The sequence below is a fragment of the Corallococcus sp. BB11-1 genome, from assembly GCF_026626625.1.
GTDB lineage: Bacteria > Myxococcota > Myxococcia > Myxococcales > Myxococcaceae > Corallococcus > Corallococcus soli.
Genome location: NZ_JAPNJY010000031.1, coordinates 228,132 through 285,334 on the forward strand (window position 1 = coordinate 228,132; position 57,203 = coordinate 285,334).

Below are 57,203 nucleotides of genomic sequence, written 5' to 3' on the forward strand. Positions count from 1 at the left end.
CACGCAGGAAGGAGACGTTGAGCGGGGCGGTCGACTTCACGGGAGCACTCCCAGGACGACGCGTTCAGACGGCCGACCGTCGGCCATCCGCCGACGGGGACAACGCACGGCCGCACGGATTCTTGGCGGAGGACCCGGACGGCGCGGAGGGCTCATCGTGAGCCACCCTCCGGCGGGCGGGAAGGGCGGAACGTGGGGCGCTGACAACTTTGTAGGATGAGGTCCGCCACCGCGGACAGGGGCACCCCCCCGTCGGTGGCCTTCAGCTCCAGCGCGGCGCGCGGCATGCCGTAGACGACGCTCGACGCCTCGTCCTGCGCGAAGGTGACGCCCCCCGCGGTGCGGATGGCCAGCAGGCCGCGCGCGCCGTCCTCGCCCATGCCGGTGAGGACGCCGCCGCCACAGCGCCGGCCGTACGCCGCCGCCAGCGAATTCAGGAGCACGTCCCCGTTGGGGCACGGCCCGCCCTGGGTGCGCTGCAGGCGGGCCAGCCCCGCGCTGTCCACCAGCAGGTCGTGCCCGTCCAGGGGGAAGTACACCCGGCCCGGCTCCAGCCGCTCGCCGTCGCGCGCCATGGTGACGTGGAGCGGGCACACCTGCGACAGCCAGCGCACCATGCCCTGCGTGAAGCCCACGGTGATGTGCTGGGCGATGAGCACCGGCACCGGCAGGTCCTTGGGCAGCTTGGAGAGCACCTCCGCCAGCGCCGGGGGCCCGCCGGTGGAGGCCACCAGGCCGAAGACGTCCACCCGCGCCCCGGTGGGCATGGGCAGGGGCGGCGCGGCGCGCGGGCGGCGGGAGATGACGGGCACCTCCGCCATCAGGCACACCGAGTGGGCCAGCTCCCGGCCCCACTTGCGCAGCTCGTCCGCGTTGGTGACGTTGGGCTTGCCGATGAGCTCCAGCGCCCCGGCGCTCATGGCCTGGAAGCCCAGGTCCACGCCCCGCTGCTCCGCCACGGCGCTCACGACCAGGATGCGCGCGGGCGCCTGGGACATGATGTGGCCGATGGCCGCCGGGCCGTCCAGGCCGGGCAGCAGCAGGTCCATGGTGATGACGTCCGGACGCAGCAGGCGCGCGAGCTGCACGGCGCGGTTGCCGTCCGCCGCCCGGCCCACGACCTCGATGCGAGGCTCCTCCGTGAGGAGGGCGGTGAGCGTGCTGGCCATGGTGGGCGAGTCGTCCACCACGAGCACGCGGATCTTCTTCATGCTCAAGCGCGGCTCCCGCGGCGGCTCATCACGTCCAGCACTTCGGCGAGCAGGCGGCCCGCGGCGCATTCGCGCTTGCTCAAGAAGCCGTCCGCGCCGGACTCCAGCCCCCGCTCGCGCGCGGACGGGCTGTCGTGCGCGGAGACCAGGATGACCGGCAGCGTGCGCGTCTCCTTCTTCTCACGCAGCCGCGCGATGAGCTCGGTGCCGTCCATCTCTTCCATGTCCAGGTCGCAGATGACGACGTCGTAGGTGTCCGCGGCCAGCCGCTCCAGGGCCCGGGGGCCGCTGGCCGCCAGGTGCACCTGGAAGCCGCCGGCCTCCAGGCTGGCCCGGTGCAGCGCCCGCGCGGTGAGCGAGTCGTCCACCACCAGCGCCCGCCGGCTGCCCGCCGACACCGTCACCTTCTCCGAATCCGACACCACCCAGTCCGGACGGAGGATGAGCAGCAGCTCGCCTCGGCTGAGCGTCGCCGCGCCCTGCCAGGCCGGCACGTCGCGCACCTCCGAGGGCAGCGGGCGGATGACCAGGTCCCGGTCCCCCACCACCGCGTCCACCACCAGCGCCACGCGCTTGCCGCCGCTCTGGACGATGAGCATGGGCTGGCCCTCCGCCGGGGGCGCCGACGCGCGCAGGCCCAGCCGCGCGCCCAGGTCCACCACCGGCAGGAGCTGCCCCAGGTGCTCCAGGTGCGCCCGGCGCTTGCCCAGCCGCAGCGAGTCCGCGCGCGCCAGCTGCGTGGACTCCACCGCGAGCATGGGCAGGCCCACGAACTGCTCCAGCGCGCGCACCATCAGCACCGGGGAGCTGCCCAGGTCCACCGGCAGCGTGAGCACGAAGCGCGTGCCCTGCCCGCGCGTGCTGGCCACCTCGATGCGGCCCTGGAGTGCCTCCACCGTGGCGCGCACCGCGTCCAGGCCCACGCCGCGCCCGGAGGTGTCCGTCACGTCCGAGCGGGTGCTGAAGCCCTCGCTGAAGATGAGGTCGCGCACCTGGTTGTCGTTGAAGCGCGCCACCTCCTCCGCCGTCACCAGCCCGCGCTTCTCCGCCACCCGCCGCACCGCCTGCAGGTCGATGCCGCGCCCGTCGTCGGAGGCCTCCAGGTACAGCAGGTTGCCCTGCTGCTCCACGCGCAGCGTGAGCGCGCCCTCGTGGTGCTTGCCGGCCTTCTCGCGCTCGGCGGGCATCTCCAGCCCGTGGTCCACGGCGTTGCGCAGGAGGTGCACGAGCGCGCCCTGGAGCTTCTCCAGCAGGCGCCTGTCCAACGACACCTCCGCGCCCACCACCGACAGCCGCGCCTCCTTGCCCAGTTGGCGCGACAGGTCCCGCACCATGCGCTGCAGGGGCTCCAGGATGGTGCGCGTGGGCCGCGTGGTGATGGCCTTGAGGCCCTCCTCCAGCGCGTCCACGATGTCGCTCGTCTCCTCGCCGTCGGTGCGCAGCGAGCGGCCCGTGCCGGACAGGAGCGTGCGCGCCTCCGCCGTCTCCGCCAGCAGGCCCTGCTTGGCCAGCAGCGTGGACACCCGCTCCAGCTCCCGGCTGCGCTCCTCCACCCGCAGGCGCACCTCGCGCAGGCGCTCCACCTCGCGCATCAGCGACGTCACCTGCCGCGCGCTCACGCGCCACCCGGCGTCCGCCGACTCGCCCTGCGGCTCCGGCGACGGCGGCACGCCCGGGGCGCCCTGAGACAGGCCCTGCACGCCAGCGTCCGTCGGCGGCGGCGGGGGCACCGCCTGCGCGAAGGCCCCCCCGGGCAGCGCGGCGGCGGCCTCCGGCGGCGGCGCGGCCGCGACCAGCTGGGCCAGCGCGGCGGCGGGGTCCGGCAGCAGCTCTCCCCGGCCATCCGCGTGCGCCTGCGCGCGCAGCATGAACAGGTCCAGCCCGTGCAGCAGGATGTCCACCACCGGGCGCGGCATCTTCTGCGTGGTCGCCTTGAGCGGCGCCAGCGCGTCCTCCAGCCGGTGGGCGATGTCGCCCAGGTCCTGGAGGCCCAGCGAGGAGGCGCTGCCCTTCAGCGTGTGCAGGTGGCGGCCCAGCCGGGTGTAGATCTTCGCGAGCGCGTCGTTCTCCAGGCCCTCGCGCTCCAGCTCCAGCAGGTCCATGGTGACCTTCTGGATGACCTCCTGCGCCTCGATGGCGAAGCCCGCCACCAGCGGCTGCAGCATCGGGTCAACGGCCATGGCGCACCCCCGTGTCCGGCACGGAGAACAGGCGCTTCGGGTCGATGAGGTGGATGAGCTGCCGGTCCTGGGTGAAGACCTCCATCACCGGCCCCTCCGCCCGCACCCGCGCGGCCTCCACCGCCGCGAGCGGCAGCGTGGTGGGGCGCGGGATGGCTTCGCAGTCCAGCGCGCACAGCTCCCCATCGCCCCGGTCCACCACCAGCAGCACGGCGGGGTCCTGCCGCCACCCGTGGCCGCCCAGCAGCGACGCCAGGCTCAGCGCGGACAGCACCTGGCCCTGGAAGCGCAGCACGCCGATGACGGCGGGCTCCGACAGCGGCACGGGCGTCACCATGCGCAGGGGCAGCGCGGCCCGCAGCAACTCCAGGGGCAGCGCGTAGCGCTCCTCGCCCAGGGGGAACTCGGCGATCCAGTGGACCGCCTCCTCGACGGACGACTCGCCCTGCTCACGCAGGCGCGCGGCCCGGCGCGCGAGCAGGTCGCGCGTCTCCTCCTCCAGGGCCTCGTCCATCAACCGCGGCGTCCCCTTCATTCCAGCGCCCCCAGATTCAGGTAGGCGTCAGCGGACGCCAGGTAGAAGCGCGCAGGCAGCGCCTCCGGTCCATCCACCAGCTCGTCCGGGGGCAGCTGGCCCGCCCGCGAGCGCAGGGCGCGCATCAGCGGGAAGGCCGCGTCCCGGGCCCCCGCGCGCTCGCGCAGGAGCGCCAGCTCCAGCAGGCCCGGCAGGTAGTCCGGGGCCTGCTTCACGAGCAGCTCCAGCACGGCGGTCGCTCCGGACACGTTGCCTTCTTCAATGCGCTCCAGGGCCTGCAGGTGCAGCCGCGCGGGGGGCGGCGGGGGGGACGGCGGCTGCGCGGGCGGGGGCGGCAGCGGCGCGGACAGCCGGCGCGGCGGCGGGGTGACCCGCGAGGTGACGAGCGGCTGCGGCGGGGGCAGCGGCGCGAAGGAGCGCTCTTCCGGGCGCGGCTTGCGGAAGGCCTGCAGCTCCGGCGGCCCCTCGCGCGTCAGCCCCGGCGGCACGCGGTCCACCTCCACCGTGCCCAGGAACAGCAGGCCCCCCGGCGTCAGGCTGCGCGTCAGGTGCCCGATGGCCGCGTCGCGCGCGGACGGCGAGAAGTACGTGAGCACGTTGCGGCAGAGGATGAAGTCGAACAGGCCGAAGCGCTCCGGCAGCGGCGCCAGCAGGTTGGCCGGCGCGAAGCGGGTGACCTTGCGCACCTCCGGGATGATGGACACCTGGCGCTCGCCGTGGGGCTCGTAGACGGTGTGCAGCGCGGGCGCGGACTCGCGGCGGGACCACGCGCCGTAGGTGCCGCGCCGGGCGGCCTCCAGGCTGGCCTCATGCAGGTCCGTGCCCACCACCTCCACCGGCATCCCGGGGGGCGCGCACGCCAGCAGGCACGCGGCCAGCGAATAGGCCTCCTCGCCGGTGGCGCACCCCGCGCTCCAGCCGCGCAGGTGCAGCGCGCCGTGGCGCAGCGCGGACGGCACCCCTTCCGAAGCGATGAAGCGGAAGTGCTCCGGCTGGCGGAAGAAGTACGTCTCCCCCACCAGCACCGCGCGCACCAGCGTGTAGGCCAGGGGCGAGCCCAGTTGCTGCAGCTCGCTCAGGACCTCCGTGGGCACCCGGCCCCGGGCCAGCTCCGCGCGCAGCACGCGTTCCACCGCATCCTGGGCGATGGCGTCATCACGAAAGCCGGTGGTGTCCGCCACCACTTCCCGGGCTCGGGCCAGCAGCCGGGGGTCGAGCCCTGCACTCATGCGCTCCGATCTTCCTCCACCGGCGCGAGCAGCGCGGGCAGGTCGCGCAGGAGTCCCCGCGCGATGAACACCTTCGGATCCAGGATGGGCAGCGCGCGACCACCGGTGCGCAGCATGCCCAGAAGCCCCTCTTGCAGCAGGCCGTGCTCGGCGCCGCCCACCTTCTCGCGCCGGTCGATGTCGGTCGCCTGGAACTCCTCCGGATCCTTCACCGTGTCCACGGTGAGGGCCAGCGACACCCCTTCGGCCTCGATGACCACCAGCATCCGCTCCGCGATGGCCACCTGGTGCTTCACGCCCAGCCGCAGCGCCACGTCCAGCACGCACACCGCATGGCCGCGCAGCTCCACGTACTCGCGCAGGTAGGATGGGCCCGTGGGCAGCGGCCGCGTCGCCGGCTGCAGGAGGACCTCCTTCACGGAGTCCAGCGGCACGGCGAACTCGCGCTCGCCCACCGACAGCCGCAGCACCAGCATCGCGCCGGAGCGCGAGCGGCGCCGCGCGGCCTCCAGCGCCTCGCCCACGCGGTTGAGCAGCTCGTCCGCGCGGAAGGGCTTGGGCAGGAACGCCTCCGCGCCCAGTCCCAGGCACGCCTCCGCGCGCTGCTTCTCCGACGAGATGATGATGACCGGGATGTCCGTCGTCGCGACATCCGCCTTCATCCGCTGGAGCACCTCGTCGCCGTCCATCTCCGGCATGGACAGGTCCAGCAGCACCGCCGCCGGCCGCAGCCGGCCCACCTTCTCCAGCGCCTCACGCCCGTTGCTGGCCGTGTGGATGGTGTAGTGCCCGGAGAGGATGGCCCGCTCCAGCGCCAGGATGGCGTCGCTGTCGTCGACCAGCAGCAGGGACGGCAGGCTCACGGCGTCACACCCTGTTCAGGAACTGACGCACCGTCTTGGTCAGCTCGTCGTGCGAAACGGGTTTCTGGATGAACGCGTTGGCGCCCGCCTCCGTGCCGCGCTGGCGCAGGTCCTCGCCCTTCTCCGCCGTCAGCAGGATGACCGGCACGCTCTTCACCTGGGCCTGGGCGCTGGCGCGCACCTCCTTCACGAAGGTGATGCCGTCCATGTTCGGCATGTTGATGTCGGCGATCACCACGCTCACCGGCACCAGCCGCAGCAGCTGGAGCGCGCGCGCCGCGTCCTCCGCCTCCACGATGCTGACCTTGAGGTTCATCAGGTAGATCTTGAGGATGTTGCGGACGGTCGGGCTGTCGTCCACCAGCAAGACGTTGGTACTCACTGTGCCACGGCTCCTCGCACAGGCTCCGCGAAGTGCGGAGAGGTCTGCGCTGCATGGGTGATCCTACCGTGAGCGCTCCGATGTTCGGAAGCGGGGGGCCCCCGACCGCCGGGAAGCAGGGCAGGCAAATGTCTGCTCTTTCCGGAAAGGTTGGGAGGCTTCATCCCTCCTTGGGCGTGGGGGTCGCCAGGACCCCTTCCGCTCCTTCCACCGTGTCCACCGGGGGCGCGCCCACGGAGTGATAACCGCCGTCGACGTGGACCATTTCGCCCGTGGTGGAGGGCATCCAGTCGGACAGCATGGCGCACGCCGTCCTGGCGACGTGGTCGTGGCTGTCCTTGTCGCTCCAGCCCAGCGGCGCCTGCTTGCCCCAGTACTGCGCCAGGGACTTGAAGCCCGGGATGCCCTTGGCCGCGATGGTGGCCAGGGGACCCGCCGCCAGCGCGTTGACGCGGATGCCCTTGGGGCCCAGGTCGCGCGCCAGGTAGCGCACCGTGGCCTCCATGGCCGCCTTGCACACCCCCATCCAGTCGTAGATGGGCCACGCCTGCCGGTTGTCGAAGTCCAGCGCGACGATGGCGCTGCCCGGCGGCATCAGCGGCGCGCACGCCATGGCCAGCTCCTTCACGGAGAAGGCGGAGATGCGGAACGCGGTCTGCACGCTCTCCCAGGGGGTGTTGAGGAAGTTGCCGCCCAGCGCGTCCTCGGGCGCGTACGCGATGGCGTGCAGCACGCCGTCCACGCGGCCCCACTTCTGGCGCAGCGTCTCCGTCAGGGCCGGGAAGTGCTCCGGGTTGGTGACGTCCAGCTCCAGCACCTCCGTGCCGGGCTTGAGCCGCTTCGCGCTGCGCTCCGTCAGCGACTTCGCCCGGCCAAAGCCGGTGAGGATGATCTCCGCACCCTGCGCCAGCGCGTGTTCGGCGATGCCGAAGGCCAGCGACTGCGGGGTGAGCACGCCGGTGATGAGCAGCTTCTTGCCCTGGAGGAGCATGTCGGTACGTTCTCGCAAGAGAAGAGGAAGGGGGGCGCGTGCTTAGCACTCCTTCGCCCCCTTCTGGGGCACCGGCCCCCGATTCCCTTCCCGACGCCGGAGGGGGCCCCCAACCGGGTGGGCCGGATGTACGTCCGTTCAGCATGCCGGACGCCCCCAGCCTTCTTTTGAGCCCCACGCAGCGGCGGGAATCCGGCCCTCGGTGAAGCTGCGCTCACGCAGGGCATGACTCCATCTGCTCCCCATGGTGGAGGAGGGGCAGCCGGACGCGGCGGGGTTCAACAAAGCTGAGGCGAAAACCCCCCAACGCGGCGCCCTTCCAGTAAAAGACCCCCGCCATGGCGAATTTCCAGGACAGCTTCCTCTCTGGTGCCAACATCGACTTCATCGAGGGGCTCTACGCGCGCTTCCTTGATGACCCGGGCAGCGTGGACCCGAGTTGGCGCGAAGTCTTCGAGCGCAACAACGGCGCGGGCCGCCCCATCTTCAACGCGAAGCAGCTGGAGGCCCCCGCGCCCGTCGTCCCCGAGGGCAAGGGCAAGGGCAACGGCAAGGCGAACGGAGCCGCGCAGGCCCCCGTCGCCGCCGCGCCCGCGGCCCCCGTCGCGCCCGCGCAGGACATCGGGTTGCAGTCGAAGGTGGACCAGGCCATCACCGCCTTCCGGCTTCGCGGTCACCTGCGCGCGACGCTGGACCCGCTCGAGCGCCCGCGCCCGCCCCTGGGGCACGTCGCGGACGTGGCGCTGATGGACGAGAACCACTTCACCGCGAAGGAGCTGGAGCAGGCGGTGGAGTGCAACAACGTCTTCCCGCAGCAGCGCGTGCGCCTGTCGGACCTGGTGACGCGGCTGCGCCGCACGTACTCCGGCCACATCGGCGTGGAGTTCATGCAGATGCTCGACAGCGAGCGTCGCCGCTGGCTCATGCAGCGCATGGAGCACAGCGACAACCGCACGCCGTTCTCCGTGGAGGACCAGCGGCACATCCTCACCAAGCTGTCGTACGCGGAGGGCTTCGAGCACTTCCTGCACACCAAGTACGTGGGCGCCAAGCGCTTCAGCCTGGACGGCGGCGAGGCCCTCATCCCCATGCTGGACGCCCTGCTGGAAGTCGGCGCCGCCATGGGGCTCAAGGAGCTGGTCATCGGCATGGCCCACCGCGGCCGCCTCAACGTGCTGACGAACATCCTGGGCAAGAAGCCGGATCAGATCTTCAGCGAGTTCGACGGCCCCAAGGACCCCAAGGCGTACCTGGGCCGGGGTGACGTGAAGTACCACATGGGCTTCTCGTCGGACCACGCCACGCGCTCGGGCCGGAACGTGCACCTGTCGCTGGCCTTCAACCCCAGCCACCTGGAGTGCGTGGGCCCCGTGGTGGAGGGCCGCGTGCGCGCCAAGCAGGACCGGGGCGGCGACGCGGACCGCACGGGCGTGGTGCCCCTGCTCATCCACGGCGACGCGGCCTTCATCGGGCAGGGCGTCGTCGCGGAGACGCTCAACTTCGCGGGCCTCAAGGGCTACACGACGGGCGGCACGGTCCACGTCGTCATCAACAACCAGGTCGGCTTCACCACCGACCCGTCGGACTCGCGCTCCAGCATCTACGCCACCGCCATCGCGCAGATGTTGGACATCCCGGTGTTCCACGTGAACGGGGATGACCCGGAGGCGTGCGTCCACGTGGCGAGGCTCGCGGCGGAGTACCGCCAGACCTTCAAGAGCGACGTGGTCATCGACCTCATCTGCTACCGCCGCTACGGCCACAACGAGGGCGACGACCCGTCCTTCACCCAGCCGTCGATGTACGACATCATCCGCAAGCACCCGCCGGTGCGCGCGCTGTACGCGAAGGCGCTGGCGGAGCAGAACCGCATCTCCGCGGAGGAGTCCGACGCGCTCAAGCAGCGCTGCTACCAGGACTTCGACGCGGCGCTCACCCGCGCCCGTCAGGAGAGCCAGTTCAAGGAGCCCAACGCGCTGGAGGGCCTGTGGAAGCCCTACAAGGGCGGCCTGATGAAGAACGCGCCCCAGGTCCCCACCGCGGTGGAGAAGGCGACGCTGCGCGACGCGCTCCAGAAGCTGGCCACCGCGCCGGAGGGCTTCCAGGTGCACCGCGACGTGGAGCGCACCGTCCTCAAGAAGCGCCAGGGCATGCTGGAGACGGAGGAGTTGCAGTGGAGCGAGGGCGAGGCGCTGGCCTACGCCACGCTGCTGTCGGAGGGCTACATCATCCGCCTGTCCGGCCAGGACAGCGAGCGCGGCACCTTCAGCCACCGCCACGCGGTGCTGCACGACGTGCAGACGGGCGCGGAGTTCACCCCCCTGCGGCAGTTCGCCACCGGCAAGGCGGCGTTCAACGTCTACAACAGCCCCCTGTCGGAGATGGGCGTGCTGGGCTTCGACTACGGCTACAGCCTGGACGTGCCGGACGGCCTCACCATCTGGGAGGGCCAGTTCGGTGACTTCGCCAACGGCGCGCAGATCATCATCGACCAGTTCATCGCGGCGGCGGAGAGCAAGTGGCGCCGGCTGAGCGGCATCACGCTGCTCCTGCCGCACGGCTACGAAGGCCAGGGCCCGGAGCACTCCAGCGCGCGCCTGGAGCGCTTCCTGGACCTGTGCGCGGAGGACAACCTCCAGGTCTGCTACCCCACCACGCCCGCGCAGATCTTCCACCTGCTGCGCCGCCAGGTGCTGCGCCCGGTGCGCAAGCCGCTGGTCATCATGTCGCCCAAGAGCCTGCTGCGCCGCCCGGAGGCCATGAGCCGCATGGACGACCTGGCGACGGGCACGTTCCAGGAGGTCATCCTGGATGCGAAGGCGGACCCGGCGAAGGTGAAGCGGCTGCTGCTGTGCAGCGGCAAGGTCTACTACGATCTGGCCAAGGCCCGGGACGAGCGCAAGGACGACACCATCGCCATCGTGCGGCTGGAGCAGCTCTACCCGTTCCCGCACGACGAGCTGTCGAACCTGGTGGCGAAGCTGCCCCAGTTGCAGGAGCTGTACTGGGTGCAGGAGGAGCCTCGCAACGCGGGTGGCTGGCACTTCATGTTCCCGCGCCTGCACGACCTGGTCTCCGGCCGTGCGCAGCAGCACCCGTTGAAGTTGGGTTACATCGGCCGTGCCGAGGCCGCGAGCCCCGCCACCGGCTTCCCCAAGACGCACGACTACGAGCAGCAGCTCATCATCGAAGAAGCCATCCTCCGAGGAACCCAGAATGGCCGTTGAACTGAAAGTCCCGCCCCTCGGTGAGTCCATCACCGAGGCCGTCGTCGGCAAGTGGAACAAGAAGCAGGGCGACACGGTCGCCGCGGACGAGCCGCTCGTCGTGCTGGAGACCGACAAGGTCACCATCGACGTGCCGTCTCCCGCCGCCGGCAGCATCGCGTCCATTGCCTTCAAGGAGGGCGACAAGGTCCGCGTGGGCGAGGTGCTGGGCACCATCGAGGCTGGCGGTGCCGGTGCCGCCGCCGCGTCTCCCGCCCAGGCCGCCGCCACGCCCGCGCCCGCCCAGGCCGCCGCGCCGGTGCAGGCCGCCGCCGCTGGTGACGCGCGCATCACCCCCACCGCCAGGAAGATGGCGGAGGAGAATCAGGTGGACGTGGGCCAGCTCAAGGGCTCCGGCACCGGTGGGCGCATCGTGAAGGAGGACGTGCTGGGGCAGCTCAACCGCCCGGCCGCCCCCACCCAGGCGCCCTCCGCCCCGCCGCCTCCGGCCGCGCCGTCCGGGCCGCGTCCCAACGCCGCGCGCGAGGAGCGCGTGCGCATGACGCCGCTGCGCAAGCGCGTCGCGGAGCGCCTGCTCCAGGCCCAGTCCAACGCCGCCCTGCTCACCACCTTCAACGAGGTGGACATGGGCGAGGTGATGGCGCTTCGCAAGAAGTACAACGAGAAGTTCCAGGCGAAGCACGGCGTGAAGCTCGGGTTCATGAGCTTCTTCATCCGCGCGTCGGTGGAGGCCCTCAAGGCGTTCCCGCAGATCAACGCGGAGATCGACGGCGAGGACGTCATCTTCAAGCACTACTACGACATCGGCGTGGCCGTCAGCGGCAGCCGCGGTCTGGTGGTGCCGGTGGTGCGCGACGCGAACAAGCTGTCGCTCGCGGAGCTGGAGAAGACCGTCGGCGACTACGGCGGCCGCGCTCGCAACGACAAGCTGACCCTGACGGACCTCCAGGGCGGCACGTTCACCATCACCAACGGCGGCATCTTCGGCTCCATGCTGTCCACGCCCATCCTGAACCCGCCGCAGACGGGCATCCTGGGCATGCACAACATCGTGGACCGCCCGGTGGCGCGCGACGGCCAGGTGGTCATCCGGCCCATCATGTACATCGCCCTCACGTACGACCACCGCCTGGTGGACGGCCGCGAAGCGGTGCAGTTCCTGGTGCGCGTGAAGGAGTGCATCGAGGACCCGGAGCGCCTGCTGCTCGACATCTGACCCACTCCTCCGCACATGGTTGTGCGGGGTGGGAAGACAGGCATTCCCCGTGGGCCGGCTGGACTTCCAGTCGGCCCTTTCACTACAAATAGGTCCGTCTCCCCGGTCGTCGGGCAGAACGGGCGGCCTTCCCCACGGCTGCTCTGCAAACGCAAGGAAGCGCAATGGCAACTGGCACCGTGAAGTGGTTCAACGACGCGAAGGGCTTCGGCTTCATCACCCAGGACGGCGGCGGCGAGGACGTGTTCTGCCACCACACCGCCATCAACATGGATGGGTTCCGCACGCTGGCCGAAGGCCAGAAGGTGGAGTTCGAAGTCACCAAGGGCCCCAAGGGCCTGCAGGCGCAGAACGTCCGCGCGGCGTGAAGTGACGCGTCGTCCTCAGCCATTCCTCACGGACTGGTTGAACTGAAGAGGCCCGGAACCCCACGGCAGGGGATCCGGGCCTCTCCCTTTTCGGAGGCTGTGTCTGGCCTTGGCTACTTCAGGTTCTGCTGGAAGTGCGCCATCACGCGCTCGTACTGGCGCTCCGTGACGAGCGGATCCGGCACCATGTGCGTCAGGCCGCTCAGGGGCAGCAGCTGGTGCGGCTTGCCCGCGCGGAAGAGCGCGTCCGACAGCTTCAGCGTGTGGAAGAAGTAGACGTTGTCGTCGGCGGTGCCGTGCAGGAGCAGCAGCGCGCTGATGGGGGCGTCCTTCTTCGCGTACGTCAGCAGGCTGCTGACCTCGTAGGCCTGGGGCGTCTCCTCCGGCAGGCCCAGGTAGCGCTCGGTGTAGTGCGTGTCGTAGTCACGCCAGTCCACCACCGGGGCGCCGGACACGGCGGCCTTGAAGAAGTCCGGGCGCTTCAGCGCGGCCAGCGCGGCCATGTACCCGCCGAAGCTCCAGCCGGTGATGCCCACGCGCTGAAGGTCCATCTCCGGCACCTGCTTCGCCAGCGCCTGCACCGCTTCAATCTGATCATCCAGGGTGACGGTCGCGAAGTCGTGCTTCACCACGCGGTTCCACTCGGCGGTGCGCAGCGGCGTGCCGCGCCCGTCCACCTTCACGACGAGGAAGCCCTTGTCGGCCATCCACTGGCTGAGCAGGTGCGCGGCCATGGACTGGTGCACCACGGTGGTGGTGGGGCCCGCGTAGACCTCCACGATGACGGGCAGCTTCGTGCCGGGCTTGAAGTCGCGCGGCTTCACCAGCGAGGTCCAGAACTTCTTCGCGCCCACCTGGCGCACCTCGAAGTTCGGCGTGAAGGGCGGCTCCTCCGCCACCTCCGGCAGCTCGCCCAGCTTCTTGCCGTCACCCTTCATCACCAGCGTGCGCGGCATGGCCTTGGGGCCCTGGGTGCTGAGGACGAACAGGCCGCCGTTCTTGGAGACCATGCCCATCTCCAGGCCCGGTCCGGTGTTTCCGGTGGCCACCTTCACCGGGGCGCCGCCGTCCTTCACGCGCCACAGGTGGCTCTCCGTGGGGTTCGGGTCGCCGGAGAAGTAGAGCGTCTTGTCCGACTGCACGAAGCGCGAGAGGCCCCGGAAGCCCGCGTCCGGCTTCACCACGGAGCGCTCCAGCTCGCCGTTCGCCTTGCGCAGCTCCACTTCCGGGCCGCCGTTGCGCTCGGTGTACCAGAGGAAGCCGGAGCCATCCTCCAGCCACAGCGGGAAGTCCTGGTTCAGCTCCACCCACGCGGCGTCCTTCTCCGTGAGCAGCACACGCGTCTTGCCGGTGGCGGGGTCCACCGTCAGCACCTGCTCCTCCGTCTGGAGCCGGTTCTGCACCAGCAGCGTCAGCGGCCCGCCCTTCTCCCACTTCACCGTCGCCAGGTACGGGTACTTCTGCGCGTCCCACTGCGCCCACACCGTCTTGCCGCCCGTCACGGGCGTGATGCCCAGACGCACCTTCGCGTTCGGCTTGCCGGGACGCGGGTACGGGAACACCTCCCCGCCCTTCTCCGGGTGCATCACGTCCACGATGGTGAGCTTCTCCACCTCCGACGTGTCCGACTCCGTGTACGCGATGGACTTCGCGTCCGGGCTCCACCAGTACCCGGAGAAGCGGCTCATCTCCTCCTGCGCGACGAACTCCGCCAGGCCGTGCGTCTTCTCCGCCGTGCCGCCCTTCGTGACGCGCTTCTCCTGGTTGGTGCCCAGGTCCACCCGGTACACGTCGTGCCCGCGCACGTACGCCACCTGCTTGCCGTCCGGCGACAGGCGCGGATCGATGACGCCAGGGCCCGTCTTCACCTCCGTCGACTTGCCCGTGGCCCGGTCCACCACGTAGAGCCGGCCGGACAGCGGCACGAGCAGGCGCGTGCCGTCCTCCGACAGGTTGTAGGAGGTGAAGCCCCGGGCGCTCACGCGCATGCGCTCGCGGCGGGCCTTCTCCTCGGGCGTCAGCGTCTCCTCGGCGCCCTTGAGCAGGGCCTCCGGCGTGAGCAGCTCGCGCGCCTGCCCGGTGGCCACGTCGAACGCGTAGAGCACCTGCACGTTGGACGTAGGCGAGGTGCGCAGGAAGAGGACGGACTGCTCATCCGGGGTGATGCGCACGCCGGTGGGACGGCCGCTCTGGAAGCGACGCGTCTCCGCGTACTGGCGCAGGAAGAGGTCCGGCTGCTTTTGTGAAGGGGCCATGGCGAGGGGCTTCAGCTCCTGTGCGAGGGCGGGGGCGCTCATGAGGAGGAGCGCAGCGGTGAGGGCTTGACGCATGCGTAGTTGAATCCCCGCTCGGGGCGGGGCTCCTTTCGCGGGAAGATGCGCGCAAGCCTACACTCCGGCCGCCGCGCGGCCCTCCCAACGTCCGGCCCCCGAGCGGATTCCCGTCCCATGCAGCCGGAAGAGGACAACGCTGCGCGGCACACCCACGCCGCGCGGGCGAGGCGGCCGGTTCGACCAGAGGCCCCTCCCGTCCTTCGTCCCTTGACCTGGGCGGGTGGGAGGGACCCGCCCGGGGTCCCTCCCGGGCCACGGCCTCGTCACCGGGTGCCCTGCCCTGGCTTCAGCCCGGATTCAGGGTGACTTCAGGTTCTGCTGGAAGTGCGCCATCACGCGCTCGTACTGGCGTTGGGTGACGAGCGGATCCGCCACCATGTGCGTCAGGCCGCTCAAGGGCAGCAACTGGTGCGGCTTGCCCGCGCGGAAGAGCGCGTCCGACAGCTTCAGCGCGTGGAAGAAGTAGACGTTGTCGTCGGCGGTGCCATGCAGCATCAGGAGCGCGCCGATGGGGCCTTCCTTCTTCGCGTACGTCAGCAGGCTGCTGACCTCGTAGGCCTGGGGCGTCTCCTCCGGCAGGCCCAGGTAGCGCTCGGTCGCGTGCGTGTCGTAGTCGCGCCAGTCGGTGACGAGCGCCCCCGCGACCGAGGCCTTGAAGAAGTCCGGGCGCTTCATCGCGGCGAGCGCGGCCATGTATCCGCCGAAGCTCCAGCCAGTGATGCCCACGCGCTGAAGGTCCATCTCCGGCACCTCCTTCGCCAACGCCTGCACCGCCTCAATCTGATCATCCAGGGTGACGGTGGCGAAGTCATGCTTCACCACGCGGTTCCACTCGGCGGTGCGCAGCGGCGTACCGCGACCGTCCACCTTGACGACGAGGAAGCCCTGGTCGGCCATCCACTGGTTGAGCAGGTGCGCGGCCATGGACTGGTGCACCACGGTCGTGATGGCACCTGCGTAGACGTCCACGATGACGGGCAGCTTCGTGCCGGGCTTGAAGTCGCGCGGCTTCACCAGCGAGGTCCAGAACTTCTTCGCGCCCACCTGGCGCACCTCGAAGTTCGGCGTGAAGGGCGGCTCCTGCGCCACCTCCGGCAGCTCTCCCAGCTTCGTGCCGTCGCCCTTCATCACCAGCGTGCGCGGCATGCTCTTCGGGCCCTGGCTGTTCAGGACCAGGATGCCCCCATTCTTGGAGACCATGCCCCAATCCACGGCCGGGCCGGTGATGCCGGTGGCGACCTTCTCCGGAGTGCCGCCGTCCTTCACCCGCCACACGTAGCTCTCCGGAGGCGTGGGCCCTCCGGAGAAGTAGAGCGTCCTGTCCGACTGCACGAAGCGCGTCAGGCTGCGGAAGCCCGCGCCCGGCTTCACCACGGAGCGCTCCAGCTCACCGTTCGCACGACGCAGCTCCACTTCGCTGGCGCCGTTGCGCTCGGTGTACCAGAGGAAGCCGGAGCCATCCTCCAGCCACAGCGGGAAGTCCTGGTGGAGGTTGATCCATGCCGCGTCCCTCTCCGTGAGGAGCACGCGCGTCTTGCCGGTGGCGGGGTCCACCGCCAGCACCTGCTCCTCCGTCTGGAGCCGGTTCTGCACCAGCAGCGTCAGCGGCCCGCCCTTCTCCCACTTCACCGTCGCCAGGTACGGGTACTTCTGCGCGTCCCACTGCGCCCACACCGTCTTGCCGCCCGTCACGGGCGTGATGCCCAGACGCACCTTCGCGTTCGGCTTGCCGGGACGCGGGTACGGGAACACCTCCCCGCCCTTCTCCGGGTGCATCACGTCCACGATGGTGAGCTTCTCCACCTCCGACGTGTCCGACTCCGTGTACGCGATGGACTTCGCGTCCGGGCTCCACCAGTACCCGGAGAAGCGGCTCATCTCCTCCTGCGCGACGAACTCCGCCAGGCCGTGCGTCTTCTCCGCCGTGCCGCCCTTCGTGACGCGCTTCTCCTGGTTGGTGCCCAGGTCCACCCGGTACACGTCGTGCCCGCGCACGTACGCCACCTGCTTGCCGTCCGGCGACAGGCGAGGGTCGATGACGCCGGGGCCCGTCTTCACCTCCGTCGACTTGCCCGTGGCCCGGTCCACCACGTAGAGCCGGCCGGACAGCGGCACGAGCAGGCGCGTGCCGTCCTCCGACAGGTTGTAGGAGGTGAAGCCCCGGGCGCTCACGCGCATGCGCTCACGGCGGGCCTTCTCCTCGGGCGTCAGCGTCTCCTCGGCGCCCTTGAGCAGGGCCTCCGGCGTGAGCAGCTCGCGCGCCTGCCCGGTGGCCACGTCGAACGCGTAGAGCACCTGCACGTTGGACGTAGGCGAGGTGCGCAGGAAGAGGACGGACTGCTCATCCGGGGTGATGCGCGCACCCGCCGGGCGGCCGTTCATGAAGCGGCGCGTCTCCGCGTACTGGTGCAAGAAGGTGTCCGCGGGCTTCCGTGAAGCTCCTGTCGCGGGCGCCTTGCCCTCCTGGGCGAGGGCAGGGGCGCCCAGGAAGAGCGCGGTGATGAGGACCTGACGCAGGTGGAGTTGAATCCCCATGGGGCAAGGCTCCTTTCGCGGGAAGATGCCGGCATGCCTACCTTCCCGCGTCCCCCTCCTACGGAACAGCGTCGAGAGGATTTCCATCCCACGCGGCCGGAAGAGGACGACGCCCTGCGACATCTGCGCCTCGCGGGGGTGGTGCGCCTGGGCCTGGGAGGAGGCCGAGGCCCCACAGACGCCTACGTGTTCGATCCGCACCGGCTCGCGCTGCCCGCGTGGGCGTGTGCCCTGGGCGATGAGGGTCCCCCTGCCCTGCTGGTGACGCTGGACCGGCACCTGGACGTGGTGGTGCCCGCGAAGCCGGCGGAGATGCCGGACCGCTCCGCGGGGCTGCGCGCGCTGGACGAACATGCGCGCTGGCACCTCAACGTGCGCAACTACGACCACATCCTCGCGGCGATGGAGGCGAACCTCGTGGGGGACGCGTTGATCATCGCGCGCACGCGGCCCCGGGGTGCCTACGCCGGGGACACCTATGTGGACACGCGGGGACGCACCCACCGGTTGGTGACGGTGACGACGGTGGACCGCGCGGCGGAGGCCTACCGGAACCCCGGCCCCACGGACCTGGTGCGCGACGTGCTGGAGGCCGCGTCGAGCGTGCTGCTGGACGTGGACCTGGACTGCTTCACCAGCCTGAGCGACGCGGACCCCACCACGGTGCTGCCGTGGCCGAAGGCCATCATCCGCGAGTTCCTGCTGCCCTCCGACTCGGAGCCCTTCTGGGATGCGGTGCTGGGCAAGGCCATCGCGTTGACGCTGGCGCGCGAGCCCCACCACTGCGGCGGGCTGCTCGCGTCCGGTGAGCTGTTCCGCGACGCGGCGGAGGTGCTGTTTCGCGAGCTGCTCCGCGTGGAGCCCCCGTGAGCCCCCACCGGCGTCACGGCCTCATGGCGAGTCGAGGAAGCCAGGCCGGTATTCAGTCACCTGTCCGCTGCTGAGCGACAGGCGGCTGCCCACGGGCGGACGGTCCCCGTTGAGCACGTAGCCGAAGTCGATGCGGAACGGGAACACGTTGAACTGCGGGAACAGGATGCGCAGGCCCACGCCCACGGTGGTCACCATCATGGGCCGGCGGTTGAACGCGCTGCCGGAGTCGAGGAAGAACACCCCGCCCAGGTGCACCGTGCGCACGACGAGCGGCGCGGTGCGGTACTCCAGGTTCACGAGCAGCAGCCGCTTGCCGGAGTACGCATCCACCGCCGCGCCGCGCAGGCCGTTGCTGCCGCCCAGCAGGCTCACGCGTTCGAACAAATCATCGATGTTCACGTCCAGCAGGCCGCGCGCCACGAAGCGTCCCCCCAGCACGCGCGGCGACACCTGCACCAGCTCCGCGGCCCAGCGCCGGTTGGTCCATCCCTCCTGGACGGTGTCCTCCTGGCCGCTGAACTGGCGGCGGATGGACGCGGCGGCGGACGCCGTGGTGAGCGCGTCCCCCCAGTGCACGCGGTAGCGCAGGGACAGGCCGCCCTCGGCGAAGTGGGCGGCGGACGGGAACACGGGCGGCGCATAGCGCAGCTTGGCCACCACCGAGTGCCCCAGCTGGAAGTCCTCCGACAGCGTGTACGAGTCCACGTTGCGGAGCACGTCGTAGCGGGCCTCGAAGGCATTGAGGGAGATGTTCGCGTACCCCGCGTCCTCCTGGCGCGGCAGGTAGTTGCGCCGGAACCAGTCCGTCTGCGCGTCGCTGAGGTTGGACGCCACCGGCGGGGCGTAGGCGTAGTGGTAGGCGCCCGCGCCCAGGCCCACGTTCCACTTGTAGCGCTGGCCGTAGGAGCGCGTGTACGTGGAGCCCACGGCCACCTCGCGCGTGTTGTAGACGTACGGCACCGGGTCGCCGTCCGGGAACGGCAACTGCCAGATGTCCGCGCCCCGGAACTGGCGCGCGGTCTCCACGTTCCACGCCACGGACGTGCTCAGGCTCCACGGCGTCGAAAGCGAATACAGCGGACGGCTGACGGAGAGGCTTCCGCGCGAGCCCTCCGCGCGGCCCGTTTCGCGGTTGATCAACACGGCGGCGGACTCGGTGAGCGACCAGCGGCTGCCGAGCACGCGCTGGTCGGTGTAGCTCTGCCCCAGGCTGAAGGTGTCCAGGCGGAGGATGAAGTCCACCGCCACCTTCTTGCCGCGCCCCAGGAAGTTCTGCTCCGTGCCCTGCAAGCGCAGGTAGAGCAGCAGCGAGCCCACGGCGGAGAACTCGTTGTTGAGCCGCAGCGACCACAGGTCCTTGGTGACGAGCAGCAGCGCGACCTTGTCCGGAGCGCTCCCCTTCACCGGCACCGCGCGCACCACGGAGAAGAGGCCCAGCTTGCGCAGGTTGCGCACCGACTCCGCGACGAGCGCCGCCGAGTACGGCTGCCCCGGCGTCAGCAGCACCTCCTGCCGGACGACCTGGTCGCGGGTGCGGACGTGGAAGATGTTGAGCAGCGATGGGTACGGATCCATCGGCGCGACGACCTCCTCCGCGGCGACAACGACCTCCTCCAGCACCTTGCCCTCGGGGGCGGGCTCCACCTGGCGCTCGCGCTGCTCCAGGCCCCAGGCGATGAGCGCGTCCTCGTAGTTCTTGTTCGCGTCCACCGCGGGAGGCGCGGGCGGCTGCGTTGGCGACGCGGACGCTCCACCCGTCGCGGCGAGCACGGTCAACACCAGGACGGGCAGCAAGGGCGGCACGCGCGCATCCTGTCATGCGCCGCGCCCTCCGCCAGCCTCCCCTCACTCCAGCGCGGTGCGGAGGTCTCCCGGCCGCGCCATGGGCAGCTTCTCCCCGCGCGCGATGGCCCCCACGATGCGCGCCAGCTGATCCACCCCGTCCGTCAGCGCCGCCGGCCCCGGCTGGAGGATGTACGAGCTGCGCACCTCATAAAGCTGGTCATCCACCACCGCCTGGACCCGGTCCCAGCCGGGCCGCGAGGCGATCTTGTCGCGCTTCGCCTTGCGCCCGCACCAGCTGGCGATGACGCCCTCCGGGTTCCTCCGCGCCACCTCCTCCGGCTCGAAGATGCGGCCCTTGGCCCCCTGCGACGCGCGCGACTCCTGGCACACGTCCTCCCCGCCCACCACCTCCACCAGCTCCGAACACCAGCGGATGCCGGAGATGAGCGGCTCGTGCCACTCTTCAAAGAAGATGCGCGGGCGCCGGGGCAGCGACTGCGCCGCGTCCGCGTGCCGCTCCAGGTTCTTCTCCAGCTCCACCGCCAGCGCCTCCGCCGCCTCCGCGCGCCCCACCAGCGCCCCGGTGAGCCGCACCGTCTGCAATATCTCCGCGAGCGAGCGCTGGTTGAACAGGTACACGGGCACCCCGCGCTTGCACAGCTCCCGCCCGATGTCCGCCTGCAGGTCGCTGAAGCCCAGCACCAGGTCCGGCTTCAACTCCAGGATGCGCTCGAAGTTCGCGTCCAGGAACGAGCTGACGCGCGGCTTCTTGCGCGCCTCCGGAGGCCGCACCGTGAAGCCCGACACCCCGACGACCAGCTCCCCCGCCCCGATGCGGTAGAGCACCTCCGTCGTCTCCTCCGTCATGCACACCACCCGCCGCGGGTAGCGCGGCGCGGACGACAACAGCGAGGCCAGTCGGGCGTTCATGCCGGGCACCCTAACGCGCCCGCAGCCACTCCACCCGGGATGACGCATCGCACCAGCCACGACGCTCTGTACGGCAGCGGACGCTGATTTTCCTGATTTCCAAACCGCTCCGGGACGGCGGCAACACGGCAGGTGCGGGAGTGCAGGCATGCGGCCCGGGCCGGAAACTCGGCTTCCCCTGGCGTCCCGAACGGCGCGGGACGTCTCTTGGGCGGTTTTCCAAGGCGGTGCTAGCATCCTGCGGGTCCGAACCGACGTGCGCGGTCCCACTCGTTGCCTGGGGGAACACATGATCGAAAGCGACGCCCCCCGAAAGGGCGCGCCCACCGACGTGGCGGATCCTCTCCTTGGGAGGGTCCTCAACGAACGTTTCCGCATCCTGGAGACGCTCGGGGCCGGTGGCATGGGCCGCGTCTACAAGGCCATGCAGGCGCCGTTGGATCGGCTGGTCGCGCTCAAGGTGCTCAACCCGCAGTACAGCGGCGAGGGCAAGGACCCGGGCTTCCAGAAGCGCTTCTTCCTGGAGGCCAGCGTCACCGCGAAGCTGCGCCACCCGAACACCGTCACCGTCATCGACTACGGGAAGACGGAAGACGGCATCTACTACATCGCCATGGAGTACCTGGAGGGGCTGACGCTGTCGCAGCTGCTCATCCAGGAGGGCCCGCTGCCGTGGGACCGCGCGCTGAGCATCGCGCAGCAGGTGGCCCGCTCGCTGCGCGAGGCCCACAAGGTCGGCCTCATCCACCGCGACCTGAAGCCCGCCAACGTGATGGTCCTCAACCAGGAGACCGACCACGACGTGGTGAAGGTGCTGGACTTCGGCCTGGTGAAGTCCTTCCTCGGCGACGCCAACATGAAGGAGGACACCACGCTCACGCAGGCGGGCGTCATCCTGGGCTCGCCGCAGTACATGGCGCCGGAGCAGGCGCGCAACATCGCGGATCCGCGCAGCGACGTGTACAGCCTGGGCGTGGTGCTCTATCAAATCCTGATGGGCCGCCCGCCCTTCCAGGCGGCGCAGAGCATCGACGTCATCGTCAAGCACATCAACGACCCGCCGCCCTCCTTCCACACCATCTGGCCCGACCACGGCGTCCCGCCGGAGGTGGAGACGCTGGTGATGAAGTGCCTGGCCAAGCGCCCGGTGGACCGCTACGCGTCCATGGACGCGGTGCTCCAGGGCATGCGCGCCGCGGCCTCCGCGTCCGGCGTCAGCGGCGTCTTCTCCAGCCCCCGCACCGGCCTCACCGCGGTGGGCTCCGGCCCCCACAGCGGTCCGCACACGGGCGCGCATGCGCTGGGCTCCGGCCCCAACACCGTGGCGCTGGACATCTCCGTGGACGAGCAGGGCTCCGCGCGGGAGAAGAAGTCCGGCAAGGGGCTCGGCATCGCCCTGTTCGGCGCCTCCGTGCTCGTGGGCATCAGCGCGGCGGCGGTGTTCGTGCTGCGCGCCTCGCAGGCCCCGGCGCCCATGCCCGCGCCCGTGCGGCAGCCCGTCCTCGAGGCCCGCGTGCCCGTCGCCGCGGAGCCCGCGCCCACCGCCTCACCCGAGCCGCCTCCGGCCGCGCCCAGGCCCGTGCGCTTCCAGGTGGTCAGTGATCCGCCGGGCGCGGAGGTGACCGTCAACGGGACGGTGCGCGGCACCACGCCCATGTCCTTCGAACAGCCGCCGGACGGCTCGGGCATGGCCTCCGTGGTGCTGGCGCTCGCGCTGGACGGCTATCAGCCCGTGAGCAAGAACTACGCGGACAACGCGGGGAAGACGGTCTCCGTCTCCCTGAAGTTGACGCGCATCAAGAAGCAGGGACCGAAGCCGAAGGCTCCCGGTTCCACGTACAAGGACGATCCGTACCAGTGACCATCCCGACAGTCTTTCGACGTGGGGCGCTCCTCGCGCTGTGTCTGTGCGCGACCGAGGCCCTGGCGGACGCACGCCTGGAAGCGCGCCGCCACTTCCGCAACGGCATGAACCTCATCGAGCAGAAGCAGTTCGATGAAGGCATCGCCGAGCTGGAAGAGGCCTACAAGATCAAGCCGCACCCCAGCGTGCTCTACAACATCGCCCGGGCGTACCAGGACGCGGGGCGGCTGGGCGAGGCGCTGGACGCCTTCAAGCGCTACCTCGCCTCCAACCCGCCGGACGCCGCCAGCGTGCAGGCCCAGGTGACGCGGCTGGAGTCCACGCAGAAGGCGGCCCAGGCCGAAGCCCCCGCGCCCGGCAGCACCCCGGCGGCGCAGGACTCCACCCTGCCCATGCCGCCGCCGCCCCCCACGAGCATCCAGGCCCAGCAGCAGCTGGCCACGCTCATGGAGCGGCTGGAGAAGGCCGTCAACCGCGCGGAGTCGCTCGCGTCCGGACAGCCCCAGCAGCCCCGGGCCACCGTCAGCTCGCCCGGCCCCGACGCCCCCAGCGGCAGCGCCGAGTCCGGCGACACCTCCGGGGACCAGGGCCTGGTGCCGTACGAGGAGCGCGTGGTGACGGCGAGCCGCCGCGCCCAGTCCTCGCTGGAGGCGCCCAACGCCACCACCGTCATCACCGCGGAGGACATCCGCCTGTCGGGCGCCACCACGCTCCCGGAGCTCCTGCGCCGCGTGCCCGGCGCGGACGTGATGGCCATGGGCGTGGGCAGCTCCAACGTCAGCCTGCGCGGCTTCAACCAGCGGCTGGCCAACAAGGTGCTGGTGCTGGTGGACGGCCGCACGGAGTACCAGGACTTCCTCGGCCTCACCCTGTGGGCGGGCCTGCCCGTGGGCCTGGAGGAGATCGACCGCATCGAGGTCATCCGCGGGCCGGGCAGCGCGCTGTACGGCGCCAACGCGATGCTGGGCGTCATCAACATCATCACCCAGGCCCCCGGCACCGGCAGGCGGGCGCGCTTCAGCGCCCTGGCGGGCGGCGGCAACACCGTGCAGGGCTCCTTCGTCAGCCACGGGCAGAACGGCGCCCTGCGCTACCGCGCGTCCGCCGCCTACCGTCAGGAGGACAAGTGGACGCTCGACTACGCCAGCGGCCGTCCGGACTTCGCCCTGAAGGGGCCCGACCCTGAAGTCGGCCTCCGGGGCGCGCGCGGCAACCTGTCCACGGTCTATTCGTTCTCCGAGGGGCGCGCGGTCGGCCTGTCCGGCGGCGTGCACCGCTACACCACGGAGGCCTATCCGCTGGGCCTCCTGCGCAACTACTACATCGACGCCCTGGGCGCGTACGCCAAGGCGGATGTGGAGCTGGGCTCGGTGAAGCTCAAGGCCTTCTGGAACCACCTGTCCGGTGACGCGGGGCCGCAGTACGAAGCGATTGGCCAGCGCTCGCTGGCGACCACGGTCGCCTCCAACGTCTTCAACGGCGAGGCGCTGTACGCCCGGGGCTTCCAGCTCGCGGGCGAGCACCAGGTGAACATCGGCGTGGAGGGCCGCCTCAAGCGCGTGGCCTTCGGCTACCTGGACGGGCTGCGCGAGGAGTTCCACGCGGCCGCCTTCATCCAGGACGAGTGGCGCATCGTGCAGCCCCTGCGCCTCGTCGTCAGCTACCGCGTGGACCGCCACCCGCTGCTCGACAAGGGCAGCCCGGGCCTCGCGCAGTCGCCGCGCCTGTCCGCCGTCTTCCAGCCCATTGAAGGCCACGCCTTCCGCGCGTCGGTGGCCACCGCCTTCCGCGAGCCCACGTTCCTGGAGAGCTACACGCGGCTGCCCGTGCCCGTGCCGGGCGTCAACGGCGTCAGCGTGCTGACCACCGGCAACCGGCAGCTGCGGCCGGAGCGCCTCAACGCCCTGGAGCTGGGCTGGCGCGGTGAGTCCCCCCGGCTGGGCCTGGACTGGGACGTGGCCCTCTACCAGAACACGGTGAAGGACCTCATCGGCCTGTCCGCCGTGCAGCGGCTGCCCGCGGGCGAGTCCTACGACAGCGGCAGCGGCAGCTACCTGGTGGGCCGCTCGCTGTTCACCAACGAGAACGCCATCTACACCGCGCGCGGCGCGGAGGCGGGCCTGAGCCTCTCCCCCATCGACGGTCTGGGCATCAAGGCGAGCGCCGCGCTCCAGAGCGTCTCCTCCGACCTGCCGGAGGAGGGCCAGTGCGGCCCGTGCAGCCAGGCGCCGGGCTTCAAGGTCTTCGGCGGCGTCACGTACCGCACGCGCACGGACCTGGAGTTCGGCATCGACGCGGCCTTCACCTCCTCCTCCACCTGGGTGGAGCGCGAGCCCGCCGCGTCCGACCCGACGCGCGTGGAGCTCCTGTCCAACAACCTGCCCGCGTACGCCGTCATCAACGCCCGCGTGGGCTACGAGGTGGTGAAGGACTTCGCCTCCGTGTCGCTCATGGGCAGCCAGCTCGGCGGCACCCACGCGCAGCACCCCTTCGGCAACCGCATCGAGCGGCGCGTGTTCGCCAACCTCACGGTGACCCCATGAAGCGCGCCCCCTGCTCCCCCGCCTCGCGCGGACTCCTCACCGTCGCGCTCACGTCGCTCTTCGCCCTGGGGTGCGAAGCCCCGGAGGTGAAGCCCACCGCGGACGGCCGGCAGAACACGCGCGCCGCGCGCATCGAGGGCAGCCTCGTCGTCCAGTCGCGCGCCCGGGGCAACGCGGTGGTGTTCATCTACACGGCGGACAACCCGCCCCCGCCGCAGGGCTCCGGCCGGCCGCTGGCCTTCACCGTCATCCCCGCCGCGGAGCTGTTCGGCACGGCCCTGGGGGACACCTCCCCGGGCCCGTTCACCGCGCCGTTCGCGCTGAGCCTCGTGCAGCCGGGCCGGTACGTGCTGCGGGGCTTCATCGACGCGGACACCTGCCGCTTCGTGCCGCAGCCCTGCCACGTCTCCGACTTCAATCCCTGGTACGGCGTCACCTCCGAACCCAACGCGGGCGACGTGGGCGGCGGCAGCGTGGACCCCACCACCGGCGCCACGCGCATCCTGGAGGTGACGACGGACGCGGACGGCTGGCCCCAGCCGCTCACCGGCGTCAGCGTGTCCTTCGCGGACACGGCCACGGTGCCCTTCGACCGGCCCGCCTTCCAGGTCGCCGAAGGGCGCGAGTTCGACACCGCGACGACGTCGCTGAAGGTGCTGACGCTCACGCCGCAGCCCCTCACCGGCGCGGTGGATCAACGGCCGCCCGGCTTCTGGGTGCAGTTCGTGGACGCCAACCGCGACGGCGTCCCCGACGACGCCAACAACGACACCGTGCCGGACTTCTGGCCGCGCGTGGTGGTGCGCAAGCTGGCGGACGTGCCCGGCGTCGTGGACGAGAACGACCTGGACCGCGACGGCGTGGTGGACGACGAGGGCGAGGACTACGCGCGCGTCTCCGGTGGCAAGGACGGCAGGCCGGACGTGGTGGTGCTGGCGGCCGGCCTGGTGCCCGACCCCCTCCTCGCCGCCCTGAAGGACGAGCAGGGCAACCCCCGCACGCAGCCCGTGTTCGTCCCCCAGCTCCGCGTGGCCCTCCAGAACCGGGCGCTGGACGCGCGCGACCCCTCGGCGCCCGCTCCCCTGGCCGCCGTTCCTCCCGGGCGCTACAGCGTCACCCTGGTGCAGTCCACCGGGCAGACATGGCGTGTGCCCAACGAGCTGGACCCGGCGCTCGCGGACGCCGCGGGCCTGCCTGCCGTGCCGTCGCAGTCGTTCGTCCTCGAGGTTCGTTGAGGGCTCCACACGCTCGTGAAATCTCGGTCCGGGGCCATGCGTTGCTTTGACTTCGCAGGGCCCATCCGCGACCATGGGGACGTGCTGTCGGAGGCGTCCCCCCTCCCGAGGTTTTGATTCCGATGAAGGCCGGTCCCCTCTCCGCCCCCGAACCCGTGCCCTCCCGCCCCACGGGAAGTACGCCCACGGTCCGTCCGGCTTCGGGAACAGGACCGCAGCGCGTCCTGCTGGTGGATGACAGCCGCTCCATCCGGACGCTGCTGAAGATCTACCTGATGGCCCGCAGCTTCGAGTTCCTGGAGGCCGAGTCCGCGGAGGAGGGCCTCAAGGTCGCCGAAGCGGAGCCGGTGGACCTCATCCTCACCGACTTCCACATGGACGGGATGAACGGCGCGGACTTCGCCGGGCAGATCCGCGCCAGCGCCAACCCCAAGCTGTCCAAGGTCCCCATCCTGATGATGACCGGCGACCCGAACGTGGCGGAAGTGCGCGCCCTGGGTCAGAAGGCCGGCATCAGCGCCTTCGTGCGCAAGCCCGTGAGCTGCGCGCAACTGATGACGCTGGTGGACACCATCCTGCCGCTGCCCCGCGCCGCCAGGTAGCAGCGCGCCGCTTCACGCCGTGCGCTGCGCGGCGAGCGCCCGCCTCTTGCGCACGGCCTCTCCCACCCGCACCGCCAGCAGCAGGGCCAGCACGGCGCCGTAGAGCACCGGCTCCGTGACGTCCTTCTTCACCCGCCACACGAAGTGCACCACGCCCAGCATGGCGGCCACGTAGGCCAGCCGGTGCAGGCGCTGCCACTTCGGAAAGCCCAGCCGGCGCACCTGCTGGTTCGTGGACGTGAGGGCCAGCGGCACCAGCAGCACGAACGCGGTGAAGCCCACGGTGATGAAGGGCCGCGTCAGCACGTCCTCCGCCATGGCGCGCACGTCCAGGCCCTGATCCAACACGGCGTACGTGAGGAAGTGCGCGCAGGCGTACGCGAAGGCCAGCAGGCCCAGCGTGCGGCGGATGCGCGCGGGCCACGTCCAGCCGGTGACGAGCCGCAGCGGCGTGCACGCCAGCGACGCCAACAGCACCGCCAGCGCGAAGAGGCCCGTCTGGTTGAGGGCGAACTCGATGCCGTTGGCCCCGAGTTGCCCCTGGGCGCCCTGCACCGCGAGCAGGGCCAGGGGCGCCAGTCCCCCGAGGGCGACGGCGGGGTTGAGCCAGGGTTGCTTGGAGGCCATGCGCTAGAAGTCCCGCTTCAGGTCCATGCCACGGTAGAGGTCGGCCACCTGCTCCGCGTAGCCGTTGAAGGGCAGCGTGGGCCTGCGGCCGGTGTCGCCGATGCGCCGCTCGCTGGCCTGGCTCCAGCGCGGGTGGTCCACCGCCGGGTTCACGTTGGCGTAGAAGCCGTACTCGCGCCCGTTGGCCAGGTTCCACGTCGTGCGCGGCTGCTCGCGCGTGAGCGAGACGCGGACGATGGACTTGATGCCCTTGAAGCCGTACTTCCACGGCACCACCAGCCGCAGCGGCGCGCCGTTCTGCGCGGGCAATTGCTTGCCGTACAGGCCCGTGGCCAGCAGCGTCAGCGGGTGCATGGCCTCGTCCAGGCGCAGGCCCTCCACGTAGGGCCAGTCCAGCACCGGGCTCTTCTGCCCGGGCATCTGCTCCGGGTCCTCCAGCGTGGTGAAGGCCACGTACTTCGCGAAGGACGTGGGCTGCACGCGCTCCAGCAGCTTGCCCAGGGGGATGCCCAGCCACGGAATCACCATGGACCAGGCCTCCACGCAGCGCATCCGGTAGACGCGCTCCTCCAGGGGGAAGCCGGAGATGAGCTGATCCACGTCCACCGTCTGGGGCTTGTGCACCTCGCCGTCGATGACGACGGTCCACGGCCGCGTCTTCAGCGTGTGCGCGCGCCGGGCCGGGTCGTTCTTGTCCAGGCCGAACTCATAGAAGTTGTTGTAGGTGGTGATGTCCTCGTAGGGCGTGCGCGGCTCGTCGGTGTCGAAGGCGCCCGCGGCGGGCGCCACCGGCTGCGCCACGGCCCCCGCGTCCGGGACGAAGCCGTCCATGGGCCGGGTGCGCTTCAGGCCCAGCAGGTACAGCCCGCCGCCCACCACGGCGGCGGTGCCCGCGAACAGGCCCGCGTTCTTGAGCAGCTCGCGGCGGCGCAGGTAGAGCTTCTCGGGCGTCACTTCGGAACCAGGAGGCTCTGGAGGGAGCTTGTCGCGCATGACCCCTCTATAACGCCCCAGCCCCCCGGTCGGTTACCGCCGGGCGTCCTTCAGGCGCCACAGCCGCCACCAGGGCGTGCCGGGGGACGCGTGGTGCTCCCAGTGGTAGCCGAAGAAGAAGCACGACAGGAAGGCCCACGGGTGGTTGCGCGCCAGGGTGCGCGCATGGTGGGGCGCCATCTGGGCCGTGTCCGGCCGCCGGTGGGGCCGGTAGGTGCCGAAATAGAAGAGCTGCACCGTGGCCAGCACCGACGGCAGCACCCAGAACGCCAGGATGCGCGCCTGGGCCACGCCCAGCAGCAGGAGCGCGTTGAACTTCAGCGCCATCACCAGGATTTGCGGCCACGTCGTGTAGCGCACCATGAAGGTGCCGAACCACGGCCAGAAGGCCTGCGTGCGGGTGGCGAAGTCCGGGTCGTGCTCCCCGGTGGGGTCCGCGTGGTGCGCGCGGTGGTTCACCACCAGCCGCCGGTAGGACAGGCCCGCGAAGAGGAAGCAGGCCACCGTGCCCACCGTCGCGTTCACCCGGCGGTGCAGGGACACGGTGCCGTGCATCGCGTCATGGCCGGTGATGAACAGGCCGGTGGACAGCCACATCTGGAGCAGGACGTGCAGCCAGGTGAGCGGCGAGTCCCACGGCCGCTCGGGGCCCGCCAGCAGCCACGCCAGGTGCCCGCCCCACGCGCCCAGCACCGTGAGCGCGAACACGAGCCCCCACGGGTCGGGGGGCACGGGACGGGAGTGGGGCTCGGGCACCATGTGCTTCCCTTACTGACCCCTCCCCTCCTCCCGCGCACGGGAAAAGGGGCCCGGGGGCACGGGAATGACTACTTCGTGGCGGGGGCCGCCGCGGGCGCGCCGAAGTCGCGCACCAGCATGTCCGCGGTGACGTAGCGCGGCTCGATGTCCACCGGCACGTTCTTCAGCCGCTCCAGCACCTTCTGCACGGAGGGCCGCACCACCCCCTGCTTCGCGAGCAGGGCCTCGGCCTCCGCGCGGTCGCCCTTCGCCTGCAGGGCCATGAGCTGGTTCGTCAGCGACGTGACGGACGCCTGCATCTTGTCCGGCACCACCTCGAAGGTGCCGTCCGCGTTCACCTTCACCGCGCCGGTGTCCAGGAAGTGGTTGAGCTGCAGCGCCACGCCCTTGCCGTGCGCCTCGTCGATGCCGAAGCGGATGGAGCGGAACGCGGACGCGAGGAACGTCGTGTACATGGTGCGCTGCAGGGACTTGTCCAGGGTGCCCTTGTCCACCAGCCGCTGGAGCGCCCACAGGCCGGAGACGTCCGCCTTGGCCTCTTCAATCGCGCTGGAGGACGCCTGGAGCGCCTGCCGCACCGTCGTCTGCTTCCCGGCCACGGTGACGTTGTGGGGCCCCAGGCCGTGCATCAGCTCGTGCATCAGGATGTGCGTGAAGAAGGCGTCGAAGGCCACGTCCTTGCGGTCCTTCGCGGGCAGCGCCACCTTCGCGATGGGCAGCAGCACGCGCTGGAACTTGGCCTCCTGCACGTTCTTGAGCATCACGCGCTTGGTGCCCTTCTCCGCCGCCACGCGCTCGTCGTTGGGCAGGTTGAAGGCCGCGGTCTGCACGCCCCGGTTGGCGTCGCCGGAGGAGTACAGGCTGTTGATGACGCGGATGGGGGCCAGCGCGCCAATCTTCGGGTTGCGCAGCGACGGCTCGATGGGGAGGTTGTTCTCCAGCTCCTGCAGCTCCGCGCTGAACTTGGAGAGCTTCTGCGTCTCCACGTCGTCGCGCACGCCGACGAACGCCTCGAACGCGGCCTTGTAGTTGAACCAGCCGTCCTCGTAGACCTCATAGGGCCCGATGGTGGGCTCCACGCTCGCGTCCAGCTCCATCCACGCGACCTCGCTCGCGTAGTAGTCGTTGGACAGGAACGCCGCCGCGCGCTTCTCCAGGAAGCTCTTGAGCGTGGGCTGCTGGGTGAGCGCCGCCGCCTCGCGCAAGAGCTGCGCGGCCAGGGCCAGCTCGCCCTGGTATTCAATGCTGTAGGGCACGCTCACGAACTTGCCGTCCGGCCCCTTGCGCAGCGTGGTGAAGAAGCCCGTCGCCGCGGGCTGCTGCGCCTCCGGCAGGCCCTTCACCCACGCCTCCACCTCCGCCTTGGTGGCGCCCGCGGGATAGAAGTTTCCCTCCTCCGGCTTCGCCGGCACGCCGGGCAGGAACGGCTTCCCCTCATCCAGGCGCGACCAGGGGCCCTTGTTGAGCAGGAACGCGTGCAGCCGCGCCTTGCCCAGGGGCGTCGTGTCCTTCACCAGGTCCAGGAGCAGCGCCTCGTTGCCCGCCCAGGCCTGGCGCAGGAAGAGGGGGTCCATCAGCTTCGCGGCCTGGACCACCTTGGCCAGGGCGCGCTTCTCCGCGTCCGGCAGCTTGGAGACGTCCACCTTCAGGTCCACCGGGGCGAAGCGCGCCGTCATGCGCTTCAGCGTCGGGGCGTCGGGCAGGCGGGCGGGCGCCTCCGCGGCGGGGGCGGCGCCGGACAGGAGCATGGCGCCGAGCAGGGGCAGGAGGGTGCGGGAGGGGAACTTGGCCATGCCCCCTTCCCTACCCCAACCCGGCCGCCCCTCCCAGCGGAGCCTGGAGCGGATTCCCTCTTCTCGACAAGCCGGCGGGCATGGTTATGGGGAAGGGGATTGGCGCCGCTCCCAAGCGCCCGGAGGCCCTCATGTCCGCAGAGACCCACCCCCAGCGGGAAACCCATTCGTTCCAGGCGGAGATCCAGCAGTTGCTGAGCCTGGTCATCAATTCGCTCTACAGCCACCAGGAGATCTTCCTGCGGGAGCTGGTGTCCAACGCGTCGGACGCGCTGGACAAGCTGCGCTTCCGCGCCATCACGGAGCCGGACCTCCTCAAGGACGAGCCGGCGCTGGAGCTGCGCATCATCCCGGACGCCGACAAGGGCACCCTCACCATCGAGGACACCGGCATCGGCATGACGCACGACGAGCTGGTGAAGAACCTGGGCACCATCGCGCACTCCGGTTCGCGCGAGTTCCTCCAGGCCCTGGCCCAGAAGGGCCAGAAGGACATGCAGCTCATCGGCCAGTTCGGCGTGGGCTTCTACAGCGCGTACCTGGTCGCGGACCGCGTGGACGTGGTGAGCCGCGCCCCCGGTGAGAGCACCGCGTGGCGCTGGGCGTCGGAGGCGCACGGCACCTTCACCGTGGAGCCCGCGGAGAAGGCCACGCGCGGCACCGCCATCACGCTGCACCTGAAGCCGGACCAGAAGGAGTTCCTGGACGAGTGGAAGCTGCGCCAGCTCATCACCCAGTACTCGGACTACGTGGGCCACCCCATCAAGCTCCAGGTGACGAAGCAGGTGGGCAGCGGGGAGACCCAGGCCACCCAGACGGCGCTGGAGGTGGTGAACAAGGCGAGCGCCCTGTGGCAGCGCCCGAAGTCGGAGGTGACGGACGAGCAGTACCAGGAGTTCTACAAGCACCTGACGCACGACTACGACCAGCCGCTGGCGTGGACGCACTTCAAGGCGGACGGCACGCAGCAGTTCACCGGCCTGCTCTTCGTGCCCAAGCACCCGCCGTTCGACCTGAACTCGCAGCAGCAGCGCGGCGTGCGGCTGTTCGTCAAGCGCGTGTTCATCATGGACCGCTGCGAGGACCTGGTGCCGCAGTGGCTGCGCTTCGTGCGCGGCGTCATCGACTCGGACGACCTGCCGCTCAACGTGTCGCGTGAGATGTTGCAGGACTCCGCGGTGGTGCGCGCCATCCGCAAGCACGTCGTGAAGAAGTCCCTGGACCTGCTGGAGAAGATGGCCAAGGACAAGCCGGACGACTACCGCACGTTCTGGGAGTCCTTCGGCACGGTGGTGAAGGAAGGCCTGACGCTGGAGACGGAGTACCGCGAGAAGCTGGGGGCGCTCGTGCGCTACGAGTCCTCGCGCGAGGAGGGCCTCACGTCGCTGGCGGACTACGTCACGCGCATGAAGGAGGGCCAGGAGGCCATCTACTACGTCTACGGCGAGAGCCGGAAGGCGGTGGCGGACAGCCCCCACCTGGAGTCGCTGAAGAAGCGCGGCTACGAGGTGCTCTTCATGACGGACCCGGTGGACGAGTGGGCCGCGCAGGGCCTGCGCGACTTCCAGGGCAAGCCGCTGGTCTCCGCGCTCAACGCGGACCTGAAGCTCCAGTCCACGGACGAGGAGAAGAAGGAGAAGGAGCAGCACTCCGAAGGGCTCAAGGGCCTCACGGACCGGATGAAGGACGTGCTGCGCGAGGACGTGCGCGAGGTGCGCGTGTCGGATCGCCTCACGGATTCGCCGGTGTGCCTGGTGGTGTCCGAGGGCGGCTCGCCGGCCTACCTGGAGCGGCTGCTCAAGGAGCGCGGCAAGGGGATGCCGCGCATGAAGCGCATCCTGGAGATCAACCCCAAGCACCCGGTCATCGAGCACCTGCGCGGCCTCATCGCCCGGGATCCGTCCCTGCCGCAGGTGAGCGAGTGGATTGAGCTCCTGCACGACCAGGCGCTGCTCACCGAGGGCAGCCCGCTGAGCGATCCGAACCGCTTCGCCCGGAGGATGACCGCGCTGCTCACGCAGCTGGCCACGTCCGGCGCGGGCAACGGCCTCCCGGATGCGGCCCAGGTGCCGCCCTCCGCCGCCGCCACCGTGACGGCGACGGCGCCCACGACCTGATCACGCGGTCCGGGTTCACCGCGGGAGGCCCCCCTCCCGCTCAGGCCCCCGTCGAGGACTTCGCCCGCTGCAGCTCGGCGAGCAGGGCCTCGCCGGTCCACGCGCGACGGGGGCCGGCTTCCGCCTCGTGGACCAGCTCCACGATGCGGGAGTTCACCGGCGCGGCCACGCCGTGCTTCTGTCCCAGCCGGACGACCTCCCCGTTGAGGTAGTCCACCTCCGTCTTGCGGCCCGCCTTGAGGTCGTCCCACATGGACGAGCGCGCCTTCGGATCGATGGCGAGCATCTTCTTCGCGAGCACCGCGAACACCGCGTCCGGCATCTCCAGCAGGCCCGGAATCCAGTGCGGCGGCAGGGGCGTGAACTTCGCGGGCTTCACCCGGGCCACGTCCAGCACGGCCAGGGCCTCACGCTGCGCGAGCGCGACACACCTCCGCCACGCGCGCCGCGACAGCTCCTCCTTCAGCGGCAGGTCGGCCAGCGCGTTGATGGCGTTGTTGAGGTTGAACAGCAGCTTCGCCCACATCACCGCGCCAAAGTCGGCGTGCTGCTTCAGCGGCAGCCCCGCGCGAGCGAAGGCGTCCACGAAGGGCGCGAGCACCGCGTGCTGTTCGATGTCCAGCGTGCCCTCCGAACCCGCGTGGAAGGCGCCCTGCCCCTGCGCCGCGACGTTGAAGAGCACCGTCCCGGCGAGCACCGTGCGGCCGGGCAGCAGGTCGCGCAGCACCTGGGCGTTGTGCAGGCCGTTCTGGAAGCTGACGACGCTGGCGCCGGGCTTGAGCCGGGACGCGAGCGTGCGCCCCGCCTCCTCCGTCGCCGCGGACTTCACCGTGACGAGCACCAGGTCCGCGGTGTCCAGCGCCGCGGGCGCCGTGTCGATGTCCACCTGCGCGGCGGGCACCCGCTGATCCGCCCCATGCAGGTCCGTCAGGCGCAGGCCGTGCTCGCGGACCTCCCGCACCACGCGCTCGCGGCCAATGAAGCGCACCGTGGCGCCATTCGCGGCGAGCCGACCGCCGACATAGCAGCCGATGCTGCCCGCGCCGAAGACGCAGATTTCAGGGGAAGTGGCCATGGGCGCGGATTCTGGCCGGCCCCGCCCGGCCATGCACGGGTTTCTCCCCCAGGCGCGCTCACGCTGCGGGCAGCAGCACGACGATGAGCACGTCCCACAGCGCGTGACTCAACCAGGACGCCACGGGCGTACCGCGCCACTCGGCCAGCGCGCCCCAGGCGAGCGACGTGGGCAGCGCGGCCAGGGCCAGCAGGGGCTCCCCGAAGACGAGCAGCGCGAGGCTGGACAGCACCGCCGAGCCGGCCACCGCGCCCCACCGCCCCAGTCGCGGTCGCAGCGCGCCCTGCACCAGGCCGCGCCAGAACAGCTCCTCCGCGGGCACGAGCAGCAGCACCAGGGCCAGGGCCGTGCTCCAGGAGCCCGTGCCGAACGTCGCGTAGACGGCGTGCAGCGGCTCGCAGAGCGCGTCCGTGAAGCCGCCACAGAAGGCCCACAGGAACGCGCGCGCGCCGACGTAGAGCACCCCCGCCTGGGCCACGCTCCACGCGGCATCCGGAAGCGACAGGCGCGGCGGAGTCCTTCGCCAGGGGCCCATCGCCCGCCACGTCACCGCGAGCCAGAGGGCGCAGAAGCCGGAGGCGATGGCGAAGAAGAACGGCGGGTGCGCGTGCACCAGCGCCGTCCAGGCCAGCACGCCCGCGGTGGCCAGGGCCCGCCAGGAGGCCGGGGCCGCATCACCGGCCGGCGGGGAAACAGCGGGAGGGACCGTCATCGCTCCGGCAGCGTACCCCGGAGCGATTCCCCACCCGCGAGCCTCGTGTCGGGAGCGCGTTCGCGCGCGCCCCACCGACACGAGGCGGAGCATCACCTCAGGGAGGGATGCAGGCGCCGCTGCCCGCGCCGTCGTCCACGCACACGTAGCCGGTGCGGCACGAGCCCTGCGTCGTGCCGGAGCTCGACGGCGTGCAGGAAGCGAAGCAGTAGGCGCTGGCGCCATCGCTGCTCGGGTAGCAGGCCGAACCCGACGGGCAGCTCAACGACAGACAGTCCTGGGTGCAGTAGCCGCCCGGGAAGGCGCTCCCATTGGCGCACAGGCCGTTGGCGCCACACTGGCTGCTGCTGCTGCACGGCTGCCCGATGGTCGCGTTCGGCTGTTCATCCTCGTCGGACTGGTAGGGCACCAGGGTGAAGCTGATGCCCGGGGTCTTCTGCCCCTTCGTCACCGCCACGGTCTCCACCTGGGTGGTGTCGCGCCAGAAGCCCACGCGGTCACCGTCGTCGAAGTAGTCGCCCTCCCCGGTGTCGTCGATGGACGCCAGCACCAGGTAGTCGCGAGGGGTGAGCTTCGTCGTGTATTCGTAGCCGCCGGACCCGGACACCGTGCCGATGCCGTCGTCGTCGATCTGCACCTCACCCGCCGCATCCAGGTACGCGAAGGCGATGACCGCGTCCTTGCCCTCGGTGGCGCCCACGCGGAACTTCACCAGCACCTGCGCGGAGCCCGCGCCCGACGCGCCCGTGAGGTCCACCTGCGCCACATAGCTGCCCACGGCCAGCGAGCCCGGGTTGACGCTCACGCTCAGCGACGCGGACTTGTAGGCGGGGATCGTCAGCGAGGTGCTGGAGACGGACACCGCGGAGGCGTTGGCGCCGGAGACGGCGACGCCCACCTGCAGCGACCCACCGCCGTTGTTGCGCACCGACAGGGTCTGCGTGTCCGCCCCCGTGATGGAGAGCTGGGTGGTGCTGATGGCGAGCTTCGGCGGGGCGTCCGGGTTGCCGCCACCCGAAGCGCGCAGGACGGCCGCGTAGGCGTCCACGAGCCCCGCGCCGCAGCCCTCCGAGCACAGGCTCGTCGCGTCCGCCGTGTCCTTCAGGATGCCTTCCACCTCCTGGGACGAGAGGTTGGGGTTCTTCGCGAGCATCAGCGCGACGATGCCCGCCACGTGCGGGGCGGCCATGCTGGTGCCTTGGTTCCATTCATACGAAGGCTGGTTGCTGCTGTTGAGCAGGGTGGACAACACGCCGTCCGGGAACTTGTCGCCGTTGCGGTCCTCGCTCGTCTGACCGCCCGCGGCCATGACGTCCACCTGGGGCCCGAAGTTGGAGTAGCTGGAGCGCTTGCCGTTGAAGCGCGCCGCGCCCACGCAGATGACGTTCTGCAGGTTGCAGGGGAAGCTGTTGGCGGTGTTCATGTTCTCGTTGCCAGCGGCGACCACGAAGATAGAGCCGCGCAACACCCCGGCGTTCACCTCATCCTGGAGCACCTTCGACGGAGCGCCGTTGCCGCCCAGGCTCATGTTGATGACCCGCGCCCGGTTGGCGATGGGTGCCACACCCGGGACGTTGCCACCGCTCGCCCAGTTCATGCCTGCGGCGATGTCCGCCAGCGAGCCGCCCTGCTTGCCCAGCACGCGCACCGGGACGATGTTGCGGCCCGACCAAGTGACGCCCGCCACGCCCACCCCGTTGTTGGACGACGCGCCAATGGTGCCGGCCACGTGCGTGCCGTGGAACGACGAGTCCCCGTTGGGCAGGTCCCGCCCCTCGTCCTTCGGGTTGTTGTCCACGCCATTGCCATCCCCTGCCCTGGCGGCGTCGGAGATGAGGTCCATGCCCGGCAGCATGCGCGAGTTCAGGTCCGGGTGGTCGGTGCTGCCGGTGTCCAGCACCGCGACGATGATGGACTCACTGCCCGTGCCCAGGTCCCACGCGGCGGGCAGGTTCATCTTCGAGTAGTGCCACTGCCGCGAATACAGCGGGTCGTTGGGAACGGCGAGGGGCCGCACCCGCACGTTGCTCTCCGCGTGCTGCACGCCCGGCACGGCCTGGACCTTCTGGAGCACGCGCACGTGCTCGGCCTCGGTGAGGGCGCGCACGTTGGGGGCGCCGCTGGACATCGCCTGCGGCTGGCGGACCTCGAAGCGCAGCAGGTGCAGGGTGTCGCTCAGGTACGCCTGGTGCTCGACGTGATAGCCGGCGACCCGCGCCTGCGCGACGGCCTCCTCCGCGGACAGGCCGGGTGTGTCGAAGCGGACGATGACCTGTCCCGGCAGCAGGGACGACGCCTGCGTCAGCGGCTTGGACGGGATGCCCGTGCGCCACACACCCCGGGCGGCGAGCGCGCGGGAGACGGACTGGGAGAGGCTCTTCGCGTTGGGCAGGGAGAAGAACGCGTCCAGCGAGGACGGGCTGCCCACCGCGGCGGAGCCCGCCTGGAAGGGCTGCAGGGTTCCCTCGACCGTTCCCTTGGTCGAATCGAGGATGTCATCATCGTCATCGTCGCCTTTGGTGTCGCAGGCGGCAAGACCGAGCATCCCCAGGAGGGCAAGACGGCGGAGCATGAACGGGTCCTTGGACTAGGAGTGTGTGTCCCGACCCTAGGTCCGCTGCGGGCGGTGCGTCCAGCCACCATTGGCCCGGCTGGCCGGTCCCCCTCCCGGAGCAGGACGGACGCCTACTGCCCCAGGTCCAGCAGCACCGCCTCCGCCGCGCGGCGCCCCGACGTGAGCGCCCCGTCGATGGAGGCGTTCTCGCGGTGGTCTCCGCACACGTAGAGCCCCGGGGCCAGCCGCACCGGCCGGTGCGGCTCCACCAGCGCGGACGGGGTCTGCACCGGCAGCGCCTCCGCGATGGCGTACGTGCGCAGGTGCCGCCACGCGGACACCGCCGTGCCGAACCACTCCGTGAGCTGCTCGCGCACGCGCGCCTCCAGCACCTGCGCGTCCCCGCCGTCATCCACCACCGACACGGACACCAGGGCCTGTCCCTTCGGAGCATAGGCGGGGGACACCTCGCTCATCACCGCCACGTTGTTCACCAGGCCCCGGCCCTCGCCGTCGAGCACGAGCCACGGCCCCTCCACCGGCGGCTCCGGCGCGGCGAAGTACAGGCACGTCACCCGGTTCATCCGGGGCGCCGGCATGCCCACCAGCAGGGACGCCGCCGTGGCGGGGTCGGTCGCCACCACCACCGCGTCCGCGTGCAGCATCTCGCCGTCCGCCAGTCGCACGCGGTGGCCCCACACCTCCGCCACCCGCACCTTCATCCGCAGCACCCCGGACGGCAGCTTCGCCGCGAGCTGCTCCGCAATGGCGCCCATGCCCCGCTCCGGCACCACCGTGTGCCCCTTCGAGAACATCCGGAACACGAACTCCAGCATCCGGCTGGACGTCGCCAGCTCGCGCTCCAGGAAGATGCCGCCGAAGAACGGGCGCAGGAACGTGTCGATCATCTCCTCGGAGAAGCCCAGGTCGCGCAGGAAGCGCAGCGAGTCCTGCTGCGGCCGCTGCCACAGGTCCCCCAGCTCACCCGACGTCGCGTGCTGCCGCAGCTCCAGCACGCGCAGCTTGTCCAGCAGCCCCCCCACGGGCGTGAACAGGTGCGACACCGCCTCCAGCGGCTGCCGCAGCGGATCCGCCAGCGTGTGCAGCCGCCCACCCCGCCACACCTTGGCGCCCGGGATGAAGCGCTGGAGGGACAGGGCCTTCAGGTCCAGCACGCGCTGACCCTCCGGATAGGCGGTGAGGTACACCTGGAAGCCCCGGTCCAGCAGGAAGCCCTCGTGCGCGTCGGTGCGCACCCGGCCGCCCGGCGCGTCCCCTGCTTCGAGGATGCGCGCATCCACGCGCGCCTCCCGGAGGGCCTTCGCGCACGCCAGCCCCGCGAGCCCCGCACCCACGACGATGACCCCTGGCTTCGCCACGTCTTCCTCCAGTCCAGCGAGCGGGCGGACCCTGACTTGATAACGCCAGGACGTGCAAGCGAGACTCCAGGCCGGTTGCGGGCAGCCGACAGTTATTGCAAACGTTCCCCCCGTGCCCGTTTTCCCCAAGCACACCCCATATCGGCATCCGCCGGTGTGACCTCCGGAGAAGAAAGAGCAGGAGCACCCCATGTTGATCGTGATGCGCCCCGACGCGACGGCCCAGGACATCGAGCGTGTGAACGACGAGATCCGCCGCCGTGGGTGGCATCCGCACGCGATCGCAGGCGGCTCCCGCACGGCCATTGGCATCACGGGCAACCCGGGCGCGGTGGAGCCGGAGCCCTTCCGCGTGCTGCCCGGCGTCGCGGACGCGGTCGCCATCTCCCAGCCGTTCAAGCTGGTCAGCCGCGAGGTGAAGCCCGACGACAGCATCGTGCGCGTGGGCCACCTGAACATCGGCGGCCCGGCCATCCACGTCATCGCCGGGCCCTGCTCGGTGGAGTCGCGCGAGCAGATCGTCTCCACCGCGCACGCGGTCAAGAAGGCGGGCGCCACCATGCTGCGCGGCGGTGCGTTCAAGCCCCGCACCAGCCCCTATGAGTTCCAGGGCCTCAAGGGTGACGGCCTCGCGCTGCTCGCGGAGGCGCGCAAGGAGACGGGCCTGCTCGTCACCACGGAGGTGAAGGACACGGCCACCCTGGCCGCCGTCGTGGAGCACACCGACATCCTCCAGGTGGGCGCGCGCAACATGCAGAACTTCAGCCTGCTGGAAGCGGTGGGCGAAACGCGCAAGCCCGTGCTGCTCAAGCGCGGCATCAGCGCCACCATCAAGGAGCTGCTGATGGCGGCCGAGTACATCGTCTCGCGCGGCAACACCCAGGTCATCCTCTGCGAGCGCGGCATCCGCACGTTCGAGAACATGACGCGTAACACGTTGGACCTGAACGCCATCCCCATGCTCAAGGGGCTGACGCACCTGCCCGTGTTCGTGGACCCCTCCCACGGCATCGGCGTGCGCAAGGCCGTGCCGGCGATGATGCGGGCGGCCATCGCGGCGGGCGCCGACGGCATCATCGTCGAGGTGCACCCGGATCCGCCGCGCGCGAAGTCGGACGGCTTCCAGTCACTGGACTTCTCCGAGTTCGAGAAGGCCATGGGCGAAGTGAGCGCCATCGCCAAGGCGATGGGCCGCGAACTGGTCCGGTTGGGATAGCGCCATGACGCTCAAGGAAGCGCTGGGCAGGGTGGTGGGCCGGCGCGACCTCTCCCGCGAGGAGATGGCCTCCATCATGGGCCAGATGCTCGCGGGCGAGGCCTCCGCCGCGCAGGTGGGGGCGCTGGCCGCCGCATTGCGGATGAAGGGTGAGACCGAGGATGAGATCCTCGGCGCCGCGGAGGCCATGCGGGCCTGCGCGGCGCGCATCTCGCCGGTGGCCGAGGTGGTGCTGGACACCTGCGGCACGGGCGGTGATGGGGCGCACACCTTCAACATCTCCACCGCGGTGGCCTTCGTGGCCGCCGGGGCGGGGGTGACGGTGGCCAAGCACGGCAACCGGGCGGTCTCCAGTCGCTGCGGGAGCGCGGACGTGCTCGCGGCGCTGGGGGTGTCCATGGAGCGGGCGCACGCGCAGGTGGCGCGCGACATCGACGAGCACGGGGTGGGCTTCCTCTTCGCGCCCTCGCACCACAGTGCCCTGCGGCACGTGGCGCAGGCGAGAAGGGACCTGGGCTTCCACAGCGTGTTCAACCTGCTGGGGCCGCTGACGAACCCGGCCGGGGCGCGCTACCAGTTGCTGGGCACGTTCGACCGGCAGCGCGTGGAGCAGACCGCGCGGGTGCTGGGGCGGCTGGGGAGCCGGCGCGCGTGGGTGGTGCATGGCCACGACGGGCTGGATGAAGTCTCCCCCTGCGCGCCCACGGAGGTCGCGGAGCTGCGCGCGGACGGCACCGTGCACCGCTTCACCGTGACGCCGGAGGACGCGGGGCTCGCCACCATCTCACGGGACGCCATCGCGGGAGGTGACGCGGAGGAGAACGCCCATAAGCTGCGAGCCCTGCTCGCGGGCGAGCGGAACGGCATCCGCACCGCGGTGCTGCTCAACGCGGCCGCCGCGCTGCTCGTCGTGGGGCAGGTGGAGACGCTGAAGGACGGCGTGAAGAAGGCCGAGCACGCCATCGACTCAGGGGCCGCCGAGCTCAAGCTGGCCGCGCTCATCGAGAGGATCGCGGCATGACGACCGCCTCCTCCGCCGCGAAGTCCGCGCAAGCGCCCGGCACGCTGGACGTCATCATGGCGCGCAAGCGCCGGGAGCTGGGCACGCGCCCTGCCCCGAAGCACGGCGCGCAGCCCCCGACGCGGGACTTCGCGCAGGCGCTGGTGCGAAGGGTGCCCGGGCATCCGGTCAACGTCATCGCGGAGGTGAAGCGCAAGAGCCCCTCGGGCGGCGCCTTCCCGCACGCGGACGTGGTCGCGGTGGCCCGTGCCTATGAAGCCGCGGGCGCGTGCGCCATCAGCGTGCTCACGGACGGGCCGGACTTTGGCGGGGATCTGGAGGACCTGGTCGCGGTGCGGGCGGCCCTGTCCATCCCCGTGCTGCGCAAGGACTTCCTCGTCGCCGCGAGCGAAGTGGAGGAGAGCGCGGCCTGGGGCGCGGACGCGGTGCTGCTCATCGCGGATGCGCTCGAGGACGCCGTGCTGCGCGAGATGGTGGCCGCCGCGGAGCAGCTCCGCGTGGCCGCGCTCGTGGAAGCCCACACGCAGGAGCACGCCGAGCGCGCGCTCGCGGCGGGGGCGCGCATCGTGGGCCTCAACAACCGCGACCTGGCCACGCTGAAGACGGACACCGGCACGGCGCTGCGGGTGATGCCCGCGCTGCGCTCCCGGTCCACCGCGCTGGTGGCGGAGAGCGGGCTCAAGGCGCTCGCGGACCTCATCGCCGCGCGTGACGCGGGCGCGGACGCGGTCCTGGTGGGCGAATCGCTCCTGCGCGACGCGGACCCCGGCCGGGCCCTGCGCCGGCTGCTGGGCCTGGAAGGTGGCGGCGCGTGAACGTCACCATCAAGGTCTGTGGCGTGACACGCCTGGAGGACGCGCGAGGCGTGTGGGCGGCGGGCGCGGACGCGATGGGACTCAACTTCCATCCGGGCTCGCCCCGCTGCGTGGACGTGGCCACGGCGGCGGCGCTGTCCCGCACGCGGCCTCCGCTGGGCGCGGTGGTGGGCGTGTTCGTCAACATGAAGCCGGAGGACATCCGGCTGCGCGTGCGCGAGTGCGGCCTCACCGTGGTGCAGCTCCACGGCGACGAGCCCCCCGAGGCCTGCTCGGGCTACGGCGTGCCCGTCATCAAGGCGCTGCGCGTGCGTGGGCCGGACGACGTGGCGCGGGCCCGAGCCTACGTGGGCGTGGGCGACGTGGTGGGGCTGCTGCTGGACGGCGCGGCCCCGGGCTATGGCGGCGGCGGCGTCACCTTCGACTGGTCGCTGGTGGCTAGGCTCGCGGACTGTGGTGCGCCGGTGCTGGTGGCGGGCGGCCTCAAGCCGTCGAACGTGGCCGAGGCCGTGAAGGCCACCCGGCCCTACGGTGTGGACGTGGCCAGCGGGGTGGAGTCGTCCCCTGGCATCAAGGACCTGGACGCGGTGCGCGCCTTCGTGCGCACGGTCAGGTCCCTCAACCTCTGGGATGAGGGTCCACGGTAGCCCTTCCGCGCTCCTGCGAGCTGGACTGCGTGCTCTTCATCCCGCGTCCACCTCGCCCCGTCAGACGAAGCGACCCCTTCGGCGCCGCGCGGTAGCATCGGGCTCAATGAACACCCCGATCGCCGCCTCCTGGCGATACCTCCTCGCCCCCATCCTCGCGGCCCTCGGTCTGGGGTGCGCCACGATTGCGATGGATACCGAAACGGACTGCATCCAGCGCCACCCCGGCGTGCCGGAGGCATGCGGCCTCACGACCGCCGAAGCCGCCGCCATCATGGCCGCGGGGGTCGGTGCCACCGGCACGCATACCGGCTCCAACGCGGAGGAGTACGACGACGCACACAACGCCAACCTTCCGGACTGGAAACGGCGCTGCATCCAGTTGTACGGGGACTGCCAGACTCAGGACTGGATAGGGGCGAAGAGCTGCTTTGCGTGCTTCGAGCGCTGCCAGGGACAGCACATCTGGCCCTTCAACCGATGCCGGCCGAAGGATGAGCAACGATGAATGAGGAAATTGACTGGGACCCGATACACGCGCTCGTGCGGCAAGTCCTCCGCCAGGGAGCACCGCTGGTGCTCACCGACGACGTGCGCGACCTCTTGCGACGCACGGCGCGCGAAGTGGCACTGGACGCCGCCGACGTGAGCACCGAGGCAAGCGCGCTCGCCGTGCTGCGCGAGTGCTCGCGGCGCATCACCGAGGGCTCCAACCGGCTGGGGGATGCACTCCACCGGATGTACCGCCTCCGAGATAAAGGCGACTACGACACCGCCCGCCAGGAGATGCGCGACGTGCTGTCGGTCGAAGTGGTGCCCCTGTACCGCCAGATTGCGCAGGGCCAACTGGCCGCCATGGCCGACAAGCCGTGACGGCCAGGGCACGGCGCCAACGCCGCGCCGTGCCGGACAACAGCTCCCCCGCCCCCATCGACCCGGCGGGCCCCTCGCTTCGCGCGGGAACGCTCGACGCCCGCTCCGTCAGGCCCGGCCCCCTGCAAGCGAGGCAACATCCTCTGCGACCTCTGGCCCCTCCCCTGCCAGGAGGACTTGTGCTTCATTCTGCAATCGCACCGCCACCATGAGCCGCGCTACCCACTGCCCATGACACCCTGGCCGCCCCTCAAACCGCTTGGAGTAGAGCCATGACGACGGACACGGCCGCGGGCCGCTTTGGCCGCTACGGCGGACGCTATGTACCGGAGACCCTGGTCCCCGCGCTGATGGAGCTGGAAGAAGCGTACGCGGAAGCCCAGCGGGACGCGGCCTTCGGCGCGGAGGTCGCGCGCGTGCTGCGCGAATTCGTGGGCCGGCCCACGATGCTGACGCCCGCGCATCGCCTCACCGAGTCCTGGGGCGGCGCCCAGGTGTGGCTCAAGCGCGAGGACCTGGCGCACACCGGCGCGCATAAAATCAACAACACCGTGGGCCAGGTGCTGCTCGCCCGGCGCATGGGCAAGAAGCGCATCATCGCGGAGACGGGCGCCGGGCAGCACGGCGTGGCCACGGCCACCGCGTGCGCGCTCTTCGGCCTGCCCTGCGAGGTGTTCATGGGCGCGCTGGACGTGGAGCGCCAGGCGCTCAACGTCTTCCGCATGCGCGCGCTGGGCGCGGTGGTGCGGCCGGTGGAGTCGGGCTCGCGCACGCTGAAGGACGCGATGAACGAGGCCATGCGCGTCTGGGTGTCGCAGGTGGAGGACACCTACTACGTCATCGGCAGCGCGGCCGGCCCGCACCCCTACCCCACCATCGTGCGCGACTTCCAGGCCATCATCGGCAAGGAGATCCGCGAGCAGACGCAGGCCGCCATCGGCCGGCTGCCGGACGCCATCATCGCGTGCGTGGGCGGCGGCTCGAACGCCATCGGCGCGCTGCACCCCTTCATCCCGGACGCGTCGGTGCGGCTCGTGGGCGTGGAGGCGGCGGGCCACGGGCTCCAGTCCGGACAGCACGGCGCGTCGCTGACGCTGGGCACGGAGGGCGTGCTGCACGGGTCGCGCTCGCTGGTGTTGCAGGACGAGCACGGACAGATTCAAGAGGCGCACAGCATCTCCGCCGGCCTGGACTACCCGGGCGTGGGGCCGGAGCTGGCGCACCTGGCGAAGACGGGGCGCATGGAGGTGCGCACCGCGACGGACGACGACGCCCTCTCCGCCTTCTACGAGGTGGCGCGCACGGAGGGCATCCTCCCCGCGCTGGAGACGTCGCACGCGTTCGCGGCGGCGCGCGGCCTGGCCCGCGACATGGGCAAGGGCAAGCACCTGGTCATCAACTGCTCGGGACGGGGCGACAAGGACGTCGCGACCATCTCCGCGCGCGGCGTACCTCCGGCGACAGGGGCGAAGTCATGAGCACGGAGCTGGGCAAGGCGTTCGCGCGGGCGAAGGCCCGGGGCGAGGGCGCGCTGGTGGCCTACGCGATGGCGGGCGACCCCGACCTCGCGCGGTCGGTGGACGTGTTCGTCGCGATGGTGGAGGGCGGCGCGGACGTGCTGGAGCTGGGCGTGGCGTTCAGCGACCCCATCGCGGACGGGCCCGTCATCCAGGCCGCGGCGGAGCGGGCGCTGAAGGCGGGCGCCACGCTGCGCCGCGTGCTGGATGAAGTGGTGCCGGAGGTGCGCCGCCGCTGCCCGGAGACGCCGCTGGTCATCATGACGTACGTCAACGTGGTGATGGCCATGGGCGAGGCGCGCTACGCGAAGCTCGCGCGCGAGCGGGGCATCTCGGGCACCATCCTCCCGGACCTCCCTCCCGAGGAGAGCGCCGCCCTGCGCGCCGCGTTCGACGCGGAGGGCGTGGACCTCATCCCGCTGTGCGCGCCCACGACGCCGCCCGCCCGCGCGGAGGGCATCGCGAAGGACGCGCGGGGCTTCGTCTATTGCGTGTCCGTGGCGGGCGTCACCGGCATGCGCGCGGAGCTGCCCGCGAACCTGTCCGAACGGCTGGACCTGGTGCGCAGGGCCGCGTCCGTACCGGTGGTGGCGGGCTTCGGCATCTCCACCGGCGAACAGGCGAAGGCGCTGGTCGCCCATGCCGACGGCGTCGTCGTGGGCAGCGCCCTGGTGAAGGCCGCCCACGCGGACGGCCCGGCCGCGGCGAAGCAGCTCTGCGCTGACATCAAGCGCGGCTTGAAGCGCTGAATGCAGTACGGTCTCCAGCGGCACGAACGCTGGAGACCGGACATGCTCACCCTGGGCCCCACCCTCGAAACCCCTCGCCTCATCCTGCGGCCGCCCACGCTGCAGGACCTGGACGGCTTCGCCGCGATGATGGCGGACCCGGAATCCGCCCGCTTCATCGGCGGCCTCCAGCCGCGCTCCAACGTGTGGCGGGCGGTCTGCGCCATGGCCGGCTCGTGGGTGCTCCAGGGCTACGCCATGTTCTCCGTGTTCGAGAAGTCCACGGGGAAGTGGGTGGGCCGGGTCGGGCCCTGGATGCCGGACGGCTGGCCGGGCACCGAGGTCGGCTGGGGCCTGCTGCGCGAGCACTGGGGCAAGGGCTACGCCTCGGAGAGCTCCGCCGCCACCATCGACTGGGCCTTCGACAACCTGGGCTGGACGGAGGTCATCCACTCCATCGCCCCGGAGAACACGCCGTCGAAGCAGGTCGCCCAGCGCCTGGGCTCCCGCTTCCTGCGCATGGGCCACCTGCCCGCGCCGTACGACGCGGACCCCACGGAAATCTGGGGCCAGAGCCGTGAAGAGTGGCGAACACGGAAGAAGTAGCGCCGACCTTTTTCCCACCCATCCGGCCCCTGGCTGACACAGATTGGCGCCATGAAGACTCGCGCGCCCCAGGTGGTCCTCGTCCGTCACGGTGAGACGGAGTGGAGCCGCTCCAGCCAGCACACCGGCCGCACCGACCTGCCCCTCCTCGAAGAGGGACGGGTGATGGGCGAGAAGCTCCACGTCCCGCTGCGCGCCTGGAGCTTCGCCGCCGTGTGGTCAAGCCCGCTGAAGCGGGCCCTGGAAACCTGTGTGCTCGCCGGCTACGGCGGCGTGGTCCAGAAGCGCGACGACCTGATGGAGTTCGACTACGGCGACTACGAGGGCCGCACCGGCGCGGACATCCGCACCACGCGCCCGGACTGGACGCTGTGGGCCCACGGCGTCCCCAACGGCGAGACGCTGGAGCAGGTGTCGGCCCGCGCGGACCGCATCATCGCCGACGCCCGCGCGCTCCAGGACGACGTGCTCCTCTTCTCCCACGGGCACATGCTGCGCATCATCGCCGCGCGCTGGCTGGGCCTGCCCCCGGACGGAGGCAGGCTGTTCCACCTGGGGACCGCCTCCATCAGCGTGCTGGGCTCCGAGGCCGGCGGAAGGCAGCCGGTCCTCGAAAGCTGGAACGACACCACGCACCTCAAGGAGTGAGCGCTACAGCCGGCCCTCCAGGAAGTTGCGCACCAGCGCCGGGCCCTCCGGCGTCAGCACGCTCTCCGGATGGAACTGGAAGCCCACCACCGGCCGCGTCCGGTGCCGGAGCGCCATCACCAGTCCGTCCTGGCTCCACGCCGTGGCCTCCAGTTCCTGGGGCAGCGACTCCGCGGCCACCACCAGCGAGTGGTAGCGCGCCGCCTGGAACCCCTGGCTCAGGCCGGTGAACACGCCCGTGCCGCCGTGCCGGATGTGCGCCGCCTTGCCGTGCACGGGCTCCGGCGCGCGCACCACGTCACCGCCGAACGCCGCGCCAATGGACTGGTGTCCCAGGCACACGCCCAGCACCGGCACGCGCGACTGGGAGATGGCCGCCACGCTCACCCCGGCCTCATGCGGCGTGCACGGCCCCGGGGACACCACCAGGTGGGACGCGCCCGAAGCGACGACGCCCGCCGCATCCAGCGCGTCGTTGCGCACGACCTTCACCTCCGCCCCCAGCGTGTAGAGCAACTGCACGAGGTTGAAGGTGAACGAGTCATAGTTGTCGATGACGAGGATCATCGCCCACCGCCTTCACGCGCGAGGCGCAGCGCGGCGGCCATGGCCCCCGCCTTCGCCTCCGTTTCGTCCGCTTCCTTCATCGGATCCGAGTCCGCCACCAGCCCCGCGCCAGCGGTCCACATCGTGCGGTCGCCATCCACGAAGAAGGTGCGCAGCGCGATGGCCACGTCCAGCGTGCCGCAGAAGGACAGGTAGCCCACCGCGCCGGCATAGGGCCCGCGCCGCATGGGCTCCAGCTCGTCGATGATCTGCATGGCGCGAATCTTCGGAGCCCCCGACACGGTGCCCGCGGGGAAGGTGCTCGCCAGGGCATCCAGCGCGTCGAAGCGCGTGGTGTCCAGCTTGCCGCGCACCTGGGACACGATGTGCATGACGTGGCTGTAGCGCTCGATGACCATCATGTCCTCGATGCGCACGGTGCCCGGCGCGGCCACCCGGCCCACGTCGTTGCGGCCCAGGTCCACCAGCATGATGTGCTCGGCGCGCTCCTTCTCGTCCGCGAGCAGCTCCTTCTCCAGCGCCACGTCCTCGGCCTCGGAAGCGCCCCGGCGCCGCGTGCCCGCGATGGGCCGCACCACCACGTCGCCGTCGCGCACCTGCACCAGCAGCTCTGGCGAAGCGCCCACCAGCGCGCGCGCCTCGCCCAGGTCCACCATGAACAGGTACGGCGACGGGTTCACCCGCCGCAGCGCCCGGTAGAGCGACAGCGGGGGGATGGCGCCCTGCGCCTCGAAGCGCCGGGCGAGCACCGCCTGGAAGCAGTCCCCCGCGCGGACGTACTCCTTCACCTTGTCCACCGCGGCGGCGTAGCCCTCGCGGTCCCAGCAGGCCACGGGCGCCGGGGCGTTCTTCTGCGCCGGCACGGCCGCGTAGGCCTCCGGCGACAGCGGACGGCGCAGCTTCTGCGCCATGGCCTCGGCGCGCTCCTCCGCGTCCTTCATCGCCGCCTTGACGGTGCCGTGCAGGGCGGGCCGGGCGATGGCGATGGCCTTGAGCGTCTGGGTGCGCGTGTCGTGGGTGACGAAGTCCTCGGACACCAGCCACTCCGAATCCGGGAAGCCGGTGTCGCGCGGGTGCCGGTCCGGCACGCGCGGCTCGAACCACGAGGTGGCGTTGTAACCCAGGTAGCCCACGAGCCCGCCCAGGAAGGGCGCCTCGCCCGGCAGCGTCTCCACGGCCAGCTCGCGCCACAAGGTGCGCAGCACGTCCAGGGGGCGGCCCTCGCGACGCTCCTCGTGCGCGCCCCGCCACAACGTGAGCCCGTCGGCGTCCAGCCGCACGCGGCCGGCCGGGTTCGAGCCCACGTGGCTGTAGCGCCCGAAGCGCTCGCCGCCGTAGCACGACTCGAGGATGAAGCCGCGGCCCGCGCCGCCCAGCTTCAGGTATGCCGACAGCGGCGTGTCCAGGTCCGCCGGCAACTCCACCGACACCGGCACCGCCTGGCCTGCTTCCGCGCGCTTCCGGTAGGCTGCCTTCCGCTCCTGCGCATCCATGGTCGATTGCCCTGGCCCCTCATCCATCACCCGGAGGGGCGCCCGGGTGCCCGGCCTTCCGGGCCCTGCGATTACGGCTTCACGTCCGATACGGCGCCCGAAGAGGCGGGCTTCCCCACCTCCGCGAACACGCCGTCCTGCCACTGATACAACGTGCGCTCCGTGCTCTTCCGCGGATTGCCTTCCGCATCCTCGTCCTCGACAGTCGTCCGAGCGACCTGGAGACGCTTCGAGGCTGGCTGGAAGGAGACCTCGAAAGTGCTCTCGCTCGGCGGATCCATCAGCCCGCCCAGCTCCAGCGCGAGCTTCGCCTTTCCAAGCACGCCCTTCTTTCCGTCCGCCCCCGCGTAGCTCACATATGAGGTGACGAGGTCGCCGCAGCGCTCCGGCCTGGAGTCCACCACCAGCAGCGCCATCCCCGCCTTCTTCGCGGGGACCAGCGTCATCGTCGCGGGGCCGCCCTGCCCCATGCCGTAGGAGGTAGACGCCACGGGCACGTCCACGCTGCTCACCCGGCGCGGCGGCTTCACACCCGGCTCCAGCACGCGCACGCGGGCCTTGAACTCATTGCTCATCACCAGCGTGGCCACCTCCAACTCGCCATCGCCGTCCAGATCCGCCTCGATGCGGAACGGGGTGAGCGTGTTGCCGAAGACCCAGCCCGTGACAGGGGCCGCTCCCTTGGGGGCCTTCGCGTCCACCACCGCCACCTGGTACCAGGTGTTGACGTACTCACCGACCTTCGCGCGCGCCCCCGCCGCCACCACGCGCACGGGCGTGCCCAGCATCAGGGTCTGGAGCACGGCCCCATCCGCCGCCGCGCTCGCGCGCAGGTTGGCCTCGTCCACGCCCAGGTAGAGGCGCTGGCCCTCCTCGAACGCGGTGAACTCGAAGTCCTTCAGCGCCAGTGACGCCCCGCTCACCTTCGACACGCTGTACTCCAGGGGTGACGGTTCGTTCTGGGCAAGGAGCAGGGACAGCAGGAGCGCGGGCGTCATCGGGAGAGGGTCCGTCGAGAAGAGGGTCCCCGGGTTTATCCCCCGGCGCCGCCGACCCTCCAAGGGGCCCTGCGGTCGCTGCCTTCGTCCTTTGGGCCGCAACTGGGGCCCGGCAGCACGCCTGCCCCCTTGTCAGCGGAGCGAAACCCGAACCACCTCCGTGGGTGGCCCCTGCTCCAAGGCCTCGTTACCTCTAGAGGACCGTGGGCTCCGCCTCCTTCCAGGACCGACCGCCGCTGGTCTCCGTGACGCCCCAGGGCCTGTACTGCCGGGCGGGGAACTTCTACATCGACCCCTGGCGTCCGGTGGAGCGGGCGCTCGTCACGCACGCGCACGGCGACCACGCCCGCAGCGGCAGCCAGCGCTACCTGGCGGCCCGCGCCGGACTGGGCCTGTTGCAGCGGCGGCTGGGCGCGGACTCCGTCATCGACACGCTGGAGTACGGCGAGAAGCTGACCGTGGGCGACACCACCGTGAGCTTCCACCCGGCGGGCCACGTCCTGGGCAGCGCGCAGATCCGCATCGAGCACCAGGGCGAGGTGTGGGTCGTGTCCGGCGACTACAAGCGCACGCCGGACCCGACGTGCGCGCCCTTCGAGGTGGTGCGCTGCCACACCTTCATCACCGAGGCGACGTTCGGCCTGCCCATCTACCGCTGGGATGATCCGCGCCTCGTGGCGGAGGACATCCTGCGCTGGTGGGACGCGAACCGCGCGGCGGGGCGCTCCGCGGTGCTCTTCTGCTACGCGCTGGGCAAGGCGCAGCGGCTGCTGGCGGAGCTGGGGAAGCTGACGGACCGGCCGGCCTACGTGCATGGCGCGGTCAACGGGCTCGTCACCGCGTACCGGGAGGCGGGCGTGGAGATGCTTCCCACGCAACTGGTGTCGGAGACGGAGAAGGGCACGTCGTTCGCGGGCGCGCTGGTGCTGGCCCCCCCGAGCGCGGGCGGCTCCACGTGGATGCGCCGCTTCGGTGAGGCGGAGACCGCGTTCGCGTCCGGGTGGATGCGCGTGCGCGGCAACCGGCGGCGGCGGGGCTTCGACCGGGGCTTCGTGCTGTCGGACCACGCGGACTGGCCGGACCTGCTGCGCACGGTGGCGGACACGCAGGCGGAGAAGGTGCTCGTCACCCACGGCCAGACGGATTCCCTGTCGCACTACCTGCGCGAGCGCGGCGTGGATGCCTCGCCGCTCGCCACGCCCTTCGAGGGCGATGCGGAGGACTGACGCGTGCGCCGACTGGCGGACCTGTACGACACGCTCGACCAGACGACGTCCACCAACGCGAAGGTGGACGCGATGGCGCGCTACTTCCGTGAAACGCCACCCGAGGACGCGGCGTGGGGCCTGTTCTTCCTCACGGGCCAGAAGCTCAAGCGGCTCCTGACCTCGAAGCTGCTGGTGGGCTGGACGCAGGAGCTGACCGGCATCCCGGACTGGCTCTTCGCTGAGGTCTACGCCTCGGTGGGGGACCTGGCGGAGGTCATCGCGCTGCTGCTCGACGGGGCGAACCTGCCGCCCGAGCACGCCGAGGAGCTTCCCCTCTCCACCTGGATCGAGGAGCGCCTGCTGCCCCTGCGCGGCCTGGAGGCCTCGGAGCAGCGCGAGCGCGTGGTGGGGTGGTGGAGGTCCATGCCGCGCCGCGAGCTGTTCCTCCTCAACAAGATGCTCACCGGCGAGCTGCGAGTGGGCGTGTCCAACACGCTGGTGGTGCGCGCCATCGCGCAGGTGACGGGGCTGCCCGCGCCCAGCGTGGCGCACCGGCTGATGGGGACGTGGAAGCCCACGCCGGAGTTCTTCACCCAGCTCGTGGCCCCGGACGTGACGGACGGGCACGTGTCGCGCCCGTATCCGTACTACCTCGCCTCGCCGCTGGAGCAGCCGGCGGAGTCGCTGGGCGAGTTGCGGGACTGGCTCGTCGAATGGAAGTGGGACGGCATCCGCGGCCAGCTCATCCGCCGCCAGGGCGAGGTGTTCCTCTGGAGTCGCGGCGAGGAGCTCCTCACCGAGCGCTTTCCTGAAATCACCGAGGCCTCCCGCGCCCTGCCCGAGGGCACGGTGCTCGACGGCGAGGTGATGGCCTACGAGGACGGCGTCCCCCTACCCTTCGCCCGGCTCCAGCGCCGCATTGGCCGGCAGAAGCTCACGCCCAAGGTGCTGGCGGAGGCCCCCGCCGCGTTCGTCGTCTACGACCTGCTGGAGCAGGATGGAAAAGACGTGCGCGGCCTGCCCCTGCGCGAGCGCCGCGCGAGGCTGGAAGCCCTGCTCGCAAACCATCCCCGCTTCCCCATCTCCCCATCCGTGACGGCGCCCTCGTGGGAGGCCCTGGCCGAGCTGCGCAAGGAGTCCCGAACGCGCAACGTGGAGGGGCTGATGCTCAAGCGCCTGGACTCCGCGTACCAGACGGGGCGCAAGCGCGGCGACTGGTGGAAGTGGAAGATCGACCCGTACACGGTGGACGCGGTGCTGCTCTACGCGCACCCCGGGCACGGCCGGCGCTCGTCGCTGTACACGGACTACACCTTCGCGGTCTGGAACGGCGAGGACCTGCTGCCGGTGACGAAGGCGTACTCGGGGCTCACCGACGAGGAGATTGGCCGGTTGGACCGGTGGATCCGCGCCCACACGCGGGAGAAGTTCGGCCCGGTGCGCTCGGTGGATCCGGAGCAGGTTTTCGAGCTGCACTTCGAGGCCATCGCCCCGTCGCCGCGACACAAGTCGGGCATCGCCCTGCGCTTCCCACGCATCGCCCGCTGGCGCGCGGACAAGACGGCCCGGGACGCGGACACGCTCGACGCGCTGAAGGGGCTGCTGCATGCCGCCCACTAGCAGGCCTCGCCGCAACCGCATGCGCGGCAAGCTCGCACCGGAGAAACAGACCGATACGCCCCCCGCGCCGCGAAGCCGGGCGAAGAAGCGCACCGCGCCCCGGGCCCCCTCTCCGTTCCAGGGTCCGCCCATGGAACGCCTGCGGCATTGGTTCGCGGCGAAGGGCTGGACGCCCTACGCCTTCCAGGAAGAAGCGTGGGCCGCGTACGCGCGAGGCGACAGCGGCCTCATCCACGTCCCCACCGGCGCGGGCAAGACGTATGCGGCCTACCTGGCCCCGCTGGCGGACGTGGCGGAGCGCGACCAGAAGGGCCTCCAGGTCCTCTACCTCACGCCGCTGCGGGCGGTGTCGCGCGACATCGAGCAGGCCCTGCGTGAGCCGCTGATGGCGCTGGACGCGGACCTGGACGTGGAGAGCCGCACGGGAGACACGTCCGCGTCCGTGAAGCAGCGTCAGCGGGAACGCCTGCCGCAGGTGCTCATCACCACGCCGGAGTCCTTGTCGCTGCTCATCGCCCAGGAGCACGCGGCGGAGCACTTCGCCTCGCTGCGCGCCATCATCGTGGACGAGTGGCACGAACTGCTCGCTTCCAAGCGCGGCACACAGGTGGAGCTGGCCCTGGCCCGCCTGCGCCACTTCGCCCCGGACGTGCGCATCTGGGCGCTGTCCGCCACGCTCGCCAACCTGGACGAGGCCGCGCGCGCCGTCGTGGGCACGGCGCGCACGCCCACCCTGGTGAGCGCGGACCTCCAGCGCCCGGTGGACGTGGAGACGCTGGTCCCGGAGAAGGTGGACACCTTCCCATGGGCGGGGCACCTGGGCTTCACCATGCTCCCGCGCGTGGCGGACTGGCTGGACCCCACGCAGTCCACGCTGCTCTTCACCAACACGCGCTCCCAGGCGGAGCGCTGGTACGAAGGCCTGCGCTACCTGCGCCCTGAATGGGCCCACCTGCTCGCGTTGCACCACGGCTCCATCGACCGGGAGGAGCGCGAGCGGGTGGAGGCGGGCCTCAAGGAAGGAAGCCTGCGCCTCGTCGTGTGCACGTCCTCGCTGGACCTGGGCGTGGACTTCGGTCCGGTGGAGCGCGTCATCCAGATAGGCAGTCCCAAGGGCATCGGCCGCACCCTCCAGCGAGCGGGCCGCAGCGCGCACCGGCCCGGCGCCACCTGCCGCATCCTCTTCGTCCCCACGCACGCGCTGGAGCTGGTGGAGATGGCCGCCGCCAGGGACGCCATCGCGCGCCGCGAAGTGGAGCCGCGCGCGCCGCTGTCCAAGCCGCTGGACGTCCTCGCGCAGCACCTGGTGACGTGCGCCCTGGGAGGAGGCTTCACCCGCGAGGCGCTGAGGGAGGAGGTCCGCACCGCCACGAGCTACGCGTCCCTCACCGACGAGGAGTTCGACTGGACGCTGGCCCTGGTGCGCGAGGGAGGCCCCACCCTGCGCGCCTACCCGGAGTTCCGCCGCGTGGTGGAGGTGGAGGCCCGCTTCCGCGTCCCCGACGCGCGCCTCGCCCGGCTGCACCGGCTCAACATCGGCACCATCAGCTCGGATGCGTCCGTGCAACTGCGTTACTGGAGCGGGGGCAAGCTGGGCACGGTGGAGGAGTCCTACGTCAGCCGCCTGAAGCCCGGCGACACGTTCCTCTTCGCGGGACGCCGCCTGGAGTTCAGCCGCTTCAAGGACATGACCGCGTACGTGAAGCCGGCGAAGGCCAAGGCCACCCAGACGCCGCGCTGGGGAGGCAGCCGCCTGCCGCTCTCCACGTCGCTCGCGTCCGCGATGCGCCGCACGCTGGAGGCCGCGCGCCAGGGCGACGTCACCCGGGACGAGATCGCCGCCGCCTGGCCCATCCTTGATGCGCAGGCCCGCCTGTCGCGCATCCCCTCGGACGAGGGCTGTCTGGCGGAGACGTGCCGCACGCGCGACGGCCACCACCTGTTCCTCTACCCCTTCGAGGGACGGCTGGTGCACGAAGGGCTGGCGGCGCTCCTGGCCCTGCGGTTCACGCGGCTGCAGAAGGCGACCTTCAGCCTGTCGGTGAACGACTATGGGCTGGAGCTGCTCACGCCCACGCCCTTCCCCTTCGAAGAGGCGCTGCGCCCCGCGCTCTTCACCCGCGAGCGGCTGGTGGACGACATCCTGGAGAGCGTGAACCTGAGCGAGCTTGCACGGCGACAGTTCCGCGACATCGCCCGCGTGGCCGGGCTGGTGATGCCGGGGCTGCCGGGAGCGCGCAAGTCCACGCGCCAGGTCCAGGCCAGCGCCGCCCTCCTCTATGACGTCTTCGTGAAGTACGACCCGGACAACCTGCTGCTGCGCCAGGCGCGCCGCGAGGTCCTGGAGCAGCAGTTCGAACAGGGGCGGCTCGCGCGCACGCTGGAGCGCCTGGCAGCGCACCCCGTCGAATGCGTCCACGTCCCCCGGCCCTCGCCGCTGGCCTTCCCGCTGGTCATCGAGCGCATCAGCGCGAGCGTGTCCAACGAGTCCCTGCTGGAGCGCGTGGAGCGCCTCAAGGAGCGATGGTCCCAGGCCGATGCCAGACCCGCATAGGTGATGCGGACGTGGAGCTGCTCCCGGAGCGGGCCCTGCACTGGCCCGACGCCAGCGTGCTCGCGGTGGCCGACCTGCACTGGGGCAAGACGGAGTCCTTCCAGCAGCACGGCATCCCCCTGCCCCTGGGCGTGCTGGATGACGACCTCGCGCGCCTGTCCGCCGCGCTCACCGCCACCCGGGCCCGCCGGCTGCTGCTCGTGGGGGACCTGGTCCACTCGCGACAGGGCCTCACGCAGGACGTCATCCGCCGCGTCACCACCTGGCGCGAGGCCCACCCCCATTTGGACGTGGTCCTCATCCGGGGCAATCACGATCGCCACGTCCGCACCCTGCCCCCCACCTGGGGCATGGAGGACCGCGAGGACGCCCTGGACGAAGGCCCCTTCCGCTTCGCTCACCACCCCGAACCCGCGACCGGACGCTTCGTGTGGGCCGGGCACCTTCATCCGATGGTGAGGTTGGGTGGGGGAGGCGACCGGCTGCGTCTGCCCTGCTTCCACCTGCGCCCCGGGGTGGGCGTCCTGCCCGCGTTCAGTGCCTTCACGGGTGGGCTCAACGTGCGGCGCGGCCGGAACGACCGGATCTTCGCCGTCGCCGGCACCGCCGTGGTGGAGGTCTAGTCCCGCCATGAGCCAGGCCAAGCGGCGCCGCGTCCTGGGCATCATCGCCACCGACGCCACCTTCGAGCGCGTCGCCCACCGGGGCGCCGAGGTCTGGATGGGCAAGTGCCTGCACTGCAACGCCCACCTCGCCGTCGCCCTGGATGGCGAGCCCATCAGCCGCGCCACCATCGAGCACATCATCCCCCGGACCGCGGGGGGCACGGACGCGCTGGAGAACCTGGCCCTGGCCTGCGCCCGCTGCAACCAGGGCAAGGGCAGCCGCCACGACGCGAACTTCCACCGCGACGCCCGCGTCCGCGACCTGGTGGACCGGCTGCTCCAGAAGCGCCGCGATCGCTGGCGAGCCCCCGCCGACCCGGACTCCGAGTCGCCCCGCTTCAAGCCGTGACCGGTGGGTCCTGAGCCGTCGCACCCTGTATCGCGCGCACGCTGAGAGGGATTGATCCCCTGCGTGGCCGCGTGACGCGCAATGGCCCTTCCGATCGCCAGAAGCGGGATTCATCACCCGGGTGCGGCAACTTGTCGCCAACCCGCGTGGAAGTGCTATGCGCTCCGTATTCCCACTCCCCACAGAATGGTTGACACTGCCGTGTCGATGAATGATGGTCCCGCGCCGCGTTGGGTCGGGAAATGCATAAGGGACCCACGCCCACGGCACCATCCTAGAGGTTCGTTGGACGTGACTGCCTTGCCGTCTGAGCGCCAGGAGCCACCGCCCGCCCGGTCCACCGGGGCCGGGATGGCACCCTCGACTTCCGCGCCGGACGGCATTGACGCGTCCACCCCTGCTTTCATGTCGCCTTCAGTCCCCTTGCCCCTGGTCCTGGTATGAGCGGCCCTCTCTTCCCACGCTGGACGAATACGGTGTCGCGCCTGTCGGCCGCGATGCTCCTCGCCGTGCCCGCCATCGCCATCGGCGGTCTCTTGGCCTACGTGCGCTCACCGCTCGTGACCAACCAGGCACACCCGGTGGAACAGCCCATCGAGTTCGACCACCGGCACCACGCCGGCGACGAACAGATTGACTGCCGCTACTGCCACTGGACGGTGGAGAAATCCCCGTCGGCGGGCATCCCCTCCACCACCGTGTGCATGTCCTGCCACGCCCAGGTGTGGAACAAGAGCCCGTACCTCACCGAGGTCCGCAAGGCGTTC

48 protein-coding genes (2 of these 48 cut by a window edge) are annotated in these 57,203 nt (G+C 71.1%); 25 read left to right on the top strand and 23 right to left on the bottom strand.

Annotated features, from left to right (window positions below; translation table 11 throughout):
• The 8 genes from OV207_RS27005 to fabI all read right to left on the bottom strand — a co-directional run.
• On the bottom strand, positions 1-40 hold the beginning of the coding sequence (locus OV207_RS27005; protein ID WP_193349008.1) for a methyl-accepting chemotaxis protein. It extends 1,577 nt beyond the left edge of the window; 40 of the gene's 1,617 nt are visible here — the first part of the coding sequence; it begins with the start codon at positions 38-40; its stop codon lies off the left edge, out of view.
• A gap of 112 nt (positions 41-152) precedes the next feature.
• Positions 153-1,211: a chemotaxis protein CheB gene (locus OV207_RS27010; protein WP_415835169.1), complete on the bottom strand. Its 1,059-nt coding sequence runs from the start codon at positions 1,209-1,211 to the stop codon at positions 153-155.
• Between the two features lie 2 nt (positions 1,212-1,213).
• A complete protein-coding gene (locus OV207_RS27015; protein ID WP_267557953.1) occupies positions 1,214-3,391 on the bottom strand; it encodes a hybrid sensor histidine kinase/response regulator in 2,178 nt (725 codons plus the stop codon).
• Positions 3,381-3,926, bottom strand: coding sequence for a chemotaxis protein CheW (locus tag OV207_RS27020; RefSeq protein ID WP_267557954.1), 546 nt, complete (start codon positions 3,924-3,926; stop codon positions 3,381-3,383). The genes OV207_RS27015 and OV207_RS27020 overlap by 11 nt, the downstream gene beginning before the upstream one ends.
• Positions 3,923-5,155, bottom strand: coding sequence for a CheR family methyltransferase (locus OV207_RS27025; protein WP_267557955.1), 1,233 nt, complete (start codon positions 5,153-5,155; stop codon positions 3,923-3,925). Before OV207_RS27025 ends, OV207_RS27020 begins: the two co-directional genes overlap by 4 nt.
• Positions 5,152-6,018, bottom strand: a complete 867-nt coding sequence (locus OV207_RS27030) for a response regulator (RefSeq protein ID WP_267557956.1) — start codon at positions 6,016-6,018, stop codon at positions 5,152-5,154. Before OV207_RS27030 ends, OV207_RS27025 begins: the two co-directional genes overlap by 4 nt.
• A 4-nt stretch (positions 6,019-6,022) precedes the next feature.
• Positions 6,023-6,400 (bottom strand): response regulator, encoded by a 378-nt coding sequence (locus OV207_RS27035; RefSeq protein WP_120537792.1) that lies wholly within the window; start codon positions 6,398-6,400, stop codon positions 6,023-6,025.
• A gap of 160 nt (positions 6,401-6,560) precedes the next feature.
• Entirely contained in the window at positions 6,561-7,391 is an 831-nt protein-coding gene (gene fabI / locus OV207_RS27040) for an enoyl-ACP reductase FabI (protein ID WP_193349002.1), read from the bottom strand.
• A gap of 338 nt (positions 7,392-7,729) precedes the next feature.
• Between fabI and OV207_RS27045 the strand changes: the two genes are divergently transcribed.
• From OV207_RS27045 to OV207_RS27055, 3 genes are all read left to right on the top strand, one after another.
• On the top strand, positions 7,730-10,618 hold the full coding sequence (locus tag OV207_RS27045; RefSeq protein ID WP_267557958.1) for a 2-oxoglutarate dehydrogenase E1 component: 2,889 nt from the start codon (positions 7,730-7,732) through the stop codon (positions 10,616-10,618).
• Positions 10,608-11,834 carry a 2-oxoglutarate dehydrogenase complex dihydrolipoyllysine-residue succinyltransferase gene (gene odhB / locus OV207_RS27050; protein ID WP_267557959.1) on the top strand — a complete coding sequence of 409 codons (1,227 nt, stop codon included), beginning with the start codon at positions 10,608-10,610 and terminating at the stop codon, positions 11,832-11,834. The genes OV207_RS27045 and odhB overlap by 11 nt, the downstream gene beginning before the upstream one ends.
• Before the next feature lie 164 nt (positions 11,835-11,998).
• On the top strand, positions 11,999-12,202 hold the full coding sequence (locus OV207_RS27055) for a cold-shock protein (protein WP_014397260.1): 204 nt from the start codon (positions 11,999-12,001) through the stop codon (positions 12,200-12,202).
• Positions 12,203-12,315: 113 nt separating this feature from the next.
• On the opposite strand, the gene OV207_RS27060 is transcribed toward OV207_RS27055, so the two are convergent.
• A complete protein-coding gene (locus tag OV207_RS27060; RefSeq protein ID WP_267557962.1) occupies positions 12,316-14,532 on the bottom strand; it encodes a S9 family peptidase in 2,217 nt (738 codons plus the stop codon).
• 300 nt (positions 14,533-14,832) lie between these two features.
• Positions 14,833-17,070 (bottom strand): S9 family peptidase, encoded by a 2,238-nt coding sequence (locus OV207_RS27065; RefSeq protein WP_267557963.1) that lies wholly within the window; start codon positions 17,068-17,070, stop codon positions 14,833-14,835.
• Between the two features lie 33 nt (positions 17,071-17,103).
• On the opposite strand from OV207_RS27065, the gene OV207_RS27070 reads away from it, so the two are divergent.
• Entirely contained in the window at positions 17,104-17,940 is an 837-nt protein-coding gene (locus OV207_RS27070; RefSeq protein WP_267557964.1) for a hypothetical protein, read from the top strand.
• A gap of 21 nt (positions 17,941-17,961) precedes the next feature.
• On the opposite strand, the gene OV207_RS27075 is transcribed toward OV207_RS27070, so the two are convergent.
• Positions 17,962-19,746: a POTRA domain-containing protein gene (locus OV207_RS27075; RefSeq protein ID WP_267557965.1), complete on the bottom strand. Its 1,785-nt coding sequence runs from the start codon at positions 19,744-19,746 to the stop codon at positions 17,962-17,964.
• 42 nt (positions 19,747-19,788) lie between these two features.
• A complete protein-coding gene (locus tag OV207_RS27080; protein WP_193430845.1) occupies positions 19,789-20,658 on the bottom strand; it encodes an ABC transporter substrate-binding protein in 870 nt (289 codons plus the stop codon).
• Positions 20,659-20,947: 289 nt separating this feature from the next.
• Between OV207_RS27080 and OV207_RS27085 the strand changes: the two genes are divergently transcribed.
• The 4 genes from OV207_RS27085 to OV207_RS27100 all read left to right on the top strand — a co-directional run bounded on the left by OV207_RS27085 (position 20,948) and on the right by OV207_RS27100 (position 26,902).
• Positions 20,948-22,519, top strand: a complete 1,572-nt coding sequence (locus OV207_RS27085) for a serine/threonine-protein kinase (protein ID WP_267557966.1) — start codon at positions 20,948-20,950, stop codon at positions 22,517-22,519.
• Positions 22,516-25,065: a TonB-dependent receptor domain-containing protein gene (locus OV207_RS27090; protein ID WP_267557967.1), complete on the top strand. Its 2,550-nt coding sequence runs from the start codon at positions 22,516-22,518 to the stop codon at positions 25,063-25,065. Before OV207_RS27085 ends, OV207_RS27090 begins: the two co-directional genes overlap by 4 nt.
• A complete protein-coding gene (locus OV207_RS27095) occupies positions 25,062-26,300 on the top strand; it encodes a hypothetical protein (RefSeq protein WP_267557968.1) in 1,239 nt (412 codons plus the stop codon). Before OV207_RS27090 ends, OV207_RS27095 begins: the two co-directional genes overlap by 4 nt.
• A 122-nt stretch (positions 26,301-26,422) precedes the next feature.
• A complete protein-coding gene (locus tag OV207_RS27100; RefSeq protein ID WP_267557969.1) occupies positions 26,423-26,902 on the top strand; it encodes a response regulator in 480 nt (159 codons plus the stop codon).
• Between the two features lie 12 nt (positions 26,903-26,914).
• Here OV207_RS27100 and OV207_RS27105 read toward each other — a convergent pair whose 3' ends face one another.
• From OV207_RS27105 to OV207_RS27120, 4 genes are all read right to left on the bottom strand, one after another.
• On the bottom strand, positions 26,915-27,529 hold the full coding sequence (locus OV207_RS27105; protein WP_193430840.1) for a sulfite oxidase heme-binding subunit YedZ: 615 nt from the start codon (positions 27,527-27,529) through the stop codon (positions 26,915-26,917).
• Positions 27,530-27,532: 3 nt separating this feature from the next.
• On the bottom strand, positions 27,533-28,522 hold the full coding sequence (gene msrP / locus OV207_RS27110) for a protein-methionine-sulfoxide reductase catalytic subunit MsrP (RefSeq protein WP_267557970.1): 990 nt from the start codon (positions 28,520-28,522) through the stop codon (positions 27,533-27,535).
• A 33-nt stretch (positions 28,523-28,555) separates the two neighbouring features.
• The gene (locus OV207_RS27115; RefSeq protein WP_267557971.1) at positions 28,556-29,281 is read right to left on the bottom strand and encodes a fatty acid desaturase; all 726 of its coding nucleotides are present in this window, start codon (positions 29,279-29,281) and stop codon (positions 28,556-28,558) included.
• Between the two features lie 68 nt (positions 29,282-29,349).
• Entirely contained in the window at positions 29,350-31,074 is a 1,725-nt protein-coding gene (locus tag OV207_RS27120) for a dipeptidyl-peptidase 3 family protein (RefSeq protein ID WP_267557972.1), read from the bottom strand.
• A gap of 131 nt (positions 31,075-31,205) precedes the next feature.
• Here OV207_RS27120 and htpG point away from each other — a divergent pair, with 131 nt between their 5' ends.
• Positions 31,206-33,191: a molecular chaperone HtpG gene (gene htpG, locus OV207_RS27125; RefSeq protein WP_267557973.1), complete on the top strand. Its 1,986-nt coding sequence runs from the start codon at positions 31,206-31,208 to the stop codon at positions 33,189-33,191.
• A 40-nt stretch (positions 33,192-33,231) separates the two neighbouring features.
• On the opposite strand, the gene OV207_RS27130 is transcribed toward htpG, so the two are convergent.
• From OV207_RS27130 to OV207_RS27145, 4 genes are all read right to left on the bottom strand, one after another.
• Entirely contained in the window at positions 33,232-34,266 is a 1,035-nt protein-coding gene (locus OV207_RS27130) for a 2-dehydropantoate 2-reductase (RefSeq protein ID WP_267557974.1), read from the bottom strand.
• 58 nt (positions 34,267-34,324) lie between these two features.
• Positions 34,325-34,978 carry a CPBP family intramembrane glutamic endopeptidase gene (locus tag OV207_RS27135; RefSeq protein ID WP_267557975.1) on the bottom strand — a complete coding sequence of 218 codons (654 nt, stop codon included), beginning with the start codon at positions 34,976-34,978 and terminating at the stop codon, positions 34,325-34,327.
• 97 nt (positions 34,979-35,075) lie between these two features.
• A complete protein-coding gene (locus OV207_RS27140) occupies positions 35,076-37,550 on the bottom strand; it encodes a S8 family peptidase (RefSeq protein WP_267557976.1) in 2,475 nt (824 codons plus the stop codon).
• Between the two features lie 113 nt (positions 37,551-37,663).
• Entirely contained in the window at positions 37,664-38,911 is a 1,248-nt protein-coding gene (locus tag OV207_RS27145) for an NAD(P)/FAD-dependent oxidoreductase (RefSeq protein ID WP_267557977.1), read from the bottom strand.
• A gap of 190 nt (positions 38,912-39,101) precedes the next feature.
• Here OV207_RS27145 and aroF point away from each other — a divergent pair, with 190 nt between their 5' ends.
• From aroF to OV207_RS27195, 10 genes are all read left to right on the top strand, one after another.
• Positions 39,102-40,127 carry a 3-deoxy-7-phosphoheptulonate synthase gene (gene aroF, locus OV207_RS27150; protein WP_193430833.1) on the top strand — a complete coding sequence of 342 codons (1,026 nt, stop codon included), beginning with the start codon at positions 39,102-39,104 and terminating at the stop codon, positions 40,125-40,127.
• A gap of 4 nt (positions 40,128-40,131) precedes the next feature.
• On the top strand, positions 40,132-41,148 hold the full coding sequence (gene trpD / locus OV207_RS27155; protein ID WP_267557978.1) for an anthranilate phosphoribosyltransferase: 1,017 nt from the start codon (positions 40,132-40,134) through the stop codon (positions 41,146-41,148).
• The gene (locus OV207_RS27160) at positions 41,145-41,963 is read left to right on the top strand and encodes an indole-3-glycerol phosphate synthase TrpC (RefSeq protein WP_267557979.1); all 819 of its coding nucleotides are present in this window, start codon (positions 41,145-41,147) and stop codon (positions 41,961-41,963) included. The genes trpD and OV207_RS27160 overlap by 4 nt, the downstream gene beginning before the upstream one ends.
• Positions 41,960-42,610 (top strand): phosphoribosylanthranilate isomerase, encoded by a 651-nt coding sequence (locus OV207_RS27165; RefSeq protein WP_267557980.1) that lies wholly within the window; start codon positions 41,960-41,962, stop codon positions 42,608-42,610. Before OV207_RS27160 ends, OV207_RS27165 begins: the two co-directional genes overlap by 4 nt.
• Before the next feature lie 106 nt (positions 42,611-42,716).
• A complete protein-coding gene (locus OV207_RS27170) occupies positions 42,717-43,118 on the top strand; it encodes a hypothetical protein (protein WP_193430829.1) in 402 nt (133 codons plus the stop codon).
• Entirely contained in the window at positions 43,115-43,483 is a 369-nt protein-coding gene (locus OV207_RS27175; protein WP_193430828.1) for a DUSAM domain-containing protein, read from the top strand. The genes OV207_RS27170 and OV207_RS27175 overlap by 4 nt, the downstream gene beginning before the upstream one ends.
• Positions 43,484-43,755: 272 nt before the next feature.
• The gene (gene trpB, locus OV207_RS27180; protein WP_267557981.1) at positions 43,756-44,961 is read left to right on the top strand and encodes a tryptophan synthase subunit beta; all 1,206 of its coding nucleotides are present in this window, start codon (positions 43,756-43,758) and stop codon (positions 44,959-44,961) included.
• Positions 44,958-45,749 (top strand): tryptophan synthase subunit alpha, encoded by a 792-nt coding sequence (gene trpA, locus OV207_RS27185; protein WP_193430826.1) that lies wholly within the window; start codon positions 44,958-44,960, stop codon positions 45,747-45,749. Before trpB ends, trpA begins: the two co-directional genes overlap by 4 nt.
• A 42-nt stretch (positions 45,750-45,791) precedes the next feature.
• Positions 45,792-46,334: a GNAT family N-acetyltransferase gene (locus OV207_RS27190; protein ID WP_193430825.1), complete on the top strand. Its 543-nt coding sequence runs from the start codon at positions 45,792-45,794 to the stop codon at positions 46,332-46,334.
• 51 nt (positions 46,335-46,385) lie between these two features.
• A complete protein-coding gene (locus tag OV207_RS27195; RefSeq protein ID WP_267557982.1) occupies positions 46,386-46,982 on the top strand; it encodes a histidine phosphatase family protein in 597 nt (198 codons plus the stop codon).
• Between the two features lie 3 nt (positions 46,983-46,985).
• Here the strand turns inward: OV207_RS27195 and OV207_RS27200 are convergent, their stop codons facing one another.
• The 3 genes from OV207_RS27200 to OV207_RS27210 all read right to left on the bottom strand — a co-directional run bounded on the left by OV207_RS27200 (position 46,986) and on the right by OV207_RS27210 (position 50,040).
• Positions 46,986-47,549 carry an anthranilate synthase component II gene (locus OV207_RS27200; protein WP_267557983.1) on the bottom strand — a complete coding sequence of 188 codons (564 nt, stop codon included), beginning with the start codon at positions 47,547-47,549 and terminating at the stop codon, positions 46,986-46,988.
• Positions 47,546-49,042 (bottom strand): anthranilate synthase component I family protein, encoded by a 1,497-nt coding sequence (locus OV207_RS27205; RefSeq protein ID WP_193430822.1) that lies wholly within the window; start codon positions 49,040-49,042, stop codon positions 47,546-47,548. The genes OV207_RS27200 and OV207_RS27205 overlap by 4 nt, the downstream gene beginning before the upstream one ends.
• Before the next feature lie 71 nt (positions 49,043-49,113).
• Positions 49,114-50,040, bottom strand: coding sequence for an SH3 domain-containing protein (locus OV207_RS27210; RefSeq protein ID WP_267557984.1), 927 nt, complete (start codon positions 50,038-50,040; stop codon positions 49,114-49,116).
• Positions 50,041-50,243: 203 nt separating this feature from the next.
• Between OV207_RS27210 and OV207_RS27215 the strand changes: the two genes are divergently transcribed.
• The 6 genes from OV207_RS27215 to OV207_RS27240 form a co-directional block, all read left to right on the top strand.
• Entirely contained in the window at positions 50,244-51,266 is a 1,023-nt protein-coding gene (locus OV207_RS27215) for a ligase-associated DNA damage response exonuclease (protein WP_267557985.1), read from the top strand.
• 3 nt (positions 51,267-51,269) lie between these two features.
• Complete coding sequence (locus tag OV207_RS27220; protein WP_267557986.1) at positions 51,270-52,868, top strand: ATP-dependent DNA ligase; 1,599 nt, start codon at positions 51,270-51,272, stop codon at positions 52,866-52,868.
• Positions 52,869-52,998: 130 nt separating this feature from the next.
• The gene (locus OV207_RS27225; protein WP_267557987.1) at positions 52,999-55,422 is read left to right on the top strand and encodes a ligase-associated DNA damage response DEXH box helicase; all 2,424 of its coding nucleotides are present in this window, start codon (positions 52,999-53,001) and stop codon (positions 55,420-55,422) included.
• Positions 55,392-56,045, top strand: coding sequence for a ligase-associated DNA damage response endonuclease PdeM (pdeM, locus tag OV207_RS27230; RefSeq protein WP_267557988.1), 654 nt, complete (start codon positions 55,392-55,394; stop codon positions 56,043-56,045). The genes OV207_RS27225 and pdeM overlap by 31 nt, the downstream gene beginning before the upstream one ends.
• A gap of 7 nt (positions 56,046-56,052) precedes the next feature.
• Positions 56,053-56,436, top strand: coding sequence for an HNH endonuclease (locus tag OV207_RS27235; protein ID WP_267557989.1), 384 nt, complete (start codon positions 56,053-56,055; stop codon positions 56,434-56,436).
• 440 nt (positions 56,437-56,876) lie between these two features.
• Positions 56,877-57,203, top strand: the start of a protein-coding gene (locus OV207_RS27240) for a cytochrome c3 family protein (protein WP_193430815.1). 336 nt of this gene lie beyond the right edge of the window; the window shows 327 of its 663 coding nt (coding positions 1-327); it begins with the start codon at positions 56,877-56,879; the stop codon falls past the right edge of the window.

Coding starts and splice junctions, on each gene's coding strand:
- OV207_RS27010 (WP_415835169.1), bottom strand. CDS start 1,211: ATGAAGAAGATCCGCGTGCTCGTGGTGGACGACTCGCCCACCATGGCC.
- OV207_RS27015 (WP_267557953.1), bottom strand. CDS start 3,391: ATGGCCGTTGACCCGATGCTGCAGCCGCTGGTGGCGGGCTTCGCCATC.
- OV207_RS27020 (WP_267557954.1), bottom strand. CDS start 3,926: ATGAAGGGGACGCCGCGGTTGATGGACGAGGCCCTGGAGGAGGAGACG.
- OV207_RS27025 (WP_267557955.1), bottom strand. CDS start 5,155: ATGAGTGCAGGGCTCGACCCCCGGCTGCTGGCCCGAGCCCGGGAAGTG.
- fabI (WP_193349002.1), bottom strand. CDS start 7,391: ATGCTCCTCCAGGGCAAGAAGCTGCTCATCACCGGCGTGCTCACCCCG.
- OV207_RS27045 (WP_267557958.1), top strand. CDS start 7,730: ATGGCGAATTTCCAGGACAGCTTCCTCTCTGGTGCCAACATCGACTTC.
- odhB (WP_267557959.1), top strand. CDS start 10,608: ATGGCCGTTGAACTGAAAGTCCCGCCCCTCGGTGAGTCCATCACCGAG.
- OV207_RS27055 (WP_014397260.1), top strand. CDS start 11,999: ATGGCAACTGGCACCGTGAAGTGGTTCAACGACGCGAAGGGCTTCGGC.
- OV207_RS27060 (WP_267557962.1), bottom strand. CDS start 14,532: ATGCGTCAAGCCCTCACCGCTGCGCTCCTCCTCATGAGCGCCCCCGCC.
- OV207_RS27065 (WP_267557963.1), bottom strand. CDS start 17,070: ATGGGGATTCAACTCCACCTGCGTCAGGTCCTCATCACCGCGCTCTTC.
- OV207_RS27070 (WP_267557964.1), top strand. CDS start 17,104: ATGCCTACCTTCCCGCGTCCCCCTCCTACGGAACAGCGTCGAGAGGAT.
- OV207_RS27080 (WP_193430845.1), bottom strand. CDS start 20,658: ATGAACGCCCGACTGGCCTCGCTGTTGTCGTCCGCGCCGCGCTACCCG.
- OV207_RS27085 (WP_267557966.1), top strand. CDS start 20,948: ATGATCGAAAGCGACGCCCCCCGAAAGGGCGCGCCCACCGACGTGGCG.
- OV207_RS27095 (WP_267557968.1), top strand. CDS start 25,062: ATGAAGCGCGCCCCCTGCTCCCCCGCCTCGCGCGGACTCCTCACCGTC.
- OV207_RS27100 (WP_267557969.1), top strand. CDS start 26,423: ATGAAGGCCGGTCCCCTCTCCGCCCCCGAACCCGTGCCCTCCCGCCCC.
- OV207_RS27105 (WP_193430840.1), bottom strand. CDS start 27,529: ATGGCCTCCAAGCAACCCTGGCTCAACCCCGCCGTCGCCCTCGGGGGA.
- msrP (WP_267557970.1), bottom strand. CDS start 28,522: ATGCGCGACAAGCTCCCTCCAGAGCCTCCTGGTTCCGAAGTGACGCCC.
- OV207_RS27115 (WP_267557971.1), bottom strand. CDS start 29,281: ATGGTGCCCGAGCCCCACTCCCGTCCCGTGCCCCCCGACCCGTGGGGG.
- OV207_RS27120 (WP_267557972.1), bottom strand. CDS start 31,074: ATGGCCAAGTTCCCCTCCCGCACCCTCCTGCCCCTGCTCGGCGCCATG.
- htpG (WP_267557973.1), top strand. CDS start 31,206: ATGTCCGCAGAGACCCACCCCCAGCGGGAAACCCATTCGTTCCAGGCG.
- OV207_RS27130 (WP_267557974.1), bottom strand. CDS start 34,266: ATGGCCACTTCCCCTGAAATCTGCGTCTTCGGCGCGGGCAGCATCGGC.
- OV207_RS27135 (WP_267557975.1), bottom strand. CDS start 34,978: ATGACGGTCCCTCCCGCTGTTTCCCCGCCGGCCGGTGATGCGGCCCCG.
- OV207_RS27140 (WP_267557976.1), bottom strand. CDS start 37,550: ATGCTCCGCCGTCTTGCCCTCCTGGGGATGCTCGGTCTTGCCGCCTGC.
- aroF (WP_193430833.1), top strand. CDS start 39,102: ATGTTGATCGTGATGCGCCCCGACGCGACGGCCCAGGACATCGAGCGT.
- trpD (WP_267557978.1), top strand. CDS start 40,132: ATGACGCTCAAGGAAGCGCTGGGCAGGGTGGTGGGCCGGCGCGACCTC.
- OV207_RS27160 (WP_267557979.1), top strand. CDS start 41,145: ATGACGACCGCCTCCTCCGCCGCGAAGTCCGCGCAAGCGCCCGGCACG.
- OV207_RS27170 (WP_193430829.1), top strand. CDS start 42,717: ATGAACACCCCGATCGCCGCCTCCTGGCGATACCTCCTCGCCCCCATC.
- OV207_RS27175 (WP_193430828.1), top strand. CDS start 43,115: ATGAATGAGGAAATTGACTGGGACCCGATACACGCGCTCGTGCGGCAA.
- trpB (WP_267557981.1), top strand. CDS start 43,756: ATGACGACGGACACGGCCGCGGGCCGCTTTGGCCGCTACGGCGGACGC.
- trpA (WP_193430826.1), top strand. CDS start 44,958: ATGAGCACGGAGCTGGGCAAGGCGTTCGCGCGGGCGAAGGCCCGGGGC.
- OV207_RS27190 (WP_193430825.1), top strand. CDS start 45,792: ATGCTCACCCTGGGCCCCACCCTCGAAACCCCTCGCCTCATCCTGCGG.
- OV207_RS27195 (WP_267557982.1), top strand. CDS start 46,386: ATGAAGACTCGCGCGCCCCAGGTGGTCCTCGTCCGTCACGGTGAGACG.
- OV207_RS27200 (WP_267557983.1), bottom strand. CDS start 47,549: ATGATCCTCGTCATCGACAACTATGACTCGTTCACCTTCAACCTCGTG.
- OV207_RS27205 (WP_193430822.1), bottom strand. CDS start 49,042: ATGGATGCGCAGGAGCGGAAGGCAGCCTACCGGAAGCGCGCGGAAGCA.
- OV207_RS27210 (WP_267557984.1), bottom strand. CDS start 50,040: ATGACGCCCGCGCTCCTGCTGTCCCTGCTCCTTGCCCAGAACGAACCG.
- OV207_RS27225 (WP_267557987.1), top strand. CDS start 52,999: ATGGAACGCCTGCGGCATTGGTTCGCGGCGAAGGGCTGGACGCCCTAC.
- pdeM (WP_267557988.1), top strand. CDS start 55,392: ATGGTCCCAGGCCGATGCCAGACCCGCATAGGTGATGCGGACGTGGAG.
- OV207_RS27235 (WP_267557989.1), top strand. CDS start 56,053: ATGAGCCAGGCCAAGCGGCGCCGCGTCCTGGGCATCATCGCCACCGAC.